The sequence below is a fragment of the Streptomonospora halophila genome, from assembly GCF_039542725.1.
Classification (GTDB): Bacteria; Actinomycetota; Actinomycetes; order Streptosporangiales; family Streptosporangiaceae; genus Streptomonospora; species Streptomonospora halophila.
Genome location: NZ_BAABIK010000016.1, coordinates 1 through 57168, shown reverse-complemented (window position 1 = coordinate 57168; position 57168 = coordinate 1). Strand labels below are relative to the sequence as shown.

51 protein-coding genes and 1 tRNA gene (1 of these 52 only partly in view) are annotated in these 57168 nt (G+C 73.8%); 40 read left to right on the top strand and 12 right to left on the bottom strand.

The features are described from left to right. Nucleotides 1–1006 carry the 3' portion of a pyruvate kinase gene (gene pyk, locus ABEA15_RS14905; protein WP_345557092.1) on the top strand. Its footprint begins 425 nt before the window's first position, so only the last 1006 of its 1431 coding nucleotides appear in the window; its start codon lies off the left edge, out of view; it ends in the stop codon at nucleotides 1004–1006. A 106-nt stretch (nucleotides 1007–1112) separates the two neighbouring features. Here pyk and ABEA15_RS14900 read toward each other — a convergent pair whose 3' ends face one another. Further along, the gene (locus ABEA15_RS14900) at nucleotides 1113–2051 is read right to left on the bottom strand and encodes a DUF1266 domain-containing protein (RefSeq protein WP_345557091.1); all 939 of its coding nucleotides are present in this window, start codon (nucleotides 2049–2051) and stop codon (nucleotides 1113–1115) included. 309 nt (nucleotides 2052–2360) lie between these two features. Then, nucleotides 2361–2434: transfer RNA gene (locus ABEA15_RS14895), tRNA-Leu, on the bottom strand. Nucleotides 2435–2584: 150 nt separating this feature from the next. On the opposite strand from ABEA15_RS14895, the gene ABEA15_RS14890 reads away from it, so the two are divergent. The 5 genes from ABEA15_RS14890 to ABEA15_RS14870 all read left to right on the top strand — a co-directional run bounded on the left by ABEA15_RS14890 (nucleotide 2585) and on the right by ABEA15_RS14870 (nucleotide 7804). Beyond that, nucleotides 2585–3157, top strand: coding sequence for an ANTAR domain-containing response regulator (locus tag ABEA15_RS14890; protein ID WP_344145980.1), 573 nt, complete (start codon nucleotides 2585–2587; stop codon nucleotides 3155–3157). A gap of 393 nt (nucleotides 3158–3550) precedes the next feature. After that, nucleotides 3551–4987, top strand: a complete 1437-nt coding sequence (locus ABEA15_RS14885) for a branched-chain amino acid ABC transporter permease (RefSeq protein WP_345557090.1) — start codon at nucleotides 3551–3553, stop codon at nucleotides 4985–4987. Nucleotides 4988–4999: 12 nt separating this feature from the next. Beyond that, on the top strand, nucleotides 5000–5986 hold the full coding sequence (locus ABEA15_RS14880) for a branched-chain amino acid ABC transporter permease (RefSeq protein ID WP_345557089.1): 987 nt from the start codon (nucleotides 5000–5002) through the stop codon (nucleotides 5984–5986). Then, complete coding sequence (locus ABEA15_RS14875) at nucleotides 5976–6863, top strand: ABC transporter ATP-binding protein (protein ID WP_386699053.1); 888 nt, start codon at nucleotides 5976–5978, stop codon at nucleotides 6861–6863. The genes ABEA15_RS14880 and ABEA15_RS14875 overlap by 11 nt, the downstream gene beginning before the upstream one ends. Before the next feature lie 149 nt (nucleotides 6864–7012). After that, nucleotides 7013–7804: an ABC transporter ATP-binding protein gene (locus ABEA15_RS14870; RefSeq protein ID WP_344145974.1), complete on the top strand. Its 792-nt coding sequence runs from the start codon at nucleotides 7013–7015 to the stop codon at nucleotides 7802–7804. Nucleotides 7805–8125: 321 nt separating this feature from the next. On the opposite strand, the gene ABEA15_RS14865 is transcribed toward ABEA15_RS14870, so the two are convergent. Together ABEA15_RS14865 and ABEA15_RS14860 are read right to left on the bottom strand one after the other, a co-directional pair. Beyond that, nucleotides 8126–9367 carry an ABC transporter substrate-binding protein gene (locus ABEA15_RS14865; RefSeq protein ID WP_344145752.1) on the bottom strand — a complete coding sequence of 414 codons (1242 nt, stop codon included), beginning with the start codon at nucleotides 9365–9367 and terminating at the stop codon, nucleotides 8126–8128. A 342-nt stretch (nucleotides 9368–9709) separates the two neighbouring features. Beyond that, entirely contained in the window at nucleotides 9710–10123 is a 414-nt protein-coding gene (locus tag ABEA15_RS14860; RefSeq protein WP_345557088.1) for a hotdog fold thioesterase, read from the bottom strand. Between the two features lie 184 nt (nucleotides 10124–10307). On the opposite strand from ABEA15_RS14860, the gene polA reads away from it, so the two are divergent. From polA to ABEA15_RS14750, 22 genes are all read left to right on the top strand, one after another. Further along, nucleotides 10308–13067 carry a DNA polymerase I gene (gene polA, locus ABEA15_RS14855; RefSeq protein ID WP_425579400.1) on the top strand — a complete coding sequence of 920 codons (2760 nt, stop codon included), beginning with the start codon at nucleotides 10308–10310 and terminating at the stop codon, nucleotides 13065–13067. Nucleotides 13068–13215: 148 nt separating this feature from the next. Continuing rightward, nucleotides 13216–13665: an alternative ribosome rescue aminoacyl-tRNA hydrolase ArfB gene (arfB, locus tag ABEA15_RS14850; protein ID WP_344145746.1), complete on the top strand. Its 450-nt coding sequence runs from the start codon at nucleotides 13216–13218 to the stop codon at nucleotides 13663–13665. A gap of 418 nt (nucleotides 13666–14083) precedes the next feature. Beyond that, a complete protein-coding gene (rpsA, locus tag ABEA15_RS14845; protein WP_344145743.1) occupies nucleotides 14084–15574 on the top strand; it encodes a 30S ribosomal protein S1 in 1491 nt (496 codons plus the stop codon). A gap of 115 nt (nucleotides 15575–15689) precedes the next feature. Next, the gene (locus ABEA15_RS14840) at nucleotides 15690–16205 is read left to right on the top strand and encodes a GNAT family N-acetyltransferase (RefSeq protein ID WP_345557087.1); all 516 of its coding nucleotides are present in this window, start codon (nucleotides 15690–15692) and stop codon (nucleotides 16203–16205) included. Nucleotides 16206–16215: 10 nt separating this feature from the next. Next, nucleotides 16216–16809: a dephospho-CoA kinase gene (coaE, locus tag ABEA15_RS14835; RefSeq protein ID WP_345557086.1), complete on the top strand. Its 594-nt coding sequence runs from the start codon at nucleotides 16216–16218 to the stop codon at nucleotides 16807–16809. 343 nt (nucleotides 16810–17152) lie between these two features. Further along, nucleotides 17153–19249, top strand: coding sequence for an excinuclease ABC subunit UvrB (gene uvrB, locus ABEA15_RS14830; protein ID WP_344145734.1), 2097 nt, complete (start codon nucleotides 17153–17155; stop codon nucleotides 19247–19249). Nucleotides 19250–19572: 323 nt separating this feature from the next. After that, entirely contained in the window at nucleotides 19573–20568 is a 996-nt protein-coding gene (locus tag ABEA15_RS14825; protein ID WP_344145731.1) for a GNAT family N-acetyltransferase, read from the top strand. Nucleotides 20569–20761: 193 nt separating this feature from the next. Then, nucleotides 20762–21670: a hydroxymethylglutaryl-CoA lyase gene (locus ABEA15_RS14820; protein ID WP_344145728.1), complete on the top strand. Its 909-nt coding sequence runs from the start codon at nucleotides 20762–20764 to the stop codon at nucleotides 21668–21670. Between the two features lie 379 nt (nucleotides 21671–22049). Further along, nucleotides 22050–23747 (top strand): CTP synthase, encoded by a 1698-nt coding sequence (pyrG, locus tag ABEA15_RS14815; protein ID WP_345557085.1) that lies wholly within the window; start codon nucleotides 22050–22052, stop codon nucleotides 23745–23747. Between the two features lie 5 nt (nucleotides 23748–23752). Further along, nucleotides 23753–24433 (top strand): NUDIX domain-containing protein, encoded by a 681-nt coding sequence (locus ABEA15_RS14810; RefSeq protein ID WP_345557137.1) that lies wholly within the window; start codon nucleotides 23753–23755, stop codon nucleotides 24431–24433. 165 nt (nucleotides 24434–24598) lie between these two features. Beyond that, the gene (locus tag ABEA15_RS14805) at nucleotides 24599–25714 is read left to right on the top strand and encodes a site-specific tyrosine recombinase XerD (protein ID WP_345557084.1); all 1116 of its coding nucleotides are present in this window, start codon (nucleotides 24599–24601) and stop codon (nucleotides 25712–25714) included. 205 nt (nucleotides 25715–25919) lie between these two features. Continuing rightward, on the top strand, nucleotides 25920–26876 hold the full coding sequence (locus ABEA15_RS14800) for a ParA family protein (RefSeq protein ID WP_345557083.1): 957 nt from the start codon (nucleotides 25920–25922) through the stop codon (nucleotides 26874–26876). Then, nucleotides 26852–27280, top strand: a complete 429-nt coding sequence (locus ABEA15_RS14795; protein ID WP_345557082.1) for a hypothetical protein — start codon at nucleotides 26852–26854, stop codon at nucleotides 27278–27280. Before ABEA15_RS14800 ends, ABEA15_RS14795 begins: the two co-directional genes overlap by 25 nt. A 63-nt stretch (nucleotides 27281–27343) precedes the next feature. Continuing rightward, nucleotides 27344–28168 (top strand): segregation and condensation protein A, encoded by an 825-nt coding sequence (locus ABEA15_RS14790; RefSeq protein ID WP_345557081.1) that lies wholly within the window; start codon nucleotides 27344–27346, stop codon nucleotides 28166–28168. Nucleotides 28169–28320: 152 nt separating this feature from the next. Continuing rightward, the gene (gene scpB, locus ABEA15_RS14785) at nucleotides 28321–28863 is read left to right on the top strand and encodes an SMC-Scp complex subunit ScpB (RefSeq protein WP_345557136.1); all 543 of its coding nucleotides are present in this window, start codon (nucleotides 28321–28323) and stop codon (nucleotides 28861–28863) included. Then, on the top strand, nucleotides 28847–30292 hold the full coding sequence (locus tag ABEA15_RS14780) for a pseudouridine synthase (protein ID WP_345557080.1): 1446 nt from the start codon (nucleotides 28847–28849) through the stop codon (nucleotides 30290–30292). The genes scpB and ABEA15_RS14780 overlap by 17 nt, the downstream gene beginning before the upstream one ends. Nucleotides 30293–30383: 91 nt before the next feature. Then, nucleotides 30384–30746 carry a chorismate mutase gene (gene aroH, locus ABEA15_RS14775; RefSeq protein WP_344145710.1) on the top strand — a complete coding sequence of 121 codons (363 nt, stop codon included), beginning with the start codon at nucleotides 30384–30386 and terminating at the stop codon, nucleotides 30744–30746. 323 nt (nucleotides 30747–31069) lie between these two features. Then, entirely contained in the window at nucleotides 31070–32176 is a 1107-nt protein-coding gene (locus ABEA15_RS14770) for a prephenate dehydrogenase (RefSeq protein WP_344145707.1), read from the top strand. A gap of 111 nt (nucleotides 32177–32287) precedes the next feature. After that, complete coding sequence (cmk, locus tag ABEA15_RS14765; protein ID WP_345557079.1) at nucleotides 32288–33055, top strand: (d)CMP kinase; 768 nt, start codon at nucleotides 32288–32290, stop codon at nucleotides 33053–33055. 370 nt (nucleotides 33056–33425) lie between these two features. Then, nucleotides 33426–34853 (top strand): ribosome biogenesis GTPase Der, encoded by a 1428-nt coding sequence (gene der, locus ABEA15_RS14760; RefSeq protein WP_345557078.1) that lies wholly within the window; start codon nucleotides 33426–33428, stop codon nucleotides 34851–34853. Nucleotides 34854–35870: 1017 nt separating this feature from the next. After that, nucleotides 35871–36176 (top strand): GNAT family N-acetyltransferase, encoded by a 306-nt coding sequence (locus tag ABEA15_RS14755; RefSeq protein ID WP_344145959.1) that lies wholly within the window; start codon nucleotides 35871–35873, stop codon nucleotides 36174–36176. A gap of 114 nt (nucleotides 36177–36290) precedes the next feature. Then, a complete protein-coding gene (locus tag ABEA15_RS14750) occupies nucleotides 36291–36899 on the top strand; it encodes a cysteine hydrolase family protein (RefSeq protein ID WP_345557077.1) in 609 nt (202 codons plus the stop codon). A 116-nt stretch (nucleotides 36900–37015) separates the two neighbouring features. Here ABEA15_RS14750 and ABEA15_RS14745 read toward each other — a convergent pair whose 3' ends face one another. Then, nucleotides 37016–37699 carry an HAD family hydrolase gene (locus ABEA15_RS14745; protein ID WP_344145695.1) on the bottom strand — a complete coding sequence of 228 codons (684 nt, stop codon included), beginning with the start codon at nucleotides 37697–37699 and terminating at the stop codon, nucleotides 37016–37018. Between the two features lie 472 nt (nucleotides 37700–38171). Between ABEA15_RS14745 and ABEA15_RS14740 the strand changes: the two genes are divergently transcribed. Beyond that, complete coding sequence (locus tag ABEA15_RS14740) at nucleotides 38172–38504, top strand: histone-like nucleoid-structuring protein Lsr2 (protein WP_344145692.1); 333 nt, start codon at nucleotides 38172–38174, stop codon at nucleotides 38502–38504. A gap of 87 nt (nucleotides 38505–38591) precedes the next feature. On the opposite strand, the gene ABEA15_RS14735 is transcribed toward ABEA15_RS14740, so the two are convergent. Further along, entirely contained in the window at nucleotides 38592–39422 is an 831-nt protein-coding gene (locus ABEA15_RS14735) for an SAM-dependent methyltransferase (RefSeq protein ID WP_344145689.1), read from the bottom strand. Nucleotides 39423–39825: 403 nt separating this feature from the next. Between ABEA15_RS14735 and ABEA15_RS14730 the strand changes: the two genes are divergently transcribed. Continuing rightward, nucleotides 39826–42882, top strand: a complete 3057-nt coding sequence (locus ABEA15_RS14730; protein WP_345557076.1) for an NB-ARC domain-containing protein — start codon at nucleotides 39826–39828, stop codon at nucleotides 42880–42882. Nucleotides 42883–42915: 33 nt separating this feature from the next. Here ABEA15_RS14730 and map read toward each other — a convergent pair whose 3' ends face one another. Continuing rightward, nucleotides 42916–43698: a type I methionyl aminopeptidase gene (map, locus tag ABEA15_RS14725; RefSeq protein ID WP_344145683.1), complete on the bottom strand. Its 783-nt coding sequence runs from the start codon at nucleotides 43696–43698 to the stop codon at nucleotides 42916–42918. Nucleotides 43699–43764: 66 nt separating this feature from the next. Here map and ABEA15_RS14720 point away from each other — a divergent pair, with 66 nt between their 5' ends. Beyond that, on the top strand, nucleotides 43765–44058 hold the full coding sequence (locus tag ABEA15_RS14720; RefSeq protein WP_344145680.1) for a helix-turn-helix domain-containing protein: 294 nt from the start codon (nucleotides 43765–43767) through the stop codon (nucleotides 44056–44058). A gap of 118 nt (nucleotides 44059–44176) precedes the next feature. Here the strand turns inward: ABEA15_RS14720 and ABEA15_RS14715 are convergent, their stop codons facing one another. Continuing rightward, nucleotides 44177–45154: a diacylglycerol/lipid kinase family protein gene (locus tag ABEA15_RS14715; protein ID WP_344145677.1), complete on the bottom strand. Its 978-nt coding sequence runs from the start codon at nucleotides 45152–45154 to the stop codon at nucleotides 44177–44179. Nucleotides 45155–45262: 108 nt separating this feature from the next. Between ABEA15_RS14715 and ABEA15_RS14710 the strand changes: the two genes are divergently transcribed. From ABEA15_RS14710 to ABEA15_RS14690, 5 genes are all read left to right on the top strand, one after another. Beyond that, the gene (locus ABEA15_RS14710) at nucleotides 45263–45808 is read left to right on the top strand and encodes a hypothetical protein (RefSeq protein ID WP_345557075.1); all 546 of its coding nucleotides are present in this window, start codon (nucleotides 45263–45265) and stop codon (nucleotides 45806–45808) included. 697 nt (nucleotides 45809–46505) lie between these two features. Beyond that, nucleotides 46506–47804, top strand: coding sequence for an extracellular solute-binding protein (locus ABEA15_RS14705; protein WP_345557074.1), 1299 nt, complete (start codon nucleotides 46506–46508; stop codon nucleotides 47802–47804). A 79-nt stretch (nucleotides 47805–47883) separates the two neighbouring features. Beyond that, nucleotides 47884–48765 carry a carbohydrate ABC transporter permease gene (locus ABEA15_RS14700; protein WP_345557073.1) on the top strand — a complete coding sequence of 294 codons (882 nt, stop codon included), beginning with the start codon at nucleotides 47884–47886 and terminating at the stop codon, nucleotides 48763–48765. After that, nucleotides 48765–49601 carry a carbohydrate ABC transporter permease gene (locus ABEA15_RS14695; protein ID WP_344145662.1) on the top strand — a complete coding sequence of 279 codons (837 nt, stop codon included), beginning with the start codon at nucleotides 48765–48767 and terminating at the stop codon, nucleotides 49599–49601. Before ABEA15_RS14700 ends, ABEA15_RS14695 begins: the two co-directional genes overlap by 1 nt. Continuing rightward, nucleotides 49598–50398, top strand: a complete 801-nt coding sequence (locus ABEA15_RS14690) for an IclR family transcriptional regulator (RefSeq protein WP_345557072.1) — start codon at nucleotides 49598–49600, stop codon at nucleotides 50396–50398. The genes ABEA15_RS14695 and ABEA15_RS14690 overlap by 4 nt, the downstream gene beginning before the upstream one ends. Here ABEA15_RS14690 and ABEA15_RS14685 read toward each other — a convergent pair. Both ABEA15_RS14685 and ABEA15_RS14680 read right to left on the bottom strand, forming a co-directional pair. After that, on the bottom strand, nucleotides 50386–50850 hold the full coding sequence (locus tag ABEA15_RS14685; RefSeq protein WP_345557071.1) for a YbhB/YbcL family Raf kinase inhibitor-like protein: 465 nt from the start codon (nucleotides 50848–50850) through the stop codon (nucleotides 50386–50388). The two genes, ABEA15_RS14690 and ABEA15_RS14685, sit on opposite strands and share 13 nt — an antisense overlap. A 163-nt stretch (nucleotides 50851–51013) precedes the next feature. Next, complete coding sequence (locus ABEA15_RS14680) at nucleotides 51014–51367, bottom strand: type II toxin-antitoxin system VapC family toxin (RefSeq protein ID WP_345557070.1); 354 nt, start codon at nucleotides 51365–51367, stop codon at nucleotides 51014–51016. Between the two features lie 144 nt (nucleotides 51368–51511). Here ABEA15_RS14680 and ABEA15_RS14675 point away from each other — a divergent pair, with 144 nt between their 5' ends. The 4 genes from ABEA15_RS14675 (at nucleotide 51512) to ABEA15_RS14660 (ending at nucleotide 54974) form a co-directional block, all read left to right on the top strand. Then, the gene (locus tag ABEA15_RS14675; RefSeq protein WP_344145651.1) at nucleotides 51512–52549 is read left to right on the top strand and encodes an NAD-dependent epimerase/dehydratase family protein; all 1038 of its coding nucleotides are present in this window, start codon (nucleotides 51512–51514) and stop codon (nucleotides 52547–52549) included. A 258-nt stretch (nucleotides 52550–52807) separates the two neighbouring features. Next, nucleotides 52808–53545 carry a glycosyltransferase family 2 protein gene (locus tag ABEA15_RS14670; protein ID WP_345557069.1) on the top strand — a complete coding sequence of 246 codons (738 nt, stop codon included), beginning with the start codon at nucleotides 52808–52810 and terminating at the stop codon, nucleotides 53543–53545. Beyond that, entirely contained in the window at nucleotides 53542–54294 is a 753-nt protein-coding gene (locus tag ABEA15_RS14665) for a TIGR04282 family arsenosugar biosynthesis glycosyltransferase (protein WP_345557068.1), read from the top strand. The genes ABEA15_RS14670 and ABEA15_RS14665 overlap by 4 nt, the downstream gene beginning before the upstream one ends. Beyond that, a complete protein-coding gene (locus ABEA15_RS14660) occupies nucleotides 54294–54974 on the top strand; it encodes a class I SAM-dependent methyltransferase (protein ID WP_345557067.1) in 681 nt (226 codons plus the stop codon). Before ABEA15_RS14665 ends, ABEA15_RS14660 begins: the two co-directional genes overlap by 1 nt. Nucleotides 54975–55006: 32 nt before the next feature. On the opposite strand, the gene ABEA15_RS14655 is transcribed toward ABEA15_RS14660, so the two are convergent. Next, nucleotides 55007–55498: a hypothetical protein gene (locus ABEA15_RS14655; RefSeq protein ID WP_345557066.1), complete on the bottom strand. Its 492-nt coding sequence runs from the start codon at nucleotides 55496–55498 to the stop codon at nucleotides 55007–55009. Further along, on the bottom strand, nucleotides 55495–56922 hold the full coding sequence (locus tag ABEA15_RS14650; protein WP_345557065.1) for a molybdopterin-dependent oxidoreductase: 1428 nt from the start codon (nucleotides 56920–56922) through the stop codon (nucleotides 55495–55497). Before ABEA15_RS14650 ends, ABEA15_RS14655 begins: the two co-directional genes overlap by 4 nt. Between the last annotated feature and the right edge of the window lie 246 nt (nucleotides 56923–57168).

Genomic DNA, 57168 nt, shown 5'->3' with positions numbered 1-57168 from the left:
GACACGGGTCCTCATCGGCGGCCGCGTCTCCAACCACAAGGGCCTCAACCTGCCCGGCGTCTCGGTCAGCGTGCCCGCCCTCACCGAGAAGGACGAGGAGGACCTGCGCTGGGCCCTGGAGGAGGGCGTCGACATGGTCGCGCTGTCCTTCGTGCGCAGCCCGGCCGACGCCGAGGACGTCCACCGCATCATGGACGACGTCGGCGTGCGGGTCCCGCTCATCGCCAAGATCGAGAAGCCGCAGGCGGTCGAGCGGCTCCAGGACATCATCGAGGTCTTCGACGGCGTGATGGTCGCCCGCGGCGACCTCGGCGTCGAGCTCCCGCTGGAGAACGTCCCGATGGTGCAGAAGCGCGCCATCGAGCGCTGCCGCGACAAGGCCAAGCCGGTCATCGTGGCCACCCAGATGCTGGAATCCATGATCAGCTCGCCGCGGCCCACCCGCGCCGAGACCTCCGACGTCGCCAACGCCGTCCTGGACGGCGCCGACGCGGTCATGCTCTCCGGCGAGACCAGCGTGGGCCAGTTCCCGATCGAGACGGTCGAGACCATGGCCCGCATCGTCGCCGCGGCCGAGCAGGAGTCCCTGCGGGCCTCGCACATCCTCAGCCGGGTCCCCGAGACCACCGGAGGGGCCATCGCCCGCGCCGCCGCCGAAGTCGGAGCCACCGTCGGCGCCAAGGCCCTGGTCGCCTTCACCATGTCCGGCGAGACCGCGCGCCGCCTGGCGCGCTACCGCTCGCCGATCCCGCTGCTGGCGTTCACCACGCAGGGGCCCACGCGGGCGCAGCTGGCGCTGACCTGGGGTGTCGACACCCACTGCGTGCCCTGGGTGGACCACACCGACGACATGGTGCGCCAGGTCGAGGGCGAGCTGCTGGAGATGGGCATCTACCAGAAGGGCGACAAGATCGTCGTCGTCTCCGGGAGCCCGCCCGGAACCCCGGGTTCCACCAACTCGCTGCGCGTACACCGCATCGGCGACGCGATCACCCACGGCCACTGATCCGGCCGCAGGGTCGAGGCGGGCGACCGCCTCCCCATTCCGGCCCTCGCCCCGGTAAGGCCCACCGGCCTTCACCGGGGAGGGCCGACCGGGGCCCGGCCCCGCCTCAGTTCGGCAGTGCGCTGGGCAGTCCGCCTTCGTAGGACGCACGCTCCAGCGGCATGTCCCACGGCAGGCGCTGCCACGGGCTGGCCGGGTCGAACGCGAGCAGTTCCAGCGCGGTCCACGTGCGCTCCCACCCCGGCCCCCGCTGGGCGTAGGTGAGCAGGTACCCGCAGTGGAAGGCCTCGGCGAGCTGCTGCCAGCTCGCATAGCGCCGCTGCAGGTCGCCGGCCGTGCGGCGGAGCAGGCTCTGCGTCTCCACGCGGCTCAGCCACTCCAGGGTCGCCCCGCCCAGCACCAGCCGGACGATCTGCGCCGCCCGCCACCACTGGTGGGCGGCGACGACCACCGCGTCCGCGCCCTGCTCGGCGCCGGTGACGGCGCGCAGCCGCCCCACCTGTTCGGGGGTCAGGTGCACCACCCGCTCGCGCGCGGAGTCGGGTCGGGGCCGTCCGCGCAGGGTGGCGGCGGCGAAGTCGACGTGCACGTCGGCGTCGCCGCCGCCGTGCAGCTCGGTCCACAGCCGCTCCACCGTCGCAAGCAACGAGGCGCGGTCGACGACGCCCCACTCCCGCTCCAGCGCTCTCCGGTAGCCGCGCCTCAGTTGCGGGCACTCGACCTCATCCCAGGGCTCGGCCAGCGCGGTGCGGAAGGGCGCCGCGACGGCGGCGGCCCAGCGCTCGGTGCTCAGCGGGGCCTCGGGGGCGGCGGTGCGCAGCGCGGGGGGCTCGCGCGATCCCACGACGAGCTCGGCGAAGGTACCCGCGGCCAGGAGCACGACGGGTGCGAACGCCCATCCGGCCAGTCCTACCGCGACCAGCAGCACGACCGCCGCGGCCAGCGGGGCCATCAACCAGGGCTGCCGGCGCCGGGACCCCCACGACACCAGGATCCAGGCGCCGATGGTCAGCGCCCCGGCGATCGCGGCCACCGCGGTCAGCACCAGGCTCTCCTCTACTCGCAGCCGACAACCGCCCGTCGCGGGCCGCAGACGCCGCCCGAGCCGCTGTCGTAGAACACGCCCTTACTCCAGGATCGGCGAACCGCGGCGGTCGTGGCGACCGAACTTACGGGTTGTGCTCGTGTTGTGGCCGCAATGTGACCGGCGCAGCGCCGCCGACACGCCGTGCGCGCGTACGGCCTCGCGGAATGCGAGCGGAGCGCGCGGGCGACTAGCGGGAGAACCGGGGCGGGTGCCCGGGGGAGTGGTCGCCTCGACCGCGCCGCCGACGGGGGTGCGAGAGGCACAGGGTGCCCTGAGTGGGATTCGAACCCACACTGTACGAGGTTTGAGCTCGCTCGCTCTACCGGTTGGCGTATCAGGGCTGCGCAGCGGGAAAGGGGGCGAACCGAGCCGAAGACCCCGGCCGGGGTGCGGCTGGCGAGGTTACGCCTTGGCTTAAGTTCCCGCGGCCACTGCTCTGTATCCTAGCGGATCTCGGTACCCTCATGTACGTGACGACGACGCAGAGCCGCGTGGTGATCGCGGAAGACGAGGCCCTGATCAGGCTGGACCTCAAGGAGATGCTTGAGGAGGACGGCTATGCCGTTGTGGGGGAGGCCGGCGACGGCGAGACCGCGATACGCCTCGCCGGCGAGCACCGGCCCGACCTCGTCATCCTCGATATCAAGATGCCGGTTTTGGACGGGCTCTCGGCCGCCGAGCGCATCGCCGCCGAGCGCATCGCGCCCGTCGTCATCCTGACCGCGTTCTCCCAGCGTGAGCTGGTCGAGCGCGCCCGCGACGCAGGAGCGATGGCCTACCTGGTCAAGCCGTTCAGCAAGTCCGACCTGGTACCGGCGATCGAGATGGCCGTCAGCCGCTACGCCGAGTTGTCGGCGCTGGAGGCCGAGGTCAGCGGCCTGCAGGAGCGGCTGGACACCCGCAAGCTGGTCGAGCGCGCCAAGGGGCTGCTGCAGAGCCGGCACGGCCTCAGCGAGCCCGAGGCGTTCCGCTGGATCCAGAAGAACTCGATGGACCGCCGGCTGACCATGCGCAAGGTCGCCGAGACCGTGATCGAGACCCTGGGCGAGCAGGGCGGCGGCTGAGCCCCGACTCGCGGCACCCGCCGACTCCGCCCGTCCGGGCGGACGGAGGCACCCGAACCCCGGCGCGAGCCCGCGCCGGGGTTTCGCCTGTCGGGGGCACCGGCGCGGGCCCGGCCGCCGCGGGCGCCGCGGCTTGGCGGTCACGGAGGGTGAGGGTGCCTCCGCCCGCGGTCGCTTCCGCGGGTCCGGCCGCGCCGCCATCGCCCCCGTCAACAGGAGAAACGTCCCGGTTCGATCACGGATGCGCACAAAGCAGTGACGTTTGCATCACGTGGCTTTAGAGGTGCTGAACGCACAGGGTAAAGCGGGCTAAACTCACGCCACCGAACAGCAAATCCGTCGGAAGCGGACAAACACCGGTTCCGGCCTCTGACGAATGCGCAAGGAGCGCGCGTGCGCACACGCCTCGTGACGGTGCTGCTCGCCCTGATCGCCGCCACCCTGGCGATCCCGGGTGCGGCAGCAGCAGACACCCAGGGCGGTGCGTCGCTATTCGGCCAGATCCGCCAACCGGACAGCGACGAGGGTGTCGAGGGCATCGACATCACCGTCTCCCAGGACGGCGAGCGGATCGGCGAAGCGACCACCGACTCCAGCGGCGATTGGGAAGTGGAACTGCCCGGCGCGGGCACCTACCACGTGGTGCTCGACGAGGAGTCGGTACCCGAGGAATACGACGTCCTGGAGCTCCCCGCCGGGCCCGAGCGCGACGTCGAGGTCCGCGACGACCAGCGCTTCGCCGTCGTCTATCAGCTCGTCCCGCAGGGGCAGGGAGAGCCCGCCTCCTCCCCCAGCGAGTCGGAGTCCTCCGACGGCGACACCGGGACCGACGAAGGCGAGGGCGGCGAGGAAGAGGGCGCCGTCGAGGCCCCGCCCGCCCCCGAGGGCTCCGGCATGTTCGGCCAGGTGGTCTCGCTGACGGTGGCGGGCCTGCTCTTCGGCCTGATCATCGCCATCTCGTCGGTCGGCCTCTCGCTCATCTTCGGCACCACCCGGCTGATCAACTTCGCCCACGGCGACATGGTCACCTTCGGCGCGATCATGGCGATGATCTTCAGCGGGACGGCGACCCTGTCCTCGCTGCACGAGCCCTTCGTGGGCGTGCCCGTCCTCGACTTCGCCACCAACCCGTTCGTCGTGGCCACCGTGCTCGCCGTCGTCTGCGGCGGCGTGCTCGGCGGGCTGCTGGAGCGGTTCCTGTGGCGGCCGATGCGGCGGCGCCACGTCGCGATGATCCAGATGTTCATCGTGACCATCGGGATCGCCCTGCTGCTCCGCCACGTCCTGCTGGTCGTCTTCGAGGCCAACCGGCGCAAGTACGTGCAGTTCCGCATCCAGGACATGATCGAGTGGGGCCCGGTCGCCATCACGCCCCGCGACCTGTCGATCGTGGTGGTGTCCGTCCTGGTGCTGGTCCTGGTCGCGAGCATGCTGCAGTTCACCCGGATCGGGAAGGCGATGCGGGCGGTCTCGGACAACCGCGACCTCGCCGAGTCCTCCGGCATCGACGTCGACCGCGTCACCGTCTACGTGTGGGTGCTGGGGGGTGCGCTCTCGGCCCTGGGCGGGGTCCTCCTCGGCCTGAACCAGTCGGTGTACTGGCAGATGGGCTTCCACCTGCTGTTGCTGATGTTCGCCGCGGTGATCCTCGGCGGGCTCGGCACCGCCTACGGCGCGATGGTGGGCGGCCTGGCGATCGGCCTCGTCGCGCAGCTTTCGACGCTGTGGTTCTCGCCGCAGCTGATGAACGTGTGGGCGCTGCTCATCATGATCGTCGTGTTGTTGGTCCGGCCGCAGGGCATCCTCGGCCGTCGTGAACGGGTCGGCTAGGGGAGACGGACGATGGACATCATGACGATCCTCGCCTTGTCCCTGGAGACGGCGATCGGGCCCATCGCGGCCATCTACGTGCTCGCGGCCATCGGGCTGAACATGCACTTCGGCTACACCGGCCTGCTCAACTTCGGCCAGGTCGGATTCATGCTCGTGGGCGCCTACGGCGTCGCGGTCAGCGTCGCGACCTTCGGACTCCCGCTGTGGGCGGGCTTTCTGGCCAGCCTGGGCTGCTCGGTGGTCCTGGCTCTGCTGCTGGGCATCCCGACCCTGCGGCTGCGCTCCGACTACCTGGCGATCTCCACCATCGCCGTGGCCGAGGTGCTGCGGCTGGTCTACCGCGCCGAGTTCGCCCGGCCGGTCACCGGCGGCGTCTACGGCCGGCAGAGCTTCGCCGACGGCTTCTACGCGGCCAACCCCCTGCCGGCGGGCTCCTTCGGGATCGGCGACGTCGACTTCTCCTCCGACGAGCTCTGGCTGATGCTCGCCTGCTGGGGCCTGGCCGCCCTGGGGCTGGTGATGACGGCGATGCTCATGCACAGCCCCTGGGGCCGCGTCATCAAGGGCATCCGCGAGGACGAGGACGCCGTGCGCAGCCTCGGCAAGGACGCCTTCACCTACAAGCTGCAGAGCCTGGTCTTCGGCGGCGTGTTCGGCGGCCTCGCCGGCGTGATGATCGCCCTGAACCAGCAGAACATCACCCCCGACCAGTTCATGCCGCAGGTCACGTTCTACCTGTGGGCGATGCTGCTGCTGGGCGGCGTCGGCACCATCTGGGGCCCGGTCGTCGGCCCGGTCATCATGTGGTTCCTGCTCACGCTCTTCGACGAGACCCTGCGCGGCATGGCCTCGAACGAGGTGCTGCCCTTCCTGGCCACCTCCGACTCCGGCCCGCTGCGCCACGCCCTCGTCGGCGTGGTCCTGATGCTGCTGATCGTCTACCGGCCGCAGGGCCTCGTCGGAAACCGCAAGGAGATGCTGGTCAATGTCAAGTGACGCGACGCGCGGCGCGCCCGAGGCGGGCCGGGACCTGATGGCCGGCGCCGAGCCGGTGCCCGGGTCGGCCAAGGCCGACCCGATCCTGCGGGCCGACGGCATCCGCCGCTCCTTCGGCGGCCTGACCGCCGTGGACGTGGAGCACCTGGAGGTCCAGCGGGGCACCATCACCGCGCTGATCGGCCCCAACGGCGCCGGCAAGTCCACGCTGTTCAACCTTCTCACCGGGTTCGACCGGGCCGACGCGGGGGAGTGGTCGTTCCAGGGCCGCAGGCTCAACGGCATCCCCGGCCACAAGGTCGCCCGGCGCGGCATGGTGCGCACGTTCCAGCTCACCAAGGCGCTGACCCGCCTGACCGTGCTGGAGAACATGCTGCTGGCCGCGCCCGGGCAGACCGGTGAGCGCTTCGCGGGCGCCTTCGCCCGGTGGATGTGGGCCGGCCAGGAGGCCGCCAACCGCGAGCGCGCCCTGGACCTGCTGGCGCGCTTCAAGCTCGACGCGAAGAAGGACGACATCGCCGGGAGCCTCTCCGGCGGCCAGCGCAAGCTGCTGGAGATGGCCCGCTCGCTCATGGTCGACCCGACCATGGTGATGCTCGACGAGCCCATGGCCGGCGTGAACCCCGCGCTGGTGCAGTCCCTGCTGGAGCACATCACCGCACTGCGCGACGAAGGCACCACGGTGCTGTTCGTCGAGCACGACATGGACGTGATCATGGGCATCAGCGACTGGATCGTGGTGCTGGCCCAAGGGCAGGTGATCGCCGAGGGGTGCCCTGCCGACATCCGCTCCAACAACCAGGTCATCGACGCCTACCTGGGCGCGAGCCACGACGAGCCCGGTAGCGGAGCGCAGGCGAGGAAGGAGGGGCCGTGAGCGGATCCGAGGCGGCCGGCCGGTCCGGCGACGGCGGCGCCGAGTCGCGCCGCGAGGACCAGGAGGGCCCGGACGTCCGGCAGGCCGGTGCCGCGGCCGAGCGGGGGGACCGGGGCGCCCGCCCGCCGGAGCCGCCCGAGGACGCGGCCATGCTGCAGGAGCACCGCGAGGAGGTGCTCGACAAGGCCGGACCGGCCGAAGGCGTCGAGGACTACTCCCGGTACCTGCTGGTCGCCGACGAGGTGAAGGCCGGCTACGTTCCCGAGGTCAACATCCTCGACGGGTGCACGCTGACCCTGCGCGAGGGCGAGGTCGTGGGAATCATCGGCCCCAACGGCGCTGGCAAGTCCACCCTGATCAAGACGATCTTCGGGCTGCTGCCGGTGCGCGGGGGCGCCATCACGCTGCGCGGCGAGAGCATCGTCGACCGCAGCGCCCACGAGCTGGTCTCCGGCGGCGTCGGCTACGTGCCCCAGACCCAGAACGTCTTCCCCAGCCTGACCGTCGAGGAGAACCTGGAGATGGGCGTGTTCCTGCGTCCCAAGATCTTCCAGAGGCGCCTGGCGTCCGTGGCCGAGCTGTTCCCGCTGCTGGCCGAGCGCCGCAAGGCGAAGGCCGGTGCGCTCTCGGGCGGCGAACGCCAGATGGTCGCCATGGGGCGCGCGCTGATGATGGAGCCCTCGGTCCTGCTGCTGGACGAGCCCACGGCCGGACTCTCGCCGATCTTCCAGGACGACGTGTTCCACCGCGTCCGCGAGATCAACGCGACCGGGGTCTCGGTGGTCATGGTCGAGCAGAACGCCCGCCGCTGCCTGCAGGTCTGCGACCGCGGCTACGTGCTGGACCAGGGGCGCAACGCCTACACCGGCACCGGGCGGGAGCTGCTGGACGACCCCAACGTCATCGAGCTCTACCTGGGCACTCTGGCGCAGGTCGACTGAACCCGGCCGGGCGGGTGCCGTCCGGCACCGGCGGAACCGGGACGACGGACGCGAATGGGCGGCGCCGAGGCGCCGCCCATTCGCGTGTGCGCCGCAGGCCGCGGGGGCCGTCCGGGAGCCTCCCGGGCCCGCCCTGCGGAGGCCGGCGGTGCGCCCGGGAGGCGGGCGCACCGCCGCCGGAGCCGCCGGGCCGCGGCCGGGCCCAGTCCGCGCGGGTGCCCGGCCCTGCCCGTGCGAAGGCCCCCGGCGGTCCGAGGACCGGCCGGGGGCCGTGTGCGGGTGCGCCGGCGCCCGGGAGCGGGATGGCGCGGACGCGGGGCGCTAGGCCTCGCTGTCCACCGTGATCTCGTCCTGCTTGCTGTGGGCGCCCTGGTCGTCGTAGCCGTAGATCTGGAAGGTCGCCGAGGTGACGTTGCCGTCCTTGTCGAAGTTGATCGGGCCGCTGACGCCCTGGTAGTCGATGTCCTCGCCGTCGGCGATCAGGTCCTTGCACTCCTTGAACCCGGAGCACTCGGTGCCCTCGCGGGAGACCGCGCGGACCTCGTCGACGAAGACCGCGGGGTCGGTGCTCTCGGCCTGCTCGGCGGCGAGCGCGGTGACGATCGCGCAGTCGTAGACCTGGCCGGAGAACTGGTAGACCTCGAGGTCGGAGGAGAAGTTCGTCAGTCCCTCGATGAACTTCTCCTCGCCGTTGTCGGGCGCCGTGCCCTGGAAGCCCGCGATGGTGCCCGGGTTCTCGGCGTCGACCTTCTCGGCCAGGGTCTCGTCGTTCAGGCCGTCGGTGCCGTACATCTGGTCGGCGCTGACGCCGGACTCGATCAGGCCCGTGATGATCTGCACGCCCTCCTCGAAGGAGACCATCACCACCGCGTCGGCGTCGGCGTCGGCGACGTCGCTGACGACCGAGTCGAAGTTGGAGGTGTTGGGGTCGTAGCCCTCGTTGAAGGCGACCTCGATGCCGTTCTGCTTCAGCGCCTCGGCCGTGGCGTTGGCCAGGCCCTCGCCGTAGTCGTCGGCGCGGTAGGTGATGGCCACGCTCTGGTGGCCGTCGGAGGCGATCTTCTGCGCGAGGACCGGGCCCTGCATGGTGTCGCTGGGTGCCGTGCGCCAGTAGTAGCCCGTCTCGTCCTCGCTCGCCAGGCCCGGCGCGGTGTTGGAGCCCGAGCACTCGACGACCTCGGCGCCGGTCACGGTGTCCATGATGGCCTGGGTCATGCCCGAGGCGGCCGCGCCCAGGATGATGTCGGCGTCCTGGTCGACCAGGCGCTTGGCGGCGTCGTTGGCCTGAGCGGCGTCGTTGGCCTCGTCGCCGGTCAGGATGTCGGGCACCTCGCTGCCGGCGACTCCGCCGGCCTCGTTGATCTCCGACAGCGCGTACTTGGCGGCCTGGATCTGCGGCGGGCCCAGGTGGGAGAGGTCCCCCGTCTCGGGGAAGACGTATCCGAACTGCAGCGGGTCTTCGCCGCCGCCTCCTTCTCCGCCTCCGCCGCCGCCGCAGGCGGTCAGCCCAAGTGTGAGGGCCGCGGCCGCCGCGGTGAGGCTGAGGGCCTTCTTGCTTGGCATCGAGGTCTCTCCGTTCAACCGGCTGGGTAGCGCTGGTGCGCCCTGGCCGCGGCGAGGGTGATCGCGCTTAACCACGGGCGTTAGCGGAGCTTAATCACACCCGTTCACGTTCCGGTAGGTCGGATCTCATGTCGGTGCTGAGTCGGGTTCATGCCGTTATCTCTCCGTAGTCATGTATTGGGGGAGAACCTGCTGATCAGAGCCGCTTTTCACGATTCGCGCCGTGACATTCGCGCTCGGTGACCACGCCGCGTACGCGGCTTCGCCGGGTGCGGGCGCGCAGCGGGGGCGCGGCGCACCGGCGGCACCGCGCCCCCCGTGGTCCTGCGCCCGGGCGGACGCTCAGGCGTCGCGCATGAGGCAGGTCAGCCGCGAGGTGCACACCCGGCGGCCCTGGTCGTCGGTGATGGTGATGTCCCAGGTGGCCAGCGTGCGGCCCAGGTGCACCGCCTCGGCCACGCCGGTGATGTGGCCCTGCGTCGCGCTGCGGTGGTGGGTCGCGTTGATCTCGATGCCCATGGCGACGCGGCCCTCGCCCGCGTGGATCATCGACCCCACCGAGCCGAGGGTCTCGGCGAGCACGCACGAGGCACCCCCGTGCAGCAGGCCGTAGGGCTGGGTGTTGCCCTCGACCGGCATCCGGCCGACCACGCGCTCGGAGGACGCCTCCAGCATCTCCAGCCCCATGCGCTCACCGAGGTCGCCGCCCATGTTCGCGCCGGTCAGGTCGGCCAGCCCGTCCGCGTCGATCGCCATGTTCTCTTCCGCCCTCCATAAGAATCCCGGGAACCGGGGCGGCCCGCCCCGTTCCCCTGCAGTCGCCGCCGGCGCCGGGGGCGCCGGCTGTCCGGACCCCGCCGGCGCACCGCCGGGCGGGGCCGGGTGCCCCGCCTGTATGGCGCAACGCGCAAATGTCCGCACGGCATCCTAGGATTTGCCTGTGGCGACGACTCAGCAGACCCCCGGACAGAACGGCACGTCAACGGCTGAGCAGGGCCCGCCCGGGTGCGGGCGCCTGCTGCTGCTCGACGGCCATTCCATGGCCTTCCGCGCGTTCTTCGCGCTTCCCGTCGAGAAGTTCACGACCAGTACGGGCCAGTCCACCAACGCCATCTACGGCTTCACCTCGATGCTGATCAAGCTGCTCCGCGACGAGCAGCCCACCCACATCGCGGTGGCCTGGGACCTGTCCGGCCCCACGTTCCGCCACGAGTCCTACTCCGACTACAAGGCCGGGCGCGCCGACACGCCGCCGGAGTTCCCCTCGCAGGTGGAGTTCGTGCAGGAGCTGCTGACGATGCTCGGCATCACCAGCGTCTCCGCCCCGGGCTACGAGGCCGACGACGTCATCGCCACCCTCACCGCGCGCGGCCGCGAGGAGGGCATGGAGATCCTCATCGCGTCGGGCGACCGCGACGCCTTCCAGCTGGTCGACGACGCCTGTACGGTGCTCTACCCGGGCCGCAGCATCTCCGAGCTCACCCGCATGACCCCCGAGGCCGTCGAGGCCAAGTACAGCGTCACGCCCGAGCGCTACCGCGACCTCGCCGCGCTCGTCGGCGAGAAGGCCGACAACCTCCCGGGCGTGCCCGGGGTAGGTCCCAAGACCGCCGCCAAGTGGATCACCAAGTACGGGTCGCTGGACGAGCTGGTGGCCCGCGCCGACGAGCTCACCGGCAAGGCCGGGCAGAGCCTGCGCGACCACCTCGACCAGGTGCTGCGCAACCAGCAGCTGAACCGCCTCGACCCCGACGTCGAGCTGGACCGCCCGGTCGGCGGGCTCACGCGGGGCGAGGCCGACCGCGCCGGCGTGCACACGCTCTTCGACAACCTGGAGTTCGCCACCACCCTGCGCGACCGCCTCTTCGCCGTGCTCGGCGACACCGCCGAGGGCGCGCCCGAGGCCGCCGACGAGGAGTTCACCGTCGACCTCGCCGTGCCCGAGGCGGGCGCACTCGGCGCCTGGCTGGCGGCCAACGCCTCCGACGGCTCGCGCTGCGGCGTGGCGGTCTCGGGCACCTGGGGCGCGGGCACCGGCACCGTCACGGGCCTCGCCGTCGCGACCGCGGGCGGCGCGGCCGTGTTCGTCGATCCCGCCGAGCTCGGCCCCGCGGACACCTCCGCCCTGGCCGACTGGCTGGCCGACCCCGACCGCCCCAAGAGCCTGCACGACGCCAAGGGCCCGCTGCTGGCGCTGTGGGCCCACGGCTTCGAACTGCGCGGGCTCACCAGCGACACCGCGCTGGCGGCGTACATCGTGCAGCCGGGCGGGCGCCGGTTCGAGCTGCCCGACCTTTGCCGGCGCTTCCTCAACCGCGAGCTCGGCGAGCGGCAAGGCGACTCCGGCCAGCTCTCCCTCGACATCGGGGGCGACGGCGACCACCGCGCGGCCGAGCGCCTGGAGCTCGCCACCCGCGCCCGCGCCACCCTCGACCTCGCCGACGGGCTCGACCTCGACCTCGACAAGCGCGGCGGCGCCGCGCTGCTGCGCGACCTCGAACTCCCGCTGCTGCGGGTGCTGGCGGGCATGGAGCGCACCGGCATCCCCGCCGACCGCGCGTACCTCGACTCCCTGGAGCAGGAGTTCGCCGCCGCCGTGCGCCAGGCGGTCGACGAGGCCCATCGGGTGGTCGGCCGCGAGTTCAACCTCGGTTCGCCCAAGCAGCTCCAGCAGATCCTCTTCGACGAGCTGGACCTGCCCAAGACCAAGAAGATCAAGACCGGCTACACCACCGACGCCGACGCGCTGGCGTGGCTGGCCGCGCGCACCGACAACGAGCTGCCCGTCATCCTGCTGCGCCACCGCGACCAGACCCGGCTGCGCACCACCGTCGAGGGCCTGGTCAAGACCATCGCCGAGGACGGCCGCATCCACACCACCTACAACCAGACGGTCGCGGCCACCGGCCGGCTCAGCTCGGTCGAGCCCAACCTGCAGAACATCCCGGTGCGCACCGACGCGGGGCGCCGCATCCGCCGCGCCTTCGTGGTCGGCGACGGCTACAGCGACCTCCTCACCGCCGACTACAGCCAGATCGAGCTGCGGATCATGGCCCATCTCTCCGAGGACGCGTCGCTCATCGAGGCGTTCCAGACCGGCCGCGACTTCCACGCCGAGATCGCCTCGCGGGTGTTCGGCATCGGCGTGGACGAGGTCGACGGCGAGGCCCGCGCCCGCATCAAGGCGATGAACTACGGCCTGGCCTATGGGCTCAGCGAGTACGGCCTCTCCCAGCAGCTGGGGATCACGCCCAAGGAGGCCAAGGGCCTGATGGACGACTACTTCGTCCAGTTCGGCGGCGTGCGCGACTACCTGCGCGCCGTGGTCGACCGCGCGCGCCGCGACGGCTATACCGAGACCATGCTGGGCCGGCGCCGCTACCTGCCCGACCTCACCAGCGACAACCGCCACCGCCGCGACATGGCCGAGCGCATGGCGCTGAACGCGCCGATCCAGGGGTCGGCCGCCGACATCATCAAGGTGGCCATGCTCGACGTCGAGGCCGGGCTGCGCGAGGGCGGCTACCGCTCCCGGACGCTGCTGCAGGTGCACGACGAGCTCGTTCTGGAGGTCACCGGGGAGGAGCTCGACTCCGCCCGGAAACTGGTGTCGGAGAAGATGTCGGGCGCCTATGATCTCCGGGTGCCGCTGGCCGTCTCGGTCGGCGTGGGCCGCGACTGGCACGACGCCGCGCACTGAGCCGGCGGCGGCCGCGCCCCGGCGCGTGTCGTCCCCCGCACGGGCGGGAAGGCGCACCCGGGGGGCGAGCAGGAACCGAGCAGAGCCGGACCCACCCGCCCGCCGCACCGGCGCGCGAGCGGGGACGTCCATCGAGGAGGCGTGCACCATGTCGGCACCCGGGCGCGGGCCCGGCGCTTCGCGGCGCGGCGAGCCGCCCGTCGAGCTGCGCGAGGCCGAGCTCGCCTGGCGGTTCACCCGCTCCGGCGGCCCGGGCGGCCAGCACGCCAACACCGCCGACACCCGGGTCTCGCTGTCGCTGGACGTCGCCGCCACCGAGTCGCTCACCGGCGACCAGCGCGAGCGCGCGCTGCGCCGCCTCTCGGGACGGCTGAACGGTACTGTGCTGACCGTCACCGTCGACGAGCACCGCTCCCAGCTGCGCAACCGCGAACTCGCCCGCGAGCGGCTGGCCGCGCGGCTCGCCGCGGCCGCCGCCCCCGGCCCCCGGTCGCGGCGGGCCACCCGCCCCACCCGCGGCTCGACCGAGCGCCGGCTCGCCGCGAAGAAGCGGCGCTCGCAGGTCAAGCGGATGCGCGGGCGCGGCGGCGAGGACTGACACGCCCGGCCGAACCCGGCCGGGCGACTGTGCGGCGGTGCGGGCCCCGGCCGGTCGCGGCCCCCGAGGGGCGCGGTGCGCGCCGCGCCGGTAGCATGCGCAGGTTGCCCCGGAGACCGGTTTGTCGGGCCGCTTCCGATTGACCTGGAGGGCCGCGTCTCATATTGTGGCAAGAGCGTTGTGGACTCGCGTGCGCAACTCGACCTCGGAGATCGTGCCGGTGTGACAGACCAGATCGCATACTCGACTCGACCCCCCGGGGCTATCGGGGGCGCGGCGGCTGGTCGGCATCCGGGGATTCGCTGAGAGGTCCGAGCTTCGGCTCGGAGCCCGAGGTCGTCTCAGGAGGTGCTGTTCGGCCGCGTGAATCCGCGGCGCACCTATTCTGCCAATGTCCGTATCCGGAGTCCACCCACACATGACGAGCAGCACAGAGGTAACCTCGACACCCCAGGTAGCGGTCAACGACATCGGGTCCGAGGAAGCCTTCCTCGCGGCGATCGACGAGACCATCAAGTACTTCAACGACGGTGACATTGTCGAGGGCACCATCGTGAAGGTCGATCGAGACGAGGTCTTGCTCGACATCGGCTACAAGACCGAGGGTGTTATCCCGTCAAGGGAACTGTCGATCAAGCACGACGTCGACCCGGGCGAGGTCGTGACCGTCGGCGACCACGTCGAGGCCCTCGTCCTCCAGAAGGAGGACAAGGAAGGCCGCCTCATCCTGTCCAAGAAGCGCGCGCAGTACGAGCGCGCCTGGGGCACGATCGAGAAGATCAAGGAAGAGGACGGCGTCGTCACCGGCACCGTGATCGAGGTCGTCAAGGGTGGTCTGATTCTCGATATCGGACTCCGCGGCTTCCTTCCGGCCTCGCTTGTGGAGATGCGCCGCGTGCGCGACCTCCAGCCCTACGTGGGCCGCGAGCTCGAGGCCAAGATCATCGAGCTCGACAAGAACCGCAACAACGTCGTGCTCTCGCGCCGCGCCTGGCTGGAGCAGACCCAGTCGGAGGTCCGCCAGACCTTCCTCAACACCCTGCAGAAGGGCCAGATCCGCAAGGGTGTCGTGTCCTCCATCGTCAACTTCGGCGCCTTCGTCGACCTCGGCGGTGTCGACGGCCTCGTCCACGTGTCGGAGCTGTCCTGGAAGCACATCGACCACCCGAGCGAGGTCGTGGAGGTCGGCCAGGAGGTCACCGTCGAGGTCCTCGACGTCGACATGGAGCGCGAGCGCGTCTCCCTGTCCCTCAAGGCCACGCAGGAAGACCCCTGGCAGCAGTTCGCCCGCACGCACCAGATCGGCCAGGTCGTTCCCGGCAAGGTCACCAAGCTGGTCCCCTTCGGCGCGTTCGTCCGCGTCGAGGAGGGCATCGAGGGCCTGGTGCACATCTCCGAGCTGGCCGAGCGCCACGTGGAGATCCCCGAGCAGGTCGTCCAGGTCGGCACCGAGATCTTCGTCAAGATCATCGACATCGATCTCGACCGCCGCCGCATCAGCCTCTCGCTGAAGCAGGCCAACGAGAGCGTCTCGCCGGACCAGGTCGACTTCGACCCGACGCTCTACGGCATGGCGGCCGACTACGACGAGCAGGGCAACTACAAGTACCCCGAGGGCTTCGACCCCGACAGCGGCGAGTGGCTCGAAGGCTACGAGACCCAGCGCGACGAGTGGGAGCGCCAGTACGCCATGGCGCAGTCCCGCTTCGAGGCGCACCGCAAGCAGGTCGAGGAGGCCCAGGCCGCTGAGGCCGAGGCCGGCGCCGAGGCACCGTACGAGGGCGGCGAAGCCCCCGCTGCGGCCCCGAGCGCACCCGCCGCCGCCGAGCCGGACACCGGCGGCGCCCTCGCCTCCGACGAGGCGCTGGCAGCGCTGCGCGAGAAGCTCGCCGGCGGCTCCGAGGGCTGACGCCCCCGGCCGCACGGTCGGCACGCGAATCGCCAAGGGCCGCTCCCGGAAACGGGGGCGGCCCTTCGCTATGCTCGCCGCAGCCGCCTCCACCGACCCCGCAACGGGAGCAGCGATGCCCATCCCGCCCGAGCCGGTCATCGGCGCCGCATCGGCCGACGACGCCGGCGAGATCTGGACCCTGCAGCGGGCGGCGTTCGTCGACGAGGCCCAGCTCTACGGCGACCCGTTCATCCTGCCGCTGGCCGAGACCGCCGACAACGTCCGGCGCGCCGTCGAGGGCGCCGGCCACGTGCTCACGGCGGTCGAGGGGCACCGGATCGTCGGCGCGGTGCGCGGACGGGCCGAGGACGCCACCGGACTCCTCAACCGGCTCTGCGTGGCGCCCGACCGGCGCCACCGCGGCATCGGCCGGGCCCTGGTGCGCGCCCTGGAGGAGCGGATGGCCCACGCCCATCCCGGCCTCGCCGCGTTCACGGTCTTCACCGGGCAGCAGAACGAGGCCCACCTGCGCCTCTACCGGAGCCTGGGCTACACCGAGGCCGGCCGCGAACGCATGTCCGACCACCTGGCCCTGGTCCACATGCGCAAAGCGGTCCCCGGCCGCGAGCCCCGGCCCGCCACCGTCTAGAGTCGCCGCCATGCTGCGTGTGGGACTCACCGGAGGCATCGGCTCCGGCAAGAGCGCCGTGGCCGAGCGCCTCGCCCGCCACGGCGCGCTGGTCATCGACGCCGACCGGATCGCCCGCGAGGTCGTCGAGCCGGGCACCTCGGGGCTGGAGGAGATCGTCGCGGAGTTCGGCGAAGACGTGCTGACCGGCGACGGCCGGCTCGACCGCCCGAAGCTGGGGCGGATCGTGTTCTCCGACTCCGCGCGCCTGGCCAAGCTGAACGCCATCGTCCACCCGCGGGTGGGCAGGCGGACCGAGGAGCTGATGGCGGGCGCCTCCTCCGACGCCGTCGTGGTCTACGACGTCCCGCTGCTGGTGGAGAACGACCTGGGCGGCCTCTACGACGTCGTCGTGGTCGTCGACGTACCGGAGGAGGAGCAGGTCGCGCGCGTGGTGCGCGACCGGGGGATGGACGAGGAGCAGGTCCGCGCCCGCATCAGGGCCCAGGCCACCCGCGAGCGCCGCCGCGCGAAGGCCGACGTCGTCGTCGACAACTCCGGCACCCCCGAGGAGCTGGACCGCCGGGTGGCCGAGGTGTGGGAGCACCTGAGCAAGCGGGCCTGACCGGGGAGCCCGCACCGGGCGGCCGGCCGCACGCCTGCGGCGGGACCGTCCTGCCGGGCTGATCGCTCGCATCAGGCGCGAGGGCACACCGCGCGGTGCCCGCGGCCTGAACATCGCGGCTCATCCGTGGAACCGGGCGCACGCTCGTGAGCCGCGATGCCGGGGCCCGATTCGCCGACCTCCCCGGCGTACCGGCGATGGCGGCCTGACGCCGGTGGAGAGAGCGGGGCCGTGAGCCGTCCTGTATCGGCTGACCTGGGAATCCGCTGCGTGTGGGCCGTGTTGTCGGTGGGTGGTTATAGCGTGGGGGAGACATCCGGAACGCGAGGGGAGCTGAGGCGACGTGCGGCCGGTGAGCGACATCCAGCGCAAGAAGACGCCGTTCGAGGTCGTGTCGGACATGACCCCCGCGGGCGATCAGCCCTCGGCCATCGCAGAGCTCAGCCGCAGGGTCGGGGCCGGCGACCGCGACACGGTGCTGCTGGGCGCCACGGGCACCGGCAAGACCGCCACGGTGGCCTGGATGGTCGAGCAGCTGCAGCGGCCCACGCTGGTCATGCAGCCCAACAAGACCCTGGCGGCCCAGTTCGCCAACGAGCTGCGCGAGATGCTGCCCAACAACGCGGTCGAGTACTTCGTCTCCTACTACGACTACTACCAGCCCGAGGCCTACGTCCCCCAGACCGACACCTACATCGAGAAGGACTCCTCGATCAACGACGAGGTCGAGCGGCTGCGGCACTCGGCGACCAACTCGCTGCTCACGCGGCGCGACACGATCGTGGTTTCCTCGGTCTCCTGCATCTACGGCCTGGGCACGCCGCAGGAGTACGTCGACCGCATGGCCGAGCTCGAGGTCGGCATGCAGGTCGACCGCGACGACCTGCTGCGCAAGCTCGTCGATATGCAGTACGCGCGCAACGACACGGCCTTCACGCGGGGCACGTTCCGCGTGCGGGGCGACACCGTCGAGGTCATCCCGGTCTACGAGGAGCTCGCCATCCGCATCGAGATGTTCGGCGACGAGGTCGAGCGGCTGCTGACCCTGCACCCGCTGACCGGCGAGGTCCTGGGCGAGGACGACCACGTGTACCTGTTCCCCGCCTCCCACTACGTCGCCGGCCCCGAGCGCATGGAGCGCGCCGTCTCCCAGATCGAGGCCGAGCTCGCCGAGCGCCTCGCCGAGATGGAGGGCCAGGGCAGGCTGCTGGAGGCCCAGCGCCTGCGCATGCGCACCACCTACGACCTGGAGATGCTGCGGCAGGTGGGCAGCTGCTCGGGCATCGAGAACTACTCGCGCCACTTCGACGGACGCGATCCCGGCAGCGCCCCCAACACCCTGCTGGACTACTTCCCCGAGGACTTCCTGCTGGTCGTCGACGAGTCCCACGTGACCGTGCCCCAGATCGGCGGCATGTACGAGGGCGACGCCTCGCGCAAGCGCACCCTGGTCGACCACGGGTTCAGGCTGCCCTCGGCGCTGGACAACCGCCCGCTGAAGTGGGAGGAGTTCGTCGAGCGCATCGGGCAGACGGTCTACCTCTCGGCCACCCCCGGCAACTACGAGCTGCGGCAGAGCGGCGGCGACGTCGTCGAGCAGGTCATCCGGCCGACGGGGCTGGTCGACCCCGAGGTGGTCGTCAAGGCCACCGAGGGCCAGATCGACGACCTGGTGCACGAGATCCGCGAGCGCGCCGAGCGCCGGGAGCGGGTGCTGGTCACCACGCTGACCAAGAAGATGGCCGAGGACCTCACCGACTACTTCGCCGAGATGGGCATCCGCGTGCGCTACCTGCACAGCGAGGTCGACACCCTGCGGCGGGTGGAGCTGCTGCGCGAGCTGCGGGTGGGCGAGTTCGACGTGCTGGTGGGCATCAACCTGCTGCGCGAGGGGCTCGACCTGCCCGAGGTCTCGCTGGTGGCCATCCTCGACGCCGACAAGGAGGGCTTCCTGCGCTCCTCCAGCGCCTTGATCCAGACCATCGGGCGCGCGGCGCGGAACGTCGCCGGCCAGGTGCACATGTACGCCGACAACGTCACCGACTCCATGCGCAGCGCGATCGACGAGACCAACCGGCGCCGCGCCAAGCAGCTGGCCTACAACGAGGCCAACGGGATCGACCCGCAGCCGCTGCGCAAGAAGATCGCCGACATCCTCGACTCGCTGGCGCGCGAGGACGTCGACACCGAGGAGCTGATCGGCTCCGGCTACCGGCAGACCAAGGCGCCGGTGCCCTCCCTGAAGCAGGCGGGCCCGGAGCGGTCCGAGGACATCTCCCGCATGCCGCGGGCCGACCTCGCCCAGCTCATCGACCAGCTCGGCGAGCAGATGCACCAGGCGGCCGCCGACCTGCAGTTCGAGCTCGCCGCCCGGCTGCGCGACGAGATCAAGGAACTCAAGCGCGAGCTGCGCGGAATGGACGCCGCCGGAGTCGGCTGAGCGCATCCGCAGCGGTCCGCCGCCCCTGAGCGGGGCGGCGGGCCGCCGCATGCCGTGGCGGGGTCGTAGGATCGCCCCAACAGCCGCAACCCGGCCCGAATCGGTTACCGTTGGACCCACCGGGCTTTGCCCCCGTGAAATTGCACAGCGTCAATTTCAAAACGATCGGGGAAACTCTTGTCGCAATCGCGAGCGAAGTGACTCTTGAGGCGCTACGGTCTTTGTGTCCGTGTTGCAACGGTACGTGACCACTGATCGGCTCCCGACAGCCGCGCCGGAGCCGAGGGCGGGTGAGTGCGGGTATGCGCGGCCTGGGAGGTGGGATGGGCGGTTATGTCGCCCGGGTGCGGAATGACGAGATGCCCGGCAGCGGTGCGGAGTTCGACCTGCTCGTCGATTCCGCCGCCACGCGCTGGCGCGAGGCCGACCCCCTGCTGCCGGTGCCCACGCGCCCGCGGAAGAGCACCTATCCGCTGCTGACGGTCAGCGACGAGGCCGGGCGGCCGGTCGCCACCGGCACCATGCGCTACTCCTGGCACCAGCCCGGCGAGGTCGGCCGTACCTGGGGCATGGCCGACCAGCACTGGCTGACCCCCGTCGTCGGCGGACCGGACCCCGGCCGGGCCCTGGACTCGCTCCTGTCGAGCTGGCGCGACCAGCTGCGCCAGCTGCCCACCGGCACCGGCTCGGAGTCGGCCGCCCAGCTCACCTGGCCGGCCCGCGACGTCGTGGGCGTGCCCGCGCTGCAGGCGCACGGCCTCCAGCCCTACAGCGTGCTGGCCGCCCGCGAGCGGCGCCGCGGGGTACCCCCCTCGCTGCCGCCGCGCGACGTCACCATCCGGCTGGCCGACATGCAGGACCTCGCGCCGATCGTCAGCCTGCTCATGGAGGAGCACCGCTACGAGGAGTTCTTCGGCGGCGTGTTCATCCAGCCGGAGACCCCCGAGCAGACCCGCCGCGTCGCCGCGCGCGCCCTGGGCCGCTCGCCCTCCTGGGTGTGGCTGGCCGAACGGCGCGGCCGCGCGGTCGGCCTGGTCTGGGTCTCCCCGCCCGACCGCGCCCGGTGGGCGGCCCCGCTGGTGCGGGCGGCCCCGGCCGCGCACATCGGCTACGGGGTGGTGGCCGAGGACGAGCGCGGGCGGGGGATCGGCACGGCCCTGGTCAACGAGGCGCACCAGGCGCTGGACTCCCACAACGTACAGGTGACGGTCCTCAACTACGCGATGATGAACCCGCTTTCGGGGCCTTTCTGGAACCGCATGGGCTACCGCCCGGTGTGGACCACCTGGGAGGTCCGCCCCTCGCTGGCGCTGCGCTGAGCGGGGGAGGGGGCGGCGCGTGCCCCCGTCGCCGGAACCCGGTCCGGGCGGACGGCGCCGGTGAGCTCCGCCCGCAGGGATGGGATGATCGGCCGAACCGCCGATCGGTGCGCGGCGGCCGCACTATCCTGGGCCGTGCGGGCGCGTGCGCCGCACGCGCCCGCACGCCGACGTCGAGACGGGAAGTGGCGCAATGTCCGGGCAGCAGGTGGAGATCGTCGAGGTCGGGCCGCGGGACGGGCTGCAGAACGAGGAGACGCCGCTGCCGCCGGCCCGCAAGGTCGAACTGATCGAGCGGCTGCTGGCGGCGGGCGCCCGCCGGATCGAGGCGGTCAGCTTCGTCAACCCGCGGCGGGTGCCGCAGATGGCCGGCGCCGAGGAGGTCATGGCCGCCGTGCCGCGCCGCGAGGGCGTCTCCTACATCGGCCTGGTGCTCAACCGGCGCGGCCTGGACCGCGCGCTTGAGGCCGGCGTCGACGAGGTCAACGTCGCCATCCCGGCCACCGACGGCTTCTGCCGGCGCAACCAGGGCTGCTCGGTCGAGGAGATGAACGACGCGTTCGCCGGCATCGCCGCGGCCTCCGCCGACGCCGGGGTCCCCATCAGCGCCACCGTCTCCACCGCCTTCGGCTGCCCGTTCGACGGCGAGACCGACCCCGAGCGCGTGGTCGAGGTCGCCCGGCGCGCGGCCGAGGCCGGCGCGGTGGAGATCGCCCTGGCCGACACCATCGGCGTGGGCGTGCCCCGGCAGGTGGCCGACCTGGTCGAACGCGTGCGGAAGGTGGCGGGCGGCGCGCGGCTGCGCTGCCACTTCCACAACACCCGCAACACCGGGTACGCCAACGCCCACACCGCGGTCGAGCACGGTGTGACCGTGCTGGACGCCAGTGTCGGCGGATTCGGCGGCTGCCCGTTCGCTCCCGGCGCGACCGGGAACATCGCCACCGAGGATCTGGCCTTCCAGCTCGAGCGCAGCGGCCTCCACACGGGCGTCGACGTCACCGAGACGGCCCGCGCGGGGATCTGGCTGGGGTCGCTCCTGGGGGCGCCTCCTACGGCGCTCCTGGGGCGCGCCGGCGTCTTCCCCTCCGGCGGGCGGTAGCCGTCCGCGCTCCCGCCGCCGCCCTCCGCGCCGACCGGCGTGGCCGGTTCCGGCCCCGGGAAAGGCGCGGTCCGCGGTCCCCGTCCGGCACCCGGCGGCACTCGCCCGGGCCGCCGCCCGGCCGCTCTCTCGCCGCCGCGCCCGGGGTATCGGCGGCGGGCGGCGCACGCGCGGAGCCGGCGTCGGACCAGGGCAGGCGCCTCACCATGGGGCCCGTGCCGGTCGGGTGCGTATCGGGGCGGGTGCGCGGCGCTGTTATTCTGGTGGCCCGTGGAGTCCGAGGTCGCGGACGGGGCGAGCCCCCTCCGGCGCCGGGCACCGCACGGGCCCTCCGATCCGAACCGGACGGCCCGTCGACGTACGACCACGGGAGCAACCTTTGGCAACCGCCGCGAGCACCAAACACCTTTTCGTTACTGGCGGGGTCGCCTCCAGTCTGGGCAAGGGCCTGACCGCATCCAGCCTCGGGCGGCTGCTGAAGTCGCGTGGCCTCCGCGTCACCATGCAGAAGCTCGACCCCTACCTCAACGTCGACCCGGGCACGATGAACCCGTTCCAGCACGGCGAGGTGTTCGTCACCGACGACGGGGCCGAGACCGACCTCGACATCGGCCACTACGAGCGCTTCCTCGACACCGAGCTGTCCGCCTCGGCCAACGTCACCACCGGCCAGGTCTACTCCAGCGTCATCGCCAAGGAGCGCCAGGGCGCCTACCTCGGCGACACCGTGCAGGTCATCCCGCACATCACCAACGAGATCAAGGCGCGCATCTACGCGATGGACTCCGCCGACGTCGACGTGGTCATCACCGAGATCGGCGGCACGGTCGGCGACATCGAATCCCAGCCGTTCCTGGAGGCGGTGCGCCAGATCCGCCACGAGATCGGCCGCGACAACTGCTTCTTCCTGCACGTCTCGCTGCTGCCGTTCCTCGGCCCCTCGGGCGAGCTGAAGACCAAGCCCACCCAGCACTCGGTGGCCGCGCTGCGCAACATCGGCATCCAGGCCGACGCGATCGTGTGCCGCTCCGACCGGCCGATCCCGCAGAGCCTGAAGAGCAAGATCAGCCTGATGTGCGACGTCGACGACGGCGGCGTGGTCTCGACCCCCGACGCCCCCTCGATCTACGACATCCCCAAGGTGCTGCACCGCGAGGGCCTGGACGCCTACGTCGTGCGCCGCCTGGGCCTGGCCTTCCGCGACGTCGACTGGACCGAGTGGGACAACCTGCTGCGCCGCGTGCACCAGCCCGACCACGAGGTCACCATCGCGCTCGTCGGCAAGTACATCGACCTGCCCGACGCCTACCTGTCGGTGACCGAGGCGCTGCGGGCCGGCGGGTTCGCCGAGAACACCCGCGTGCACCTGCGCTGGGTGGCCAGCGACGACTGCGCCGCACCCGAGGGCGCCGAGCGCGAGTTGGGCGGCGCCGACGGCGTGCTGATCCCCGGCGGGTTCGGGGTGCGCGGCATCGAGGGCAAGCTCGGCGCCATCCGCTACGCACGCGAGAACCGCGTGCCGCTGCTGGGCATCTGCCTGGGACTGCAGTGCATGGTGATCGAGTACGCCCGCAACGCCGCCGGGCTGGCGGGCGCCAACAGCGCCGAGTTCGACGACAAGGCCGAGCACCCGGTCATCTCGACCATGGCCGACCAGACCGACGTCGTCGCCGGCGAGCGCGACATGGGCGGCACCATGCGGCTGGGGCTGTACCCCGCGGAGCTGGCCGAGGGCTCCATCGCCCGCGAGCTCTACGGCGAGACCCGCGCACAGGAGCGCCACCGCCACCGCTACGAGGTCGGCAACGCCTACCGCGGCCGCCTGGAGGACGCCGGGATGGTCTTCTCGGGGCTCTCGCCCGACGGCCGCCTGGTGGAGTACGTGGAGCTCTCGCGCGAGGAGCACCCCTTCTACATCGCCACCCAGGCCCACCCCGAGCTGCGCTCCCGGCCCACCCGCGCCCACCCGCTGTTCCGCGGCCTGGTCTCGGCCGCCCTGGAGCACGTCCGGAAGGGCGCGGCCGGGGCCGCCGCGGCTCCGCTCGACGGATCCGCCGACGCCGCCGAGCGGGCGTGAGCGGCGTGCGCGGGCCGGGGGAGCCCGCACCGTCCGCGGCCGCCACCGGTACCGGTACCCGTACCGGCGCCGTCCCGGCCGACCGCCCCGAGGCCTGGCGCGTCGAGGGCAGCGAGGTGGCCTACCGCGGTGCGAAGACCGCCACGCGCGTGGACCGCGTGCACATGCCCGGTCCCGACGGCGACGAGGTGGTCGCCCGCGAGTACCTGGACCACCCGGGGGCCGTCGCCGCGCTCGCCCTGGACGACCACGAGCGCGTGCTGATGCTCAGCCAGTACCGGCACCCGGTGGGGCACCGCCTGTGGGAGCTGCCCGCAGGAGTGCGCGACGAGGAGGGCGAGCCGCCGCTCGCCACCGCCCAGCGGGAGCTGCGCGAGGAGGCCGGCTTCGCGGCCGGGGACTGGTACGAGCTGGCGGACTTCTTCCCCTCGCCCGGCTTCTCCAGTGAACGCATCCAGGTCTTCCTCGGCCGCGGTCCGACCCGGCTGAACGCAGACGAGATCGGGTTCGAGCGCGTGCACGAGGAGACCGACATGGAGCTGCGGTGGGTGCCGCTGGCCGAGGCCGCCGAGGCCGTGATGGCCGGGCGGCTGCACAACGGCGCCACCGTCGTCGGGGTGCTGGCCGCCTCCCGCGCCGCCCGCGACTCCTTCGCCTCGCTGAGGCCGGCCGGCACCGGCTCCTGAGGCCTCCCCCGGCCGCGGCCCGCGGAGCGCACCCCGGCCGGGGGAGGCGGAAACACGGCGCGATGTCCGGATCGGCGCCATTGGGCGGCTTGTCGCCGGTGGTCCTCTCGCGTCGGTTGCTGGCGGTATCGCCGTGTCGGGCCGCCGATGTCGTCACCGTGTGGCATGATCGCCCCCGAAACCCCCGGACGCGGCGGAAGGCGGGTGATCGCCACGGTGGCCCCAGAACAGGATTCCGCCCGCCCGCAGCCCGCCGCGGCGCTGCGCTCGGCGCTGTCCGGCTACCTCGACCACCTCTCGGTTGAGCGCGGGCTGGCGGCCAACACCCTCTCCTCCTACCGCCGCGACCTGCGCCGCTACCTGGACTTCCTGGCCGGACGCGGCGTCGGGTCCCTGGCCGCGGTCACCGAGCAGCACGTCACCGAGTTCCTGCGCCGCCTGCGCGAGGGCGACGCCGACCACCCTCCGCTGGGCGGCAACTCCGCCGGACGCGCCGTCGTGGCCGTACGCGGGCTGCACCGCTTCGCACTGCGCGAAGGGCTGGCCGCGACCGACCCCGCCGGCGGCGTGCGCCCGCCGACCCCCGCGCGGCGGCTGCCCAAGGCGGTGTCGCTGGAGGCGATCGAGTCCCTGCTGGGCGCCGTGCCCGCCGAGGGCGACCCCCGTGCCCTGCGCGACCGCGCGCTGCTGGAACTGCTCTACGGCACCGGCGCGCGCATCTCCGAGGCGGTGGGCCTGGACGTCGACGACATCACCCGCGTCGCCCTCGGCGCCGCCGCGCCCCGCCCGGGCGAGCACCCCAACTCCGAGCCCGAGCCCGAGCCCGAGCCCGAGCCCGAGCCCGAGCCCGAGCCCGAGGACGGCGTCGCGGCGGTCCGCTTCCGCGGCAAGGGCGGCAAGGAGCGGCTGGTCCCCGTCGGCCGGTTCGCCCGCGGCGCCCTCGACGCCTACCTCGTCCGCGCGCGCCCGGTGCTGGCCGCGTCCGGTCGCGGCGTGCCCGCGCTGTTCCTCAACGCCCGCGGCGGCCGGCTGACCCGCCAGGGCGCCTGGGCGGTGCTGCGCGCCGCCGCCGAGCGCGCCGGGCTGAGCGACGTCTCGCCGCACACGCTGCGCCACTCCTTCGCCACCCACCTGCTCGACGGCGGCGCCGACGTGCGCGTGGTGCAGGAGCTGCTGGGGCACGCGTCGGTGACCACGACGCAGGTGTACACGATGGTCACCGTCGACCGGCTGCGCGAGGTCTACGCCGCCAGCCATCCCCGCGCCGACGCGGTCCGGTGAGCACTCCCCGCCGCCGCGGCGGGGACTTCGCGCACCGGTGGCCGCCCCACCCCGTAGAGTGTCGCGTTGAATGATTGTGCGCGGAAGTTCTAGAGTCGCGGCACGACAGCTGGTCGCTGTCGACATATTGAGTTTTTCCGACGGCCGGTGGGTCGGCGGGCGCCGCGACGTCCGCACAGTCCGGTCCGTAGGGAGGTCAAGGGTTGTGAGCTGGTCGGAGTACGACGATGAGGGGCCGGGGGCGCCCATCGACGAACACATGCCGGACTCCCCGGCGAGCAACCCATGGGGGGAAATGCGCAGCACGGGGGCCGAACTGCAAGCGAACAGACCTAAGCCGGACTATCCGGATCCCGAGCCGCTGGACAGCCACGGCCCGGCACGGATCGTAGCACTGTGTAACCAGAAGGGTGGAGTCGGTAAGACCACCACCACCATCAACCTCGGCGCCGCGATAGCCGAGTACGGCAGACGGGTGCTGCTCGTCGACTTCGACCCCCAGGGGGCGCTGTCGGTGGGCCTGGGGCGGCTCGACCCGCGCGAGCTGGAGCTCACCGTCTACAACCTGCTCATGCAACGCGACGTCGCCGTCGAGGACGTCCTGCTCAAGACCGACATCGACGGCCTCGACCTGATTCCGAGCAACATCGACCTGTCCGCGGCCGAAGTGCAGCTGGTGGGGGAGGTGGCGCGGGAGCAGATGCTCTCGCGCGCCCTGCGCCCGGTCATCGACGACTACGATGTCGTGCTCATCGACTGCCAGCCCTCGCTGGGGCTGCTCACCGTCAACGCGCTCACTGCGGCCGACGGGGTCATCGTGCCGCTGGAGTGCGAGTTCTTCGCGCTGCGCGGCGTCGCGCTGCTGATGGACACGATCCAGAAGGTACAGGAGCGGCTCAACGAGCGCCTGGTGATCGACGGATTCCTGGGGACGATGTACGACCCGCGCACGCTGCACGCGCGCGAGGTGCTGGCCACCATCATCGACGGATTCGGCGACAAGGTCTACGGCACCGTCATCAACCGCACCATCCGCTTCCCCGACGCCACCGTCGCGGGCGAGCCGATAACGCGGTTCGACTCCTCGTCGGCCGGGGCCAACGCCTATCGCGGACTCGCGAAGGAGGTGCTGGCCCGGTGGCCAAACAGCGGTCACGCGTGACCCTGCCGGGGGCCGACGAGCTGTTCTTCCGCTCATCCGACCCCGTCGACCCCGAGCCCGCACACTCCACAGCCACGGCGGAGCCGCCGACACCGGGACAGCCGGAGGCCGATCAGGCCGACGGCTCCGCGGCGTACGCGCCGGCGCAGGCGCCCGCACCCCGGGGGGTCCGGGCGAGCCCGCCGCGGCCCAGCGGGAGGCAGCGCCACGACGAGAAGATCACCGTCTACATATCGGCGCCCGAGCTGCTCGCTCTGGAGCAGACCCGGCTGGCGCTGCGCGGCAACCACGGACTGGCCGCCGACCGCGGCCGGATCGTCCGGGAGGCCGTGGCGGTGCTGCTCGCCGACTTCGAGGAGCACGGGGAGTCGAGCATGCTCGTGCAGCGCCTGAACACCAACTGAACAGCCCACCGCCGCGGCGGTGGCAACCTGGAACGATGAGCCGACCTGACACGAACCCGCCGTATGGCGACTGAGGAGGAGGCCGCAGACGGCGGGTTCCAGGTCCACCTGGACAACTTCGAGGGACCCTTCGACCTGCTGCTGGGGCTGATCTCCAAGCACAAGCTCGACATCACCGAGGTGTCCCTGTCGAAGGTCACCGACGAGTTCATGGCCTACATCCGGGCCCACGGCGAGTCCTGGGACCTGGACCAGGCCAGCCACTTCCTGCTGGTGGCGGCCACGCTGCTGGATCTGAAGGCGGCGCGGCTGCTGCCGCGCGGCGAGATCGAGGACGAGGCCGACCTCGCGCTCCTGGAGGCCCGCGACCTGCTGTTCGCGCGGCTGCTGCAGTACCGCGCCTACAAGGAGGTCGCCGCCCTGCTGGCCGAGCGGCTCGCGGCGCAGGGGCGCCGGTTCCCGCGGGCGGTCCCGCTGGAGGACCGCTTCGCCGACGCGCGCCCCGACGTCTTCATCAAGCTCGGCCCGCAGGAGTTCGCCATGCTGGCGGCCCGGGTGTTCACGCCCAAGGAGCCGCCGAGCGTCCCGGTCACCCACATCCACCAGACGCGCACCTCGGTGCGCGAGCAGGCGGAGATCGTGGTGCGGGCGCTGCGGGAGCACGGCACCCTCACCTTCGCCGAGCTGACCGCGGACTGCACGGGTACCTTCGAGGTCGTCGCGCGGTTCCTGGCGCTGCTGGAGCTCTACCGCGCGGCCAGCGTCGGCTTCGACCAGCCCGAACCGCTCGCCGAGCTGACGGTCAACTGGACCGGCGACGTCGCGGGCGAGGTCGACGTCTCCGACGAGTTCGACCGGCACGGACAGGACAGCGAGGAGGAAGCGTGAGCGCGGCAGAGCAGGAGCGGACCGGGCCCGCGGCCGAGGAGGCCGGGCCCGGCGCGCGGGCACGGCCGGCGGCACAGGACGAGCCGGCCGGTGAAGGCGGTACGGCGGAGCGCGCGGAGGCGGAGTCCGCCGGGGACGGGCGCGGCGCCCGGCTGCGGCGCGACCTGGAGGCGGTGCTCATGGTCGTGGACCAGCCGGTGCCCGTGTACGATCTCGCCCGCGCGTTCGACCGCTCGGTCGAGGAGGTCGCCGCGGTGCTCGCCGGGCTCTCCCGCGAGTACACCGAGCAGGGGCGCGGGTTCGACCTGCGCCAGGTGGCCGACGGATGGCGCTTCTACACCCGCCCGGAGTGCGCCGACGTCGTCGAGCATTTCCTCAAGGAGGGCCAGGAGGTCAAACTCACGCAGGCCGCCTTGGAGACCGTGGCCGTGGTGGCCTACCGCCAGCCCGTCTCGCGCGGCCGGGTCTCGGCTGTGCGCGGTGTGAACTGTGACGGTGTTATGCGTACCCTCGTATTGAGGGGACTCATCGAGGAGGCCGGGCAGGACCCGGAGTCGGGCGCGCACCTCTACCGCACCACCGGGTACTTCCTGGAGCGGCTCGGACTGCGAAACCTGGACGAACTTCCCGATCTCGCCCCTTTCCTGCCTGACGACATCGAAGGTTTTGACGACACCGGTGAACACGCCACGTAAGAACTCCCGGTCCCGCGGTGTGCGGGACTCCGACGACCGCCGCGCGGAGCGCGGGCGGTCCGCCCCGCGCGGTGAGCGCGGCGACCAGCGCAACCCCGACAACCGCGGCACGTCCGACAAGGCCGGCAAGCCCGGGAAGAGCGGGGGCCGCGACAGCGGCTCCGCCCCGCGCGGCCAGGGCCAGGCGGCGGGCCGCGGCTCGGCCCCCCGTGGCGGCTCCGACGACCGCCGGGGGCGCCAGAGCAGCGAGCGACCGGGTCGTCGGCAGCAGAGCGGCGGCAACCACCGCGACCCCGCGCTGCGCAACGAGGCCGAGCGCGCCCAGCGCTCCGGCGCGCGCGCCGAGAACAGCGGGACCGGCCGCGGCTCGCCGGACTCCCGCGACGCCCGTGCTCCGCGCGAGTCACGCGACACACGCGACACACGCGGCTCGCGCGGATCCCGCGAGTCCCGCGGCTCGAACCCCGGCGAGCGGCGCGACCCGCGCGTCTACACCCGGCGCCAGGAGCGCGGCGGCGGCCGCTCCTCGGGCGACCGCCCCGCGCCGCGCGACTCCCGCGACAGCCGCGTGCCCCGGGGCGGCGGCGCCGCCGAGCGCGACCTCTCGCCGGCCGCCCGCGCCAGGCTGAACACCCTGCGCTCGGAGTTCGACCCCGCCGACGAGGAGAGCCCCGGCGACGACCGCGACGCCTACGCCGACGTCCCCGGCGGTATCCGGCTGCAGAAGGCGCTGGCCCAGGCGGGCGTCGCCAGCCGGCGGGCCAGCGAGGAGCTGATCGTGGCCGGGCGGGTCAGTGTCGACGGCCACACCGTGCGCCGGTTCGGCGCGCGCGTGGACCCCGAGAACTCCGAGATCAGGGTCGACGGCATGCGCGTCGTCGTCTCGCCCGACAAGCTCTACTACGCGCTGCACAAGCCCCGCGGCGTCGTCAGCACGATGGCGGACCCCGAGGGCCGCCCCACGCTGGCCGACTACACCGGCGGCACCGAGGAGCGCCTCTTCCACGTCGGGCGCCTGGACACCGAGACCGAGGGCCTGATCCTGCTCACCAACGACGGCGAGCTGGCCAACCGGCTGACCCACCCCCGCTACCAGGTGGTCAAGACCTACGTCGCCAAGGTGCCCGGCCCGGTGCCGCGCGAGGTCGTCCGCGAGGTCCGCGGCGGCGTCGACCTCGACGACGGCCCCGTCGAGGTCGACTCCTTCCGCGTCGTCGAGAACGGCGAGCCGCAGGCGCTGGTCGAGGTCAGGCTGCACGAGGGCCGCAAGCACATCGTGCGGCGGCTGATGGAGGCCGTGGGCCACCCGGTCTACGACCTGGCCCGCACCCAGATCGGCCCGGTCGGCATCAAGACCCTCAAGGCGGGCACGATGCGCGCGCTGACGGCCGAGGAGGTCAGCGAGCTGTACACCACCGCGGGACTCTGACCAGGGCGCCACGTGCGGCCCGGCCCCGCCGGCGGCTGCGCCCGTCGGTGCGGCCGGGCCGCCCTACGACGACGAAGAAGGACGGGCGAAAGTGGCAGTACGAGCGATCCGGGGCGCTGTGCAGGTCGACGCCGATGAGCGCGACCTCGTCCTGGAGGCCACGGCCGAGCTGGTGTCGGAGGTCCTCCGGCGCAACGCGTTGACGACCGACGACGTGATCAGCGTGCTGTTCACCTCGACTCCCGACCTCACGTCGGAGTTCCCGGCGCTGGCGGCGCGCAAGCTCGGCTTCAGCGAGGTCCCCCTGATGTGCGCCACGGAGATCGCGGTCCCCCGCGCGCTGCCGCGCGTCGTGCGCCTGATGGCCCACATCGAGACCGAGCGGCCGCGCGCCGACCTCCAGCACGTCTACCTGCGCGGCGCGCAGGCGCTGCGCCTGGACATCGCCCAGTAGCGAGCGAAGCACCCGGCACCGGCCCCGGATTTCGGGGCCGGTGTTCGTCGTTTCGCCACCGCCGATGCGGTGGATCGCGGGCCGTGTCCGCGTCCCGGCGGCGGCCCGCGGCGAACCCGGTCGAGCGCGTCGGATTCCCGGGGATTCCCGGCGGGCGCCGGCCGTCCCGGCGGGGACCGGGACGAGCGGAGCGAGCGGGGCGCCGCACTCCACCGCCGCGGCGCGCTTGGCGCGGGGTGGACTACGCTGGGGCGATACGCAGGGTGCCGATGAGGTGCGCCGCGGCACCGGAGGGGCCGCGGCCGCGACGGACGGGGAGCGACGTGGGCAGGATCGAACGGGCGGTCATCGTGGGCGCCGGGCTGATCGGCACCTCGATCGCGCTCGCCCTGCGCGAGCACGGCACCCGGGTCGCCCTCAGCGACCCCGACCCCGGGGTTCTGCGCCTCGCCTGCGAGCTGGGCGCCGGCGAGCCGCTGGACGAGGACGCACCCGGCCGCCCCGCCGACATCGCCGTCATCGCCGCACCGCCCTCCGCGGTCCCCGAGGTGCTGCGCGCCGCCCAGGACCGCGGCCTGGCCCACGTCTACACCGACGCCGCCAGCGTCAAGCACGGCGTCGTCGCCGCCGCGGAGCGCGCCGGCTGCGACATGGCCACCTTCGTGCCCGGCCACCCGATGGGCGGCGGCGAGCGCAGCGGGCCCAGCGCGGCCCGCGCCGACCTGTTCCTCGGGCGCTCCTGGGCGCTGTGCCCCACCGGCAAGGCCGACCCCGGAGCGGTCTCGGCGGTGCGCGACCTGATCCGGCTCTGCGGCGCCGAACCCGTTCCGATGGGCGCCGCCGCCCACGACCGCGCCGTCGCACTGGTCTCCCACGGCCCGCACGTCGCCGCGGCCGCCGTGGCGGCGCGCCTGCTCGACGGCGACGAGGCGGCGCTGTCCCTGGCCGGGCAGGGTGTGCGCGACGTCACCCGCATCGCCGCCGGCGACCCCCGGCTGTGGTGGGAGATCCTCGGCCACAACGGCGGCCCGGTCGCCGACGTGCTGGAGGCCGTCGCCGCGGACCTGTCCGCCTGCGCCGCGGGCCTGCGCGAGGCCGGCGGCCGGGAAGCCGAGCCCTCCGGCCCGCCGCCCGAGGCGGTCGGCGGCCTGCTGGAGCGCGGCGTGCGCGGGCGCGAGCGCGTGCCCGGCAAGCACGGCGGCGGCCGCACCCCCGAATACGCCGTGGTCCCGGTGCTCATCCCCGACGAGCCCGACTCCCTGGGGCGGCTGTTCCTCGCCGCCGGCGCGGCCGGAGTCAACATCGAGGACGTGCGTCTGGACCACTCCTACGGCCTGCCGATGGGCGTGGCGCAGCTCTCCGTGGTCCCCGAGGCCGCCGAGCGCCTGTCCCGCGTGCTGCGCGAGCGCGGCTACTCGGTCCACGCGTGAGCGCTCGCGCGCCCGGGGCCGCCCGTGCGGCGGTGCCGAGCGGGCCGCCGCGCCTGTAGGCTGAGCGGTTGAGACGAGATGGATGCAGTACACCCCGGAGGAGAACACCACGTGAGCGCGCAGGGCAGCGCCGAAGGAGTCGTCGTGGCCATCGACGGTCCCTCGGGGTCGGGCAAGTCCAGCACGGCCAAGGGCGTGGCCTCGGCGCGCGACCTGTGGTACCTCGACACCGGGGCGATGTATCGGGCCATGACCTGGTGGATGCAGCACCACGGGGTCGACGCCGACGACGCGGCAGCCGTCGCGGAGGCGGCCGGGCGCCCGGACATCAGCATGGGCACCGACCCCGCCGCTCCCACGGTCCACGTGGACGGCAGGGACGTCGCCCGTGAGATCCGAACGCAGCAGGTGACGGCCGGCGTCAGCGCCGTCAGCGCCGTACCCGCGGTGCGGGAGCGGCTCGTCGCGATGCAGCGCGAGACCATCGCGCTGGCGCGGAGCCGAGCCGCAGGGATCGTCGTCGAGGGGCGCGACATCACCACCGTCGTCGCCCCCGACGCCCAGGTCAAGATCTATTTGACCGCCAGCGCCGAGGCCCGGGCGCACCGGCGCAGCGGCGAGCTGAGCGGCAGCGACATCGACGCCGTCCAGGCCGACCTCGCGCGGCGCGACCTGCTCGACTCCAGCCGCGCGGACTCGCCGCTGACCCAGACCGCCGACGCCCTGGAGTTGGAGACCACCGGTCTGGGCCTCGACGAGGTCGTGGCGATCCTGCTCGAACTGACCGACCGCGCCGTCGCGGCCGCGGGAGCGGGCGACCGGTCCGGCGCCGGCAAGGCGGTCGGCGAGAAGCAGGCCGAGGGCTCCGCCGCTCGCTGACGCGCCGCGCGTCCCGGGGCCGCGGTTTCGCGGCCCCTTCCGCGCCGCCGGGCCGGACCGGCCCGGCGGCGATGGCGGGCGGCGGAGCGAGGCGCTTGGGCCGCCCGGGGTCCGCGGATCGGCGGACCGGTTCCGGGCGGCGCGAGCGTAGGGCCGGGCGGCTACGGACACCGGCGCCGCCCCGCCGCGTCCACCCGGCCGGGTGCACGCGGCGGGGGCACGCTGCCGACAGCACGACAACGCACGACAGGCGGCGGCCGACCGGCCGCCGGCGGTTCCGCCGCGCCCGGTGCGGGCGCGGCCAGTCATTCCGTCCCGCGGCACGCGATCCTGGGCGCGCGGGGCGGCGAAACCGGGAGTAGTGGAAGCGATGAGTGAGCACAACCCCGACCTCGACGGCCCGCCGGACGGCCCCGACGAGGACGTCGAGGTCAAACCGGTGGTCGCCGTTGTCGGCCGCCCCAACGTCGGCAAGTCCTCGCTGGTGAACCGCATCATCGGGCGCCGCGAAGCGGTGGTCGAGGACGTCCCCGGCGTCACCCGCGACCGGGTCGCCTACGACGCCGCCTGGCAGTCGCGGGAGTTCACCCTGGTCGACACCGGCGGCTGGGAGACGGGCGTCTCCGGGCTGGCCGAGATGGTCGCGCACCAGGCCGAGTACGCCGCGCGGGCCGCCGACGCGGTCCTGTTCGTCGTCGACGCCACCGTGGGCTCCACCGACGCCGACGAGGCGGTCGCCCGGGTCCTGCGCCGGGCCGGAAAACCCGTCGTGCTGGCCGCCAACAAGGTGGACGGCGAGCTCCAGGAACCCGACGCCCTGGCGCTGTGGAACCTCGGCATGGGCGAGCCGTTCCCGGTCAGCGCCCTGCACGGGCGCGGGACCGGCGACATGCTCGACGCTGTGACCGGCGCGCTGCCCGAGGGCCCGCCCGAGCGCGAGGAGGAGCCCGAGGACGCGCCGCGGCGGATCGCGCTGGTGGGCCGGCCCAACGTGGGCAAGTCCAGCCTGCTCAACCGGATCGCGGGCGAGGACCGCGTGGTCGTCGACGCGAAGGCGGGCACCACCCGCGACTCCGTCGACGAGGTCGTGGAGCTGGGCGGGCGGCCGTGGACGTTCGTCGACACCGCCGGCATCCGCCGCCGCTTCCGCGCGCTGCAGGGCGCCGACTACTACGCCACGGTGCGCACGACCACGGCGCTGGAGCGCTCCGAGGTCGCCGTTGTGCTGATGGACGTCAGCGAGCCGCTCGCCGAGCAGGACATCCGCGTCGTCGAGCAGGTGGTCGAGGCGGGCCGCGCCCTGGTGCTGGCGTTCAACAAGTGGGACACGCTCGACGAGGAGCGGCGCTACTACCTGGAGAAGGAGATCGACCGCCAGCTCTCCCGGGTCTCCTGGGCGCCGCGCGTCAACATCTCCGCCCGGACCGGGCGGCACACCGAGCGCCTCGTGCCCGCGCTGGAGACCAGCCTGGCGGGATGGGACACCCGCATCCCCACCGGGCGGCTGAACAGCTGGCTCAAGGAGCTGGTGGCGGCCACCCCGCCGCCGGTGCGCGGCGGCAAGCAGCCCAAGATCCTCTTCGCGACCCAGGCCGGCGCCCGGCCGCCGCACTTCGTGCTGTTCACCACCGGGTTCCTGGAGGACAACTACCGCCGCTTCATCGAGCGGCGCCTGCGCGAGGAGTTCGGCTTCGACGGCAGCCCGATCAAGCTGACGATGCGCATCCGCGAGAAGCAGGGCAAGGGCGGCGGCCGCAGGGCCTCGCGCGGCAGCCAGCGCCCCGACTGGCGCCGCTGAGGCCGGTCCACGCCGACTCGGCGCCCCCGCTCCGGCAGCCGGTCGGCTGTGCGGATGCGCTCGGCCCCGCGCAGACGACGGCAGGGTGCGGAATCGGCCGTCCCCTTCCAGCGCACGGGGGCCCGGGTCCGTTTCCCGCCGAGGCCTCGGCCACCCTCCGACTTCCCGTGCTCGGACACCGACTGTGTGTGGTTTCCGGTGTCCGGACCGGCTGGTGGCGGGCTGAGCCGGACGCTTCGCGTGATCTTCGGTGGCGTTGATGCGTATGTACTATTTTTCGGGGAAGTAAAGAGCGTACTTCCCGTGTGTGGCGTCCTCGGACGGCACGGCGCGGAAGTCGGCCCCATGGGAGGGGTGGGACCGCGGGAGGCGCCGCTGCGGCGGCGCCTCCCTTTTCCCGGCGCGGCCCGGGCCGCGCGACACGGCGGGGGCGGGCCCGCCGCCCGCCGCCCACTGGCGGAGGGCGGGTGGCAGACTCGGCGCTGCGGCCCCTCCGCGCCGCGGCCGCCGCCTCGCGACAGGAGGACCCCGGTGCCCGACCCCGGAAACCCCGCCCGCTCCGGCGCCGCATGCTCGCCGCCGTGCGGCGCGCCGCACGGCGGCCGGGCGCCCTCCAGCGGCTGCCTCCCATCAGAGAGGCCGCCCGCGATGAGCGAGCGCATCGACGCCGCCGCACGCGGGGCCCGGCGCGACCCCGCCGACATCCGGCGCGTCTGCGACGCCGGGGGAGCGATCGGCGGCGACGGCGCGGGCGCCCTGCGGGGCCCGCCGCACGCGCGGGTCGCGGAGCTGTCGCGCCTGGCCGTCGAGCCCGGCAAGGGCACCTTCCGTCTTCGCCCCCGCCGCGACGCCCGCGCGCAGGTCGAGCGCTTCGCCGCCGAGGCCGCACCGGCCGCCGGCGAGGAGGCCGCCCGGCTGCGGACGCGCGGGTGGCGGCACGGCCCGCAGGGACCGGACCGGTGCCTGCGGGCCGTGCGCCCGCGAACCGGACCCAGGCACGCAAAAGGAGCCAGAACCGTGGATATCCAGGTCGTCGACGCACCCGAGAAGAAGCGCTACGAGGCCCGCACCGGCGAGGCCGTCGCGGGCTTCGCCGAGTACCGGCTCACCGACGAGCTCGCCGTGTTCACCCATACCGAGGTCGACTCGGCCTACGAGGGCCAGGGCGTGGGCGGCGCGCTCGTCCGCGGCGCCCTCGACGACGTGCGCCGGCGCGGGCTCGCGGTGCTGCCGGTGTGCCCCTTCGTGAAGAGCTGGATCCAGCGCCACCCCGACTACGCCGACCTCGTGTACCAGAACAGGCCGGGCACCGGCGCCGACTGACGGCTGCGGCGCCGCAGGAGCCGTCGCCGCCGCCCGTGCCGACCGCGCGGGCGGCGGCCGCGAAGTCCCGGGGCGGCGGTCCGCCCTCCGCGGGCGCCTGGCAGGATCGTCGCCATGGCACCGAGACTGGCAGCGGAACGGACCGCCGTTCTGGCCCTGCACTGGCAGGTCAACGTGATCCGCCCCGAAGGGTTCTTCGGCGGCATGCTCAGTGAGCCCGTACGCTCCAGCGGCGTCGTCGAGCGGGCGTCGCGCTTCCACGCCGCCGCCCGCGCGGCCGGCGTGCCGGTGGTGTTCACCCGGTTCACCGTCCCCGAGGACGAGGGCGACCTGGTCCGCAACACCGCCTTCATGGCCGCCGTCGGCGACGCCCAGGAGAGCTTCCGCCCCGATGCTCCCGGGAGCGCGATCATCAAGGAGATGGCCGACCTCGGCGAGCGGGATCTCGTCGTCGACAACCAGCGGCTGTCCGGCCTCTCCGGCGGCCTTCCCCTGCGGCTGGCCGAGCTCGGCGCCGACACCCTGCTGCTGACCGGCGTGGCCACCGACCTCACCGTCGAGCAGACCGCCCGCCACGGAACCGAGCTCGGCTTCACCGTCCACCCGGTGTCGGACTGCGTCACCGCGGCCGACCCCGCCGCGCACCGGGCGTCCCTGGCCGCTCTGGACCTGGCCACCGCCGGCTGCCTGACGGCTCAGGAGGTCCTCGACCGGCTCGGCTGACGGGCGGCGCGTGCGGGACGCGGCCTCCCGGTCCCGGGCGCCCCTCCTCCGCCCCTCCCGCGAGGGGGCGCCGGCCGGAACCGGCCGCGCCGCGGCGCCGGCGTCGGTGCGGCCGCTCAGGCGGGCCCGCCGGCCTCCACCGCCAGGACCTCCGCCAGGGCGGCCAGTTCGACCCGGCCGGGCGTGCGGGCCGCCGCCAGCGCGCCCGGCGCCAGCAGCACCCGGCAGCCCGCCTTCTCGGCGGCCAGTGCGCCGCTGGGGGAGTCCTCCACCGCCCACGACTCGTGCGGCTCCACGCCCAGCATCCGGGCGGCCAGCAGGTAGGGCTCGGGATCGGGCTTGCGCCGGTCGACGTCCTCGGCGGTCACCACCGCGTCGAAGGCGCCCGTGCCCAGTGCGGCGAGCGAGATCTCGGCGACCCGCCGCGGCGACGAGGTGACCAGCGCGAGCGGCACCCCCGCGGAGCGCAGCCCCCGCACCGCCTCCAGCGCTCCCTCCAGAACAGGCACCCGCGCCTCCAGCTGCCCGGCCACCCGGGCCACGATCCGCTCGCGCATCGCCTCCAGCTCGGCTTCGGTGGCGTCGGTGCCGGTGTGGCGGGCCAGCAGGCGCATGGTCGTCCGGTCGTCGGTGCCGGTGATGTCCTCACGCACCTCCGGTGTCAGCGGCCGGCCAAGATCCGCGGCCACCTCGTCCAGGGCCACACCCCACAGCGGCTCGGAGTCCACCAGGGTGCCGTCCATGTCCCACAGCACCGCCCGGGGCCGCGGGGCACCGGTCAGCTCGGACGTCAACGCCATGCCTCTCCCATCATCACACCGCTTGCGTCAGCGGTCCTGTGCCCGGCGCCGGCGCGGCCGCGCCCGGGTCGTCCATCAGCATCGCAGGCGCCGTCGCGCGCCCGGCGGCCGCCCGCGGCCGCGCAGCGGCCGAGCCCGGCGGTGGAGTCGGCCCCTCGGGGAACCCCTCCCGTCCGCGGTACCGGCCCCGCTCCGCCGCGTCGCCGACCTGTCAGGATATGCCCGCTCCTCGGCCGCGACGCGGCGGTGTGACGAAGTCCGCACCCGGAGGGTGTCTCGGCCCCTCTCGCGGTGCGGCGCCCGGCGCCGCGCGCCGCCGTCGGGGAATACCCGAAAAGCGAGGGGGAAACAAAGGTAAAGTTCTCCCCCTGTTTGGATTTTCCGCCGTTATTTCCTATAGTGGCTACAGACGACTAGCGGCCACAGGCGACGCGAATCCGACAGCGCTGATTGAGAAGATCGAGGTAACGGCATGTCTCGGAAGGTTGAGGTTCTGCTCGTCGATGACATGGACGGCGGTACCGCCGACGAGTCGGTCGAGTTCGGCATCGACGGGAAGAGCTACCGGATCGATCTCAGTTCCGGCAACGCGAAAAAGCTTCGCGAGGTTCTGGCACCGTATTTGCAGGGGGCGCGCAAGCACGCGCAGGCCGGCCGCCGCGGGCCGGGGCGCAAGAAAGCCGCAGGCGGCGGTCGCCGCGCCGCGGAGATCCGGTCCTGGGCCAAGCAGGCCGGCAAGTCGGTAAACGACCGCGGGCGCATTCCCGCCGAGATCGTCGCCGAATACGAGGCCGCTCACCGCTGAGGCCGAATGCACGGGCGCCTACCGAGCGAACGGGCGCGATGACACGAAGTCTTCGGAGGCGGGCCGGCGGCCCGCCTCCCTATCGATTCACTTCTTCTTGAGCGCGATTCCGGCCATCCCCAGCTGCTCTCCGGGGGCGAGGTTGTTGGCGTCGACGAGGTTGTCGGGGCGCCAGAGGGCGGTGTAGGTGAGGCCCGGTTCGATGAGTTCGAAATCGCCGAAGTGGTACTCGATGTCCTCGGGCGTCCGCGCCCAGCCCTCCTCCAGGTTCTCCCGGGTGATGCGGGCCAGCTCCTGCTGCGCCGGCAGCCCGGTGTCCACCAGCGACGTCACGAACAGGTAGCTCCCCGGCGCGAGCGCGTCGCGATAGGCGCTGACCACCTCGTCGGCGACCTCGGGGGAGAGGTAGTGCAGCATCCCCACCAGCATCAGCGCGATCGGGCGGTCGAAGTCCAGGAGTGCACGCGCCTCGGGGCGGCTCAGCACCTCCGCGGGGTCGCGCACGTCGCCGGTGAAGACCCGCGTCCGGTCGTTCTCGGCGAGGATCGCCTGCCCGTGCACCGTGACCAGCGGGTCGATGTCGACGTAGACGACCCGCGCCGCCGGATTGTGCGCCTGGGCCACCTCGTGGGTGTTCTGCACGGTGGGCAGGCCGCTGCCGAGGTCGAGGAACTGGTCGACGCCCACCTCGGCCGCCAGGTGGCGCACCCCGCGCACCAGCACCCTGCGGTTCTCCCGGGCCGACTCCTTGAGCCCCGGGATGTTCTCGGTGGCGAACTCGGCCAGCGCCCGGTCGGCGGCGTAGTTGTCCTTGCCCCCGAGCAGTGCGTCGTAGGCGCGCGCGATGGTCGGCTTGCTGAAGTCCATGCTCGGGGGCGGCCACTGGGCGTCCGGCCGGCCTTCGCTGCCCTCGGTCATGATCGGAGTCCTCTTCGGGCCTAGGGGGAAGAATTCCGATCATCGTAGGCCAATCCGTCGCGGATCCGCGCGGACGGCGGACCTTGCGCCACGGCCTCCGGGCGCGCCCGCCCGGCGCGGCGCCGCTCGGACGGGCCGCGGCGGGCGCGGAGGCGGGAGTGCGGGCGGGAGGTCGTCGCCGGGGGCGGCGGCCCGCCGGCCGCGCTGCCGAGGGGCGGCGGTGCCGGTTCCGCGCCGCCGCCCGGAGTGAAGTGTCGGTGAACTCCGATCCGCGGTGGCGCCCGCGGCTGGACACGTGTCGCCGGGGAACCAAGACTTGGGTTCCCCGCCGACGAGGCGCCCTCTGCCCCGGGAATGCGCCGCCGCCTCCGACAAAAAGTGAACAAGGAGCACGAAGCCCCCGATGTCGGACAGAACGCGGGCGGACCCCGCCGCCCGCCACCGCACGCGTTGGTGGCTGGTCCTCCTGCTGATCGCCATCGGCGGCTGCGCCGGCGCCCTGGCCGTCCTCGGCGACGTGTTCCCCCAGGCTCCCACCGTCGCCATCATCGGCGCCGGTTCCGCCGCGGGCGCGCTGGGCGCCGCCGGCGAGCTCGTCCGCCGGCTGTCGAAGCAGGAGGAACCGCCCCACGCGTCGGCCGCCCGTGCCCCCCGGGCGATGGACGTGGACTCCCGCAGCCCCCTGTTCGTCGGACGCGAGGAGGACGCCCGCCGGATCCTGGCCGAGCTCGCCCCGCTGACCGGGCGAGGCGCGGGACGCGGGCGCCGGGCGCGGCGGGGCTCCGGCCGCCGCGAGGCGGCGGGGCCGCTGGTGGTGGCCGTCACCGGTGAGCCGGGGATCGGCAAGTCCGAACTGGCGACCCAGATCGCCTACGAGGTCCAGGACGCGTTCCCCCACGGCATCCTGCGGCGCGAGCTGTTCGGCGCGCCCGTGGGCGCCACGCGCGCGCCGCGCCGGCCCCAGAAGGTGCTGACCGGGCTGCTGCGCGCCATCGGCGCCGCGCCGCAGCGCGACGACATCGGCCTCGAGTCGCTGAGCCAGCTCTTCAAGACCCGCACCGAAAGGCTCCGGCTGCTGCTGATCCTCGACGACGCCCGCGACTTCGAGCAGGTGAAGCCGCTGCTTCCGGGCGGCGACGGCTGCGCGGTGCTGATCACCAGCACCGACACCCTGCGCGACGCGCCGATGTACGTGCACCGCCATCCGCTCGGCCCGCTGGGGCCCGAGGCGAGTGAGGAGCTGCTGAGGCGGCCCGCCGGCGCCGACGCCCCGGAGCCGGTCCCCAGCGCGCCGGGCGACCTGGCCGCGATCGCCCGCGAGTGCGGGGGCCGCCCGCTCTCCCTCGCGCTGTGCCGGGGCGCGCTGCGCAACGGGGTCAGCACGCGGCAGCCGCTGGAGGAGCTGCGCCGCGACGACGGGGAGCAGCTGTTCAGCGACCACGGCGTCGCCGCGGCGTTTCGCCTGCTGCTGCGGGAGCGGCCCGAGGACGAGCGGCTGCTGCTGTTCCGCCTGGCGCAGACCGGGCTGACCTCCATCGCGCCGTGGGCGGCCGCCGCCTTGACGGGCAAGCCCGAGCCCGATGCCACCGCGCTGCTGGAGGCCCTGTGCAACCGCCACCTGCTGCGCCGCGCGCACCGGGAGGGCGGCCCCTCGCTGCGCTACCGCCCCGTCAAGGAGCTCACCTCGATCCTGCGCAGCAGCGCCGCGCGCGAGTTGGGGGTGGCCTGGCCCGAGCGCGTCCGGTGGAGCCACCGGCGCACGGTCCGCGCCGTCGACCGGCTGCTCGCCGCCTATGCGCGGTTCGCCGAGGACACCGCGATCGACCGCTCGCCGCCGGAGTGGGGTTTCACCGAAAGCGCGCGCCCCGCGGTCCCCGAGCCCGATTCGGTGCCCCGGCTGCGCGAGGACCGGACCCCGGCCGAGTGGTTCGCCGAGGAGCGCCAGCAGATCCAGCTCTGCCTGCAGCTGGAGCACAGCGGCGCGCCGCTGGCCGTCGAGTGGCGGCTGCAGCGGGCCCTGGCCGCCCACTGCCGCGCCGGGCGGGTCTACTGGGCCGACTGGCGCGCCGCGCTGGAGCGCGCGACGCAGCTGGCGCTGCGGATGAACGACCGGCACGCCTACGGGACCGCCCTGCTGGAGCGCGCGGAGCTCGCCGGCAACGAGGGCCACCACATCAGGGCCGTCGAGCTGGCCGCCGAGGCGCGCGCGATGCTCGCCGGCGGCGACGAGCGGTGGGAGGCGCGCGCGGCGCGCGCGATCGGGGTCAACCGCTACCGGCTGGGCCACCGGGACGACGGCGAGCGCGACCTGCGCGCCGCCGAGGCGGTCTTCGAGCGCAGGGGCGACCGCTGGTGGCTCGCGCGCACCCGCTGCAACCTCGGCGAGCTGGAGCGCTTCCGCGGCGACTACGAGCGCGCGCACGCGCTCCTCGCCGGGGCCAGGGCCGACTTCGCCGCCCTCGGCGACGCCGAGCAGACCGCCAAGGCCGGGCTGCTCCTCGGCGAGGTGCTGGGTCACATGGGGCGCGAGCTGGAGGCGTGGCTGACCCTGCGGGGCGTCCGCGCCGCACTGGAGGACTCCGGAGGCGGCTCCTGGTACCGGGCGCGCTGCCTGCGTGCCATGGGGCGGCTGGACGTGGCGAAGCTGTGGAGGCAGTACGACGAGTGCGACCTCGTGCTCTCACCCGAGCAGGAGAAGGAGCGCGAGCGGCGCCTGCGGGACTTCGTCTACCGGGGGACGCTGGGCACGTTCGGCGACGAGGAGCGGGTGGCCGGGCTCGTGGACGCGTGGCGCCGCAGGCACAGAGAGCGGGTGCGCACCCTCCTCGGAGAGGACCACGCGCGCGAGTGCACCGGCGGGTGGGACGACGCCGCCCTGCCGCACTGGTCCGGCGACGGGGCGCGGCGGCTGCGCGCCGACCGCGGCGAGTGGACCGCCGAGGCGAGCGTCGGCGGCGTCGAGGAGGCGCGCAGGCTCCTGGTGGAGGCCGGCGACGAGTGGGGCGGGTACCGCACCCTGCTGATCCTGGGCGAACTGCGGTTGCGCACCGACGTGCGGGCGGGTCTGCACGACATGGAGGAGGCGGCCGCGGGGTTCGAGCGGCTCGGCCACCGGTGGTGGCACGCGCGCGCCCTGCGCCACGCCGCCGACGCGCTGTACCGCCGCCGGCACTACCGCGAGGCCGAGGAGAAGGCGCGGGCGGCGGTGCTGGTCTACCGCGGGCTGAGCAACCTGTCGGGGCGGCTGCGCGCCCAGGTGCCGCTGGGCTACGCGCTCTCGGCGCTGGGGGAGAACCGGGCGGCCATGGAGGTGCTGGAGGAGGCCAGGGCCGACGCCCTGCGCGGCCGGGAGGAGGGGATCGTCCCCGACGCGCTGCTGGAGGAGGTCGAGAACGCCTACGACCGCGTCGTCGGCGCGGACTTTCCCCGCCGCTTCGCCGGCACCCGCTCCGCGGCGTAGACGTGCGTCCGGGCTCCCGGCGCCTGGAGTGCCTCACGGCCGCGCCCGCTCCGGCGAGGTGAGGATCTCGGCTCCGCCGCCGGTGACGGCGATCGTGTGCTCGCTGTGCGCCGTCCGGCAGCCGGTCGCGCTCCGCAGCGTCCACCCGTCGGCATCGGTGACGAGCTCGGCGGTGTCCGCCATGACCCACGGCTCCAGCGCCAGCAGGAGCCCGGGGCGCAGCCGGTGTCCGCGGCCGGGCCGCCCGGTGTTCGGGACGTGCGGGTCCTGGTGCATCGTCGATCCGATGCCATGGCCTCCGAACTCGGTGTTGATCCCGTACCCCGCCTCGCTGAGGACCGTGCCGATGGCATGGGAGACGTCGCCGATGCGGGCCCCGGGTCCGGCGGCGGCGATCCCCGCGGCCAGCGCGCGCTCGGTCGCGCTGATCATCGCGACGCTCTCCGGCGGCTTCGCGTCGCCCACGATGAAGCTGATGGCGGCGTCCGCGGCGACTCCGCCCTTGGAGACGGCGAGGTCGAGTGTCAGCAGGTCGCCGTCGGCGAGCGTGTAGTCGTAGGGCCGTCCGTGGAGTACGGCGTCGTTGACGCCGGTGCAGATGTAGTGGCCGAACGGGCCGAGCCCGAAGGACGGCTCGTAGTCGACGTAGCAGGACAGCGCTCCGGCGTCGACGATCATGGTCTGGGCCCACCGGTCGATGTCCAGCAGGTTCGTGCCGACCGTGCTGCGCCTCTTCAGCGCCTGCAGGATGTCGGCGACCACGGCGCCGGTGTCCTCGGCTCGGGCCAGCTCGGCGGGGGTCAGGATCTCGATCACGCGGCGTCCTTCTCCTGCATCCAATAACTATCCCGGCCATATTATCCCGGTACTAGAATCGGAGCCATGGTCAGGTTGCCGCTCACCGCCGCCGAGGTCGAGCGCGGACAGCGCCTCGGCGCCCTCCTGCGTCGGGCCAGGGGAGCGCGCCCGATGCTCGATACCGCGCTCGATGCCCGTGTCTCACCGGAGACCCTTCGCAAGATCGAGTCCGGTCGCGTAGCCACGCCCGCGTTCCCGACCATCGCGGCGATCGCCGACGTCCTCGGCCTCTCCCTCGACGAGGTGTGGGCCGAGATCAACCGGACTGACGCCGGGGCCGACCACGCGACGACGGTCGCATCGCACGCGCGCGGTTGACCCCGTGAATCCCGGGACCGCGGCGCGGCTGCGGGCGCCGGCGGCAGAGCCCGCGGCGCGGTGCCCGGCCGGTCCGGTCCCCGGGCCCGGCCTGCGCGAAGGCGGCGGCGCGTTCCGGCTACGCCGGGCCGTCCTCCTCGGGCGGGACCAGGAATCGCCAGGCGGCGGGCAGGACGCGCCAGGTGCGGCCGGTGACGTTCTCCTTGAGCTCGCCGTCGGCGCTGGCCGCGCACCGCTCGCCCGTGACGGTGACCTGGTGGACGCGGCGGTGGTGCACGTCCACCTCCAGCGGATGGGTGCCGCGGTGCAGGCGCACGGCGTGCACGGCGCGCTTGGTGAAGCCGCGCGACCGCGAGACCACCAGGTGGAGCAGGCCGTCGTCCAGTAGCGCGTCGGGCGCCAGCCTTCCCGTGCCGCCTCCGATGTAGCGGCCGTTGGACAGGCCGACCATCAGCGCCTTGTGGTCGGTGTCGATCAGGACCTCGCCGTCGGCCACGACCCGCAGCCGGTAGCCGCGCGCCGCCAGGCCGGCGATCACCCCGCCCACCGGGAAGCTCGCCGGTCCCAGCAGCCGCTTCCACCGCGACGCGGCGCGCGTGCTCTCGGCGCCGACGCCCAGGTGCACCGCGTTCACGGTGACCTCGCCGGCGTTGTCGACGATCAGGTCGAGGGGCCGCTCGGTGGCGGCGCGCAGGGCCGCCGCCGCGGCGAACGGCTCCAGCGGCATGCCCAGCGTGCGGGCGAAGTCGTTGCCGGTGCCCATCGGCAGCAGACCCACAGCGCGCTCGCCGAGCTCTCCGCGCCGGTGCAGCACGTTGGCGAGCGCGTGCAGGCTGCCGTCCCCGCCGGCGACCACGAGCGTGTCGTGTCCCTCGCAGGTGTCCAGCGCCTTGTCCAGATCGCCGGAGCCGGAGCAGAACGCCACGTCCGCCTCGGTCCCCAGCTCCGCGGCGACCTCGCGCAGCCGGTCGGCGTCGGCGCTGCCGGCCTCGGTGTTGGAGAGGATCAGAATGACGGTGCTCCATTCACTCGTCGCGCCCGCGGTCGAGGCGCCCCACGGCCCGAACCTAGCCGAAGAGGTGGGACGTTGCCCCACCGGGCATCCGCCGGGCGGCCGCGGCTCGCCGGGGCGGAGGGGCAGCGCAGATCCGGCGGGCGCGCGCTCCGGCCGCGGCGCGCCGGCGCACCTGCCCATAATGGCCCTATGACCGATCCCGTCCGGGCGCTGCCCGAGAGGCTCCCGGAATCCGTGGCCTCGAACGAACTCCGCGCGCTCGCGGCCGAGCACCGCGCCCGCATTGTGCGTCCACTGGACATGCGGGAAGCCTCCGGGCACCTGGTGAAGGCGTATGCGATCGAAGCGCCCGGGCGCGCTGTCTCCGAGCGCGAGGAGCGCGCCGCGCTGGAGCTGGCGGCGGGCCATCTGGCGTCGGGCCGCGCCCGCGGCTCCCTGGGGCTCGCCGTGCTGCTCGTGCACGCGGGCGGCGACGGCGACTACGTCCTCGTCCACACCTGGATCGAAGGCTACATGTCCGACCTGGCTGTGTTCGCGGGCCCGCCCGGCGCACCGGACGGGCTGCGGCCCGGGCGGCAGGGACTCGCCCCCTGCGTGTGGGAGCAGGCCGTGCTGGCACACGAGCGCGACGCCTTCAGCACGCACGTGCTCGGCGGGGACGGTGACGGGGACGGGGACGTCGAGCGGCGGCTGGCGGCGTGGGGCGGCGACGTCCTGCGGGGAGCCGTCCGCTGAGAGGCAGGCCGCCGCGCCGCGGGGGAAGGCGGCGGCGCCGGCCTCCGGCGTCCGGCGGAGGGCAGCGCCGCCGGACGCGCGGCACCCGCGGGAGCAAGACCGCGCCGTCCGTCACCCGCAGAGCGGGCGGCAGCAGGTCCTCGTAGGGGGTGCCGATTGGCCGGCGCTCGCGGGCGTCGGTGCGGTCCTCGGCCCGGGCGAGCATGCGGGCGCCGACCGCGCCGACCGCGTCGACCGCGTCGACCGCGTCGAACCCGTCGGCCGCGGGCGGCGCGTACGGCGAGAACGCCGGGTCGACGTGGGCGACGCCGCCGGTCACCTCGCCTTCGGCGTCCACGCCCGGCTAGCGGTGGTGCTTGCGGACGAACCCGTCCCGGTCGGCCCGCCGGGCGGCTGCGGCGAGTATGCCTCCGCGGCCGCGGCCGCGGCCAGCCGGGCCGCCGCAGGGCCGGAGTCGGCCGATGCAGGACACGGCATCCGTCCGTCCGGCGGACGGGCACCGGCGCGACCTGGGCGGGCCGGGAGCGTGGCGCATAGGCGCCCACCCGTTGTGCTCTGCACAACCTTGGTCCGCCTCTCTTCAGCCCGCCCCGGTGGCCTGCCTAGGTTCTGGTGATCAACGGTCCAGTCCGGTATAGACCGCGACGGGCCATCCCCTGCCCCCGTCCGCCGCCCGCCCCCAGGCGAAGGAGTTGCCATGCGATACCGCCGCCCCATCCGCGCCGGAGCCCTGCTGGGGCTCGCCGTACTGCTGGCCGCGTGCGCCCCCGCCCAGACCGACAACGCCGGAACCGGCGAGGACAGCATGGAGGGGACCCTGCGGGTCTGGCTGTTCTCCGAAGTCGACCAGGAGCCCAAGGAGAAGGTCGTCGACGACGCCGTGGCGGAGTTCGAGGCCGCCCACGAGGGCGTGCAGGTCGAGATCCAGTACATCCCCGTCGACTCCCGCGCCGAACGCTTCCAGGGCGCCTTCAACGACCCCTCCTCGGCCCCCGACGTCGCCGAGTACGGCAACACCGACCTGGCCGGCTACGTCGAGGCCGGCGGGTTCGCCGACATCTCCGAGGAGCTCGCCGGCTGGAAGCCCGGCGAGCAGATGTCCGACGACGTCGCCGCCACCGCCCGGGTGGACGGCGGCACCTACGGCGTGCCGTGGTTCCTCGGCGTGCGCGCCCTGTTCTACCGCACCGACGTGTTCGAGGACCTGGGCATCGACACCCCGCGCACCCTGGAGGAGGTCGTCGAGGCCGGGCGCACGGTGCGCAAGGAGAAGCCCGACATGCTCGGCCTCTCCAGCGGCGGCGCCTACACCTACGGCTTCCTGCCCTTCATCTGGGCACACGGCGGCGACATCGCCGTGAAGGAGGGCGGCTCCTACACCGCCGCCGTCGACTCCGCCGAGGCCAAGGCCGGGCTGGAGCTGTACTCCCAGGTGCTGTCGAAGGACGTCTGCCCGCCGCAGACCTGCGCCCAGATGACCGGCAACGAGAGCGTGCAGAACTTCATCGCCGGCAAGGCCGCCATGACCATCGGCGGCAACTTCAACCTCAACGCGGTCGAGGCCGCCGACGTCGCCGACGACACCGCCGTCATCCCGCTGCCGGGCACCGAGCCCGGCTCCGTCGCGCCCGCCTTCGCCGGCGGCAACAACCTCGGAGTGCTCTCCGGCACCGACCACCGCACGCTGTCGGTGGAGTTCGTGCAGCTCCTCGCCGGAAAGAAGTACCAGCAGCGGATGTACGAGGCGATGGGCAACCTGCCCACGCTCGGCGGAGTGCAGAGCGACGTCGCCGCGTCCGACGCGGACATCGCGCCCTTCGTGGAGACGCTGGAGTCGGGCACCCGCTTCGTCCCAGTCACCGGCGCCTGGGCGAGCATCGACGCCGAAGGGGTGCTGCCCACCATGGTGCAGCGGGTCGCCTCCGGCGACGCGTCCGTCGACAAGGCCGCCGGCGACGCCGCCGCCTCGCTCGACGAGTCCTTCGGCGGGGAGTGACCGGAGCGCAATGTCCACCCCCGCACCGCCGCTCCGCGCGGTCGGGCGAGCATTCGCCCGGCTGCGCCGGAGCGGCCGCATGGAGCCCTGGGTCTACCTGGCCCCCGCACTGGCCGTGCTGGGGGCCCTGCTGGTCTACCCGCTGTACCAGCTCGTGCTGGTCTCCTTCTACGACTACCGCCAGCCGCAGGTCACCGGGGCCGAGCCGCTGCGCTTCAGCGGCTGGGAGAACTACCGCACCCTGCTGGGCGACCCGCAGTTCTGGGAGGTGCTCGGCAACACGGTCGTGTTCGCCGGCGCCTGCGTGACGGGGACCATCGCCGTCGGCGGCTGCCTGGCCGTGCTGGCCACCCGGCTGTCGGCCTGGGTGCGCACCCTGCTCTTCCTCGTCGCACTGGGCGCCTGGGCCACCCCCGCGGTCACCGGGAGCGCCGTGTGGCTGTTCCTGTTCGACCCCTCGCTGGGGCCGGTCAACCAGGCCCTGGTCGGGCTCGGGCTGACCGGCTTCGAGGGGCACTCCTGGACCTACACCAAATGGTCGGCCTTCGGCCTGGTGCTCAGCCAGGTGGTGTGGTGCTCCTTCCCCTTCGTCATGGTCACCCTTTACGCCGGGATCCGCGCGATCCCCGGCGAGGTGATCGAGGCGGCGCGGCTCGACGGCGCCTCGACCGGCCGCGTCGCGCTCAGCGTCATGCTTCCGATGCTGCGCCCGGCGATGGCGGTCGTGACCATCCAGTCGATCATTTGGGACTTCAAGATCTTCACGCAGATCTACATCATGACCGGAGGAGGCGGGATCGCCGGGCAGAACCTGGTGCTGAACGTGTACGCCTACCAGCAGGCCTTCGCCTCGGGCCAGTACGGCCTGGGGTCGGCGATCGGCGTGGTCACCACCGCCCTGCTGCTGGTGATCTCCCTCGTCTACCTGCGCGCCCTGCGCCGCCAAGGGGAGGTGCTGTGATGCTCCGCCGACTGCGGACCGACGCCGCGGGACTGGCGGTCGCCCTGGTGGTGGCGTTCCCGCTGTACTGGATGGTGCTGTCGGCGCTCAAACCCCGCGCCGACCTGGAGGCGGGCGACCCGGCCCCGTTCACCCTGACCCCCACCCTGGAGTCCTTCCGCCGCGTCCTGCTCGTGGAGGACTTCGGCCGCTACCTGCTCAACAGCCTCGGCGTGGCCGCCGCGGTGGTGGTGCTCTCGACGCTGTGCGCCTTCCTCGCCGCCGTCGCCCTGACCCGCTACAGGTTCCGCTCGCGCGCTACGCTGCTGGTCATGGTGCTCGTCGCGCAGATGGTACCGGTCGAGGCGCTGACCATCCCGCTGTTCTTCCTCATGCGCGGCATCGGGCAGTCCGTCCCGCAGCTGGGCCTCAACCACCTGGGGTCGCTCGTGCTCGTGCACACCGCCTTCGCCATCCCGCTGGCCGTCTGGATGCTGCGCGGCTTCGTCGCGGCGGTGCCCCGCGAGCTGGAGGAGGCGGCCTGGCTGGACGGGGCCGGCAGCTTCTCGTTCGTGCGCCGGGTGCTGTTTCCGCTGACCGCGCCGGGGGTGGTGGCCACCAGCATCTTCGCGTTCATCATGACCTGGAACGACTTCCTGTTTGCGACCACCTTCATCATCTCCGCGCAGGAGAACCAGACGCTGCCCGTAGCGCTGCTGTCGTTCTTCCGCCCCGACGAGAACGACTGGGGCGCCATCATGGCAGGCTCGGTCCTGATGACCCTGCCCGTCCTGGTGTTCTTCCTGTTCGTGCAGCGCCGCCTGGCCTCGGGACTGGGAGGTGCGGTGAAGGGGTGAACGCCGAGCCCGCGCCGAGGCGCAACGCCTCGGTCTCCCTGCGCCGCGCGCTGGCGATCGTGGAGTTCGTCCGCACGCTCCCCGCCGCCGGCGGCGGCGCCACCCTCACCCAGCTCGCCGAAGCCGTGGGCATCAACAAGAGCTCGGTGCTGCGCCTGGCGACCCCGCTGCAGGAGGCGGGTCTGCTGCACCGCGACAGCGCGACCGGGCGCTTCCGGCTGGGGCCGGGCGCCCTCGCGCTGTGGCAGGCCTACCTGGACCAGCTCGACCTGCGCTCGGTCGCCTCCGACCACCTGCGCGGGCTGATGCGCCGCACCGGCCACACCTGCCATCTGGTGCTGCCGGACGGGCACGACGTCGTCTACGCCGACAAGGTGGAGAACGCCACGACGGTGCGGATGGCCTCGCGCATCGGCGCCCGGATGCCCGCCTACTGCACGGCGGTGGGCAAGGCGATCCTCGCGTACTCCCCGGCCGACCTGGTCGCCGACATCCTCGTCGGCGGCCTCGACCCGGTCACCGAGCACACCATCACCGACCCCGCGCTCTTCCACGAGGAGCTGCGCAGGGTCCGCGGTCGCGGCTACGCCATCGACGACCGCGAGAACGAGCCCGAGGTGCGCTGCGTGGCGGCGCCGGTATTCGACCACAACCGCGACCCGATCGCGGCGATCAGCGTATCCGCCCTGGTCAGCCGCCTTCCTCCGGCCCGGGTGCGCGAGCTGGGCCCTCAGGTCGCCGAGGTCGCCGCCCGCGTCTCCACCGAGCTCGGCGCACCGGCGGCTCAGGCCGAGTAGGTCCCGACGACGCGGTTCTGCTCGATGATGCTGCCGGCGTAGTCGGCCAGGAACTCCTCGCGGGAGGGCGCGCCGCTGACCCGGGTGTCGAGGGCGTAGACCCAGAAGTAGTAGTGGTGCGTCCCGTGCCCGGCGGGCGGGTTCGGGCCGTAGTAGGAGTGCCCGCCCGCGGAGTTGGGGCCCTCGCGCAGATCCGGCCCGCCCGCGCCCGGGGAGTCAAGGCGGGCGGTGGAGGGGCCGATGCCGTAGACCGTCCAGTGCGTGAAGCCGCGCGGCAGCGGCGCGTCGGGGTCGTGGCAGACGACGGCGAGCTCCGCGGCGCCGTCCGGCACCCCCGAGATCCGCAGGGTCGGCGCCGTGTTGCCGCCGGTCGCCGCGTGGTCGTGCGGGATGCGCTCGTCGGCGCCGAACTCGTCGGCCGTGATCGCGAGGTCGCGGATGCTCACCGCCATGGTCGCCTCCTGTGGTCCGCGGGCGCCGCCGCCGGTCGACCGCCGCCCACCCCGGCGACTATCCCCGCACCCGCAGCACCCAACATGCCTTCCGGGCATCGAAGAAGGCCCGGCAAGCCGGCGTCTGCGCAGTGCCGCGCGGCCGTTCGGCGACCGCGGTCCTTCACACTCGCACCACGGCGACCCCCTGTTCCTTGGAGCGCTCAGGTTCTTCGACGAGCCGCTCCAAATCTTCCCGGTCACTCGTCAGCAGTACGACCGGGCGCGCCTGTTGGAGCGCGGTCACCGCGACTACGGCGTCGATGGCGCAGCGGTGGCCGGACAGCCCGGTGCGGCCGAGCAGCTCACCGGCGGCGCGCGCGATCTCTCGGGTCACCGCAAGGACCGCGATCCGCGAGAGAACACGGTGCACGGTCGCACCACGCGCGTCGCCGCGGACGACCTCTGCCAAGGTCACCGCGCTGACCACCAGACGGGAGCCCCGGCGCTGGGCGGCTCCCGCGCTATGGCTGTTCACACCGATCGGCGTTCACCGGTTTCCGTGTTCTTGATCCCGCGGCTTCCCGCGCCCGCAGCACCCAGCATGCCCGGGCATCGGCGGAGGGGTGGTGGGGGAGTGGTCGTGTTACCGCGTGGGGGCGGGGGCGGATAGCTTGCCGGGATGCGCATACTCGTCACCGGCGGAGCCGGGTTCATCGGATCACACGTCGTCGCCGCGCTCGCGCGGGCCGGGCACGAGCCGGTCGTGCTGGACACGCGGCCGCCGCCGGAGCAGGCGGGCGAAGCCCACCGGTGCGACGTCCGCGACGCCGCGGGGGTGGAGGCGGCACTGCGCGGCGTCGACGCGGTGTGCCACCAGGCGGCCATGGTGGGGCTGTCGCCGGACTTCGGCGACGCGCCCGACTACGTCGGCGTGAACGACCTGGGCACGGCGGTGCTGCTGGCGGCGATGGCGCGCGCCGGCACCGGACGCCTGGTGCTGGCCGGGTCGATGGTGGTCTACGGTGAGGGCCGCTACACCTGCCCCGAGCACGGCGACGTCAGCCCCGGGCCGCGCCGCCCCGCCGACCTGGACGCGGGGCGGTTTGAACCGCCGTGCCCGCGGTGCGGTGCCGCGCTGGAGCCCGGCACGGTCGGCGAGGACGCGCCCGCCGACCCGCGCAGCGTCTACGCCGCCACCAAGCTCGCCCAGGAGCACCTCGCCGCCGCGTGGGCCCGCTCGACCGGAGGGCGCGCCGTCTCGCTGCGCTACCACAACGTCTACGGGCCCGGCATGCCCCGCGACACCCCCTACGCCGGTGTGGCCTCCTTCTTCCGCTCGGCGCTGGCGCGCGGCGAGGCGCCCGCCGTCTTCGAGGACGGGCGCCAGCGGCGCGACTTCGTCCACGTGCGCGACATCGCGGGCGCCAACGCCGCCGCACTCGACGCCGTCGCCGACCGCGAGTCCGGCACCCTCAGGGCCTACAACGCCGGCAGCGGCACCCCGCACACCGTCGGCGAGATGGCCGAGGCGCTGGCCCGCGCGCACGGCGGGCCGTCCCCCCGCGTCACCGGCGAGTACCGCCTCGGCGACGTCCGCCATATCACCGCCTCCTCCCGCCGGCTCATGGACGAACTGGGCTGGCGCCCGCAGGTGGAGTTCGACGAGGGGATGGCGGAGTTCGCGGCGGCGCCCCTGCGCGGCGCCCCCGCCCGCTGACCCCGGACCGCGCCGCCTGCGCACCCTCGCCCCGCCCGCCCGCCGCCGGGGCCGCGCGGCCCGCGCCGGAGATTTTTTTCGGCCGCGCCGGGTCGCTCCGTGGTCGGCGGCTCCGAAGAACCGTTACGCCCCGGGGCTCCTGCGCGGTGTCCCGGGCGTGGTGACGAATGACAGGGAACGAAGAGTGCAGGATCGTTGACTCTTCGTGAGTGATACGGCGGTGGGGAGAGCCTCCGCCAGGCCGGCGCAGGAGGTGCCATGGGCGAAGGCGAGCCGCGCGGAGGTCCGGAGCGGGGATTGTCGGGGGGACCGGCCGGCGGCGGGTCGCCGCCGGCCGACGTGGTGCTGCCGTGCCTGGACGAGGCCGAGGCCCTGCCGTGGGTGCTGGACCGCATACCCCCCGGGTGGCGCGCGATCGTCGTCGACAACGGCTCCACCGACGGTTCCGCCGAGATCGCGGCGCGGCTGGGCGCGCGGGTCGTCGCCGAGCCCCGGCGCGGCTTCGGTGCGGCCTGCCATACGGGCCTGCGCGCGGCCGAAGAGGAGTTCGTCTGCTTCTGCGACTGCGACGGCTCCCTGGACCCCGCGCTGCTGGTGCCCATGGTCGCGTCGGTGCGCAGCGGCGCGGCCGACCTGGTCGTGGGCCGGCGCCGCCCCACCGCCCGCGGCGCCTGGCCACCGCACGCGCGCGTGGGCAACGCCGCTGTTGCGCGGATGCTGCGCCGCCGCACCGGGCTGCGCCTGGGCGACATCGGACCGCTGCGCGCCGCACGGCGCGCGGCCCTGCTCGGCCTCGCCCTGACCGATCGCCGCTCGGGCTACCCGCTGCAGATGGTGGTGCGCGCCGCCGACGCGGGATGGCGCATCAGCGAGGTCGACGTGCCCTACGCCCCGCGCAGCGGGCGCTCCAAGGTCACCGGCACCTGGCGGGGCACCTGGACGGCGGTCCGCGACATGCGCGCGGTCCTGCGCACACCGTCGGAGGAGACCCGATGACCGGCCCGGACGGCGGCCGGCGCGACACCGCCGCCGCGCAGGCCGGCACCCGGTCCCCGGAGTCCGCACGGCGCGCGCCCGCCCCGCGCGCGGCCGAGCGCCGCGCGCCCACCGGACCGACGGCGCTGCTGGTCATCGCCAAGGAACCGCTGCCGGGGCGGGCCAAGACGCGGTTGGCACCCGCCCTCGGCGCGGAGGCGGCCGCCGAGCTCGCAGCCGCGGCCCTCGCCGACACCCTCGACACGGTCCTGGCCGCGCCCGCCCGCCGCAGAGTGCTCGTGCTCAGCGGCGAACCGGGGCCGTGGCTGCCCGAGCGCGGGTTCGAGGTCGTCGCCCAGGCCAGCGGCGGCCTGGACGAGCGGCTCGCCGCCGCCTTCGCCGCCTGCACGGGTCCCACGCTGCTGATCGGCATGGACACCCCGCAGGCCACCCCGTCCCTGCTGGCGCCGGCGCTGGCCGGCGACGCCTGGCAGGACGCCGACGCGTGGTTCGGCCCCGCCGAGGACGGCGGGTTCTGGGCGCTGGGCATGGCCCGCCCCGACCCGCGCCTGCTGCGGGGCGTGCCGATGTCCACCGAGCGCACCGGCGCGATCCAGCGCGACCGGCTGGTGCGGGCCGGCCTGCGGGTGCGCGACCTGCCTCCGCTGGTCGACGCCGACACCCCCGAGGCCGCCGCCCGCGTCGCCCGGGCCGCCCCCGGCGGCCGGTTCGCGGCGGTCTGGCAGCGCAGCTGTGCGGGAGGTGCCTGATGGCGGGCGCGGGCGCCGCGCACACCGCCGCAGCGGCCCGCACCGGCGACCCCTACTCACGGGCGCTGGGGAGCGGCCGCGGCCCGCTGTACCTGCGCTGCGCGGACGGACGCGTGCTGCCCCTGGAGATCGAGCGCTGGTGCGCCCTGCCCGACGCGGCCGACCACTCGGTCCTGCGGCGCTGCCTGGGCACGGTGCTCGACGTCGGCTGCGGGCCGGGGCGGATCGTGGCCGACCTCGCCGGGCGCGGGCACCGGGCCCTGGGCGTGGACGTCCACCCCGACGCCGTGCGCCGCACCCGCGCCGCCGGCGGCCGGGCCCTGTGCCGCAGCGTCTTCGACCGGCTGCCGGGTGAGGGCGGCTGGGACACGGCGGTGCTGCTGGACGGCAACATCGGCATCGGAGGCGCGCCCGAGCGGCTGCTCGCGCGCCTGGTCGAGGTGGTGGCCCCGCGCGGCCTGCTGCTGGTGGAGGCCGCGGGCGAGGACGTCGACGAGCGGATGGCGGTGCACGTGTGCGACGGCCGCGGTCGGTGCAGCGCCCCGTTCCTGTGGGCGCGCGTGGGGCTGCGCGCCCTGGCGGCGGCGGCGGTCGGCAGCACCGGGTGGGAGGTGGCCGAGACGTGGCACCGGGGGAGCCGGTGCTTCGCCGCCCTCCGGCGCGCCGGGGCGGCCCTATGAGGACCGCCCGGCCGGCGGCGGCGCGGCGCGGCTCAGCGGGCGGGACCGCCCCGCCGCCCGGCCCGGGCCGCCAGCACCCGCGCCCCCAACAGCAGCGCCGAGGCGCCGAAGAGGACGGCCGTGGCGAGCAGCCAACGGTCCGCGAAGACGTCGCCGGGCATGCCGGTGACCTGCTCATAGCCTCCCGGCAGGCCCAGGATCAGCGGCAGCCAGACCAACAGCAGCAGCCCGGAGAGCAGGGCGGGCACCCGCACGTGGTTCAGCCACGGCCGCGGCCCGCGCCCGTCGCCGCCGCGGCCGCGGACGCCCGCCGCCGCCTGGGCGGCGCGGTCCAGCGCCGAGTACGCCGGCAGCAGGACCAGGTCGTGGGCGATCGCGGCGCCGGCGAACCACACCGCCACCGCGACGGGGTCCTCGGCGAGCAGGCGAAGGCCGGCGTAGGCGGCGAGCGTCAGCGAGCACACCGTCAGCACCAGGTGCAGCCCCGATCCGCCGTACCGGCTCCGCAGGCGGCCGCCCGTCACGTCAGCCCGCCGAAGGTCAGCCGGCCCACCCACTTGGTGTTGTGCACCCCCGGGTTGGCCGGGACGATCACGCGCGCCGGGAACCCGTGGTCGGGCGAGAGGTCGGCGCCGTTGACCCGCAGGGCCAGCAGGGAGCGGGGATCGCGCACCTGGTTGGCGCGCAGCGCGGCGGAGCGGAAGGCGCCCTCCCGCTGCACCGACTCCACCATCACCCCCGGCGGGCCGCCGTCCCCCGACCTCGCGCCGACCAGCGCCGCGAGGTCGGACAGCCGCACCCCGCTCCACTCCTGGTCGGTGGTCGACCACCCCTCCACGCAGGCGATGGGCAGCTCCGCGCTGCGCTGGGCCAGCTCCAGCAGGTCCGCGCGGTCCAGCACGCGCTCGCGTCCGCCGCCGCGCACGGTCAGCCTCCAGTCGGGGCCGATGTCGGAGGGTGAGACGCCCGCGCCCGCGGTGGTCTTGTTGACTTGGAATCCGTTGGGACCGGTGCCGGTGCCCGGCGTGCGCCCGCGCGGCGCCAGCAGCGCGGTCTCGCGCAGCGGACCGCCGATGCTCTGCCCCGCGGTCACCGCGAACAGGGTCAGCGACCCCAGCCCGACGATCCCCAGCGCTCCCCGCCGCGACACGGTTGCCGGAGCCGGGCGCACCGCCTCCAGCCCGGTGCCGCCCCGCACCGCGGGGGAGGGGCGGGCGGCGGGCGGGAGCGGGCCCGTGTCGCGCCCGCGCGTGCGCAGCGCACGGACCACCACGCGCAGCCGCAGGGCGACGTGCACGGCCAGCGCGGCGATGAAGACCCAGGCGCCGTAGAAGTGCAGGCGGTAGAACGAGCCGGGGAAGAGGTAGGTGAGCTGGACGTTGAGCAGGCCCGTGGCGAACTGGAACACCGCTCCGCCGACGAGCAGCAGCAGGGACAGCCGCTCCAGCGCGTGCGCCGCGGAGCGCACCGGCGGCCAGGTGAACAGTTTCGGGATCACCGACCACAGCTTGGCCAGCAGCACCGGCACCAGCACGACGCCGAGGGTCACGTGCAGGCCCTGCGTCAGCCGGTAGAGCCAGTGCGGGTCCGTCGGCCAGTCGAACAGGTAGAAGCCGAGCAGGCCCTTGTCGGGGGTCGTGTCGTTGACCGGCGCCAGGTCGGGATTGTAGGCGGCGTAGGAGAGGAGACCGGTCGTGAACACCACCGCGACCCCAGCCAGGAGCACGAGGCCGAGCACGGAGGTCAGCCACGGGCCCCGCAGCGGGCTGCGCCAGAACCCCGGACGTGAGGGGCCCGGCGGGCCCTCGCGTGCAGCCGAGCCCAGGCGACCGCGCAGGCCCGCGGCCTTTGCGGCGCCGGGCCGTGCGCCGCTGCCGCCGCGCGGCGGTGGGCCGCCCGCGGGGTCCGTCCGGCCGGGGCCGCCCTCACCGCGTCCGCTGTCGTCCATTCCGGCCTCCCGCACGTCGGCCTGCGCGCACTCGCTGCGGGCGGAGCCCGCCGATCTCCCGTGCTGCGCGAGCGGTCCCCTCCAGCCGGGTCCGAGCGGTCGGCGCGGCGCCCCGCCGCCGCCCCACACCTTAGGCGCGGCTGCGGCGGACCGCTCTTACGACGCGCCACGGCGTGCGCCGTCCCCCGCGGGCCTCCGCTCGCGGGCGGCGCGGTCCCGGCCGCCGCGCGCGGCCCGCCCGGCGCG

Coding starts and splice junctions, on each gene's coding strand:
- ABEA15_RS14710 (WP_345557075.1), top strand. CDS start 45,263: ATGACCGATCCCGTCCGGGCGCTGCCCGAGAGGCTCCCGGAATCCGTG.
- ABEA15_RS14665 (WP_345557068.1), top strand. CDS start 53,542: ATGACCGGCCCGGACGGCGGCCGGCGCGACACCGCCGCCGCGCAGGCC.
- ABEA15_RS14705 (WP_345557074.1), top strand. CDS start 46,506: ATGCGATACCGCCGCCCCATCCGCGCCGGAGCCCTGCTGGGGCTCGCC.
- der (WP_345557078.1), top strand. CDS start 33,426: ATGAGTGAGCACAACCCCGACCTCGACGGCCCGCCGGACGGCCCCGAC.
- ABEA15_RS14700 (WP_345557073.1), top strand. CDS start 47,884: ATGGAGCCCTGGGTCTACCTGGCCCCCGCACTGGCCGTGCTGGGGGCC.
- ABEA15_RS14740 (WP_344145692.1), top strand. CDS start 38,172: ATGTCTCGGAAGGTTGAGGTTCTGCTCGTCGATGACATGGACGGCGGT.
- ABEA15_RS14730 (WP_345557076.1), top strand. CDS start 39,826: ATGTCGGACAGAACGCGGGCGGACCCCGCCGCCCGCCACCGCACGCGT.
- ABEA15_RS14695 (WP_344145662.1), top strand. CDS start 48,765: ATGCTCCGCCGACTGCGGACCGACGCCGCGGGACTGGCGGTCGCCCTG.
- coaE (WP_345557086.1), top strand. CDS start 16,216: ATGCTGCGTGTGGGACTCACCGGAGGCATCGGCTCCGGCAAGAGCGCC.
- ABEA15_RS14875 (WP_386699053.1), top strand. CDS start 5,976: ATGTCAAGTGACGCGACGCGCGGCGCGCCCGAGGCGGGCCGGGACCTG.
- ABEA15_RS14685 (WP_345557071.1), bottom strand. CDS start 50,850: ATGGCGGTGAGCATCCGCGACCTCGCGATCACGGCCGACGAGTTCGGC.
- ABEA15_RS14670 (WP_345557069.1), top strand. CDS start 52,808: ATGGGCGAAGGCGAGCCGCGCGGAGGTCCGGAGCGGGGATTGTCGGGG.
- ABEA15_RS14650 (WP_345557065.1), bottom strand. CDS start 56,922: ATGGACGACAGCGGACGCGGTGAGGGCGGCCCCGGCCGGACGGACCCC.
- ABEA15_RS14880 (WP_345557089.1), top strand. CDS start 5,000: ATGGACATCATGACGATCCTCGCCTTGTCCCTGGAGACGGCGATCGGG.
- ABEA15_RS14805 (WP_345557084.1), top strand. CDS start 24,599: ATGATCGCCCCCGAAACCCCCGGACGCGGCGGAAGGCGGGTGATCGCC.
- arfB (WP_344145746.1), top strand. CDS start 13,216: ATGTCGGCACCCGGGCGCGGGCCCGGCGCTTCGCGGCGCGGCGAGCCG.
- ABEA15_RS14820 (WP_344145728.1), top strand. CDS start 20,762: ATGTCCGGGCAGCAGGTGGAGATCGTCGAGGTCGGGCCGCGGGACGGG.
- ABEA15_RS14660 (WP_345557067.1), top strand. CDS start 54,294: ATGGCGGGCGCGGGCGCCGCGCACACCGCCGCAGCGGCCCGCACCGGC.
- ABEA15_RS14735 (WP_344145689.1), bottom strand. CDS start 39,422: ATGACCGAGGGCAGCGAAGGCCGGCCGGACGCCCAGTGGCCGCCCCCG.
- rpsA (WP_344145743.1), top strand. CDS start 14,084: ATGACGAGCAGCACAGAGGTAACCTCGACACCCCAGGTAGCGGTCAAC.
- ABEA15_RS14675 (WP_344145651.1), top strand. CDS start 51,512: ATGCGCATACTCGTCACCGGCGGAGCCGGGTTCATCGGATCACACGTC.
- ABEA15_RS14870 (WP_344145974.1), top strand. CDS start 7,013: ATGCTGCAGGAGCACCGCGAGGAGGTGCTCGACAAGGCCGGACCGGCC.
- ABEA15_RS14860 (WP_345557088.1), bottom strand. CDS start 10,123: ATGGCGATCGACGCGGACGGGCTGGCCGACCTGACCGGCGCGAACATG.
- ABEA15_RS14720 (WP_344145680.1), top strand. CDS start 43,765: ATGGTCAGGTTGCCGCTCACCGCCGCCGAGGTCGAGCGCGGACAGCGC.
- ABEA15_RS14750 (WP_345557077.1), top strand. CDS start 36,291: ATGGCACCGAGACTGGCAGCGGAACGGACCGCCGTTCTGGCCCTGCAC.
- ABEA15_RS14790 (WP_345557081.1), top strand. CDS start 27,344: ATGGCGACTGAGGAGGAGGCCGCAGACGGCGGGTTCCAGGTCCACCTG.
- ABEA15_RS14865 (WP_344145752.1), bottom strand. CDS start 9,367: ATGCCAAGCAAGAAGGCCCTCAGCCTCACCGCGGCGGCCGCGGCCCTC.
- ABEA15_RS14840 (WP_345557087.1), top strand. CDS start 15,690: ATGCCCATCCCGCCCGAGCCGGTCATCGGCGCCGCATCGGCCGACGAC.
- ABEA15_RS14745 (WP_344145695.1), bottom strand. CDS start 37,699: ATGGCGTTGACGTCCGAGCTGACCGGTGCCCCGCGGCCCCGGGCGGTG.
- ABEA15_RS14825 (WP_344145731.1), top strand. CDS start 19,573: ATGGGCGGTTATGTCGCCCGGGTGCGGAATGACGAGATGCCCGGCAGC.